Here is a 57671-nt window from a genome sequence, read left to right on the forward strand (position 1 = left end):
CATTTTATATGCGACGGCTCATCTTTATTCCGATGCGTATTTATTAGTACTAGCTGCAATCGGAGGTGGAATGGCCTGGGGATGGCTTTATGAAAAAACAAAGAACTTCTGGGTGCCATTATTATCACATATTCTCTTTGATTTACTCATTTTAGTTATTATTCCATTACTGTAAGTAACACGACTAAAGACTTTTCCAGAAGGGAAAGGTCTTTCTTTGTTTTATAAACTTAGTTACTATATGTTACAGTCTAATAGGTAAACGAGCGAAGCTTCTTGAAAACATAGGCTATTTTAGACTATATACTTCACTATTCTGGACTAAGCGGTTGCGACTTGGTTATACTTCTAGTAGTATTAGACTGAATGGCTAAGAATTGAAAAGAGGGTTATAAATGAAAGAATCTATATACGGATTAACGTTTGATCAGCTAACTGAATGGTTGCTAGAACGTGGTCACAAAAAATTCCGTGCCTCCCAAGTATGGGATTGGCTCTATAAAAAGCGTGTTAAAGAATTTTCTCAAATGAATAACGTAAACAAAGACTGTATCAAACTTTTGGAAGAAAACTTTGCGATTCAGACATTAACTCAGGAAATCAAGCAGGAATCTTCTGACGGTACGATCAAGTTCTTGTTCAAATTACAAGACGGGAACGTTATTGAAACGGTACTCATGCGTTTCCATTACGGTCAATCTGTTTGTGTAACGACACAAGTAGGGTGTAATATCGGTTGTTCCTTCTGTGCAAGTGGACTTCTTAAGAAGAGCCGTGACCTTACAAGCGGTGAGATTGTTGAGCAAATCATGAACGTGCAACACGCACTTGATGAAAAGGCGAATGAAGAACGCGTAAGTCATATTGTTATTATGGGAATCGGTGAACCTTTCGATAACTATGATAATATGATGGACTTCCTTCACATCGTTAATTCTCAAAAAGGACTTTGTATTGGTGCGCGCCACATTACGGTTTCAACAAGTGGTCTTGCGAAGCAAATTTACGACTTTGCCAATGAAGATCTTCAAGTGAACCTTGCGATTTCTCTACATGCTCCTAATGATGAGTTGCGTACGAAGATTATGAAAATCAATAAGGCTTATCCGCTTGGAAAATTAATGCCTGCGATTGATTATTATCTTGAGAAAACCAACCGCAGAATTACGTTTGAGTATATTATGTTGAGAGACGTCAATGATCACGTAGAAGAAGCGAAACAACTTGCGAATCTTCTCGCTGACAAACGTCATCTTTCTTACGTAAACTTGATTCCATACAATCCAGTTGATGACCACTCTTATCAGCGTAGTGAAAAAGAATCGATTCTTGCGTTCTATGATACGCTTAAGAAAAACGGTATTAACTGTGTGATCCGTCATGAGAACGGAACAGATATCGATGCTGCATGCGGTCAGCTTCGCAGTAAACAAGTAAAGAAACTTGAAAATGCAGGTAAATAATTCAATTAAGACGCACCTTTAACGGTGCGTCTTTTTTATGTATAGTAGGTGACACACTCTCAAACGGGGGAAGCATACACTGTAAACAAAAACGTTTATTTTTAGAAAATAGATGTTTATATATGGGAGATGAATTATGAAAGGATTTATTATTGTCCTTTGTTTTCTCTTTTTATGGATTGCTTCAGGTATTTCTTCCGATTATAACCGCTCAAATCCACCTTTCGAATTAAGTGGTGAGGAAGCAAGCGTAAGATCTGGTTACAATTACCTTCACGTCATCATGACGAACGATCAATTATCAAGATTGGACGTTTATGATCAAAATGGTCATCTTGTGAAGGTTTATCATGAGGAAAGCTTAAAAGAGCTCTATCCATCTGCTACCTATCTCAATGCAGAAATTGATGATGATAAATTGTATCTCATTTTTGAAGAAGAGAACGGTCAAATCATTTCAAAAAGGATTGTCGTGGGGGCGAGAGGATCTTTATCGTTTATGCCTGAAAGAAAATAGAAAGGGCTGATAGAATAGATCAGCACCCTCCATGACACTCCTTGTTCACACAGTCTTGTTTCTTATGTGACTTCTTTTTATATCCCTTTACATGGTAATAAATAGTTAGACAATAGCGCCCCGTACAGACGGAGTGCTTCTTATGTCCATGGGGGTGTTGAATAGAACCGGTTTCTTTTCGACGATCTCTTGCTACAATCGTTACTTTACACAGTTGTTGATATGTTCTCGTTCTCGTATTTCCCTCTGGCACATAAAATGCGGGTTCATGACAGTGATCAATTAATACCTCGACTTCCTCACAAACCCCACCATCGTAATAAATTGATAGAGTTCCTGATACTGGTCCTATATCTCCAACCGCCTCCCATATTGGGGCATAAGGGTTGAGAAGTGGATCAATTCGAAAGACGCCACAGATATTTTCTTCCACCAGCTCTCCCTTTGATTGATGGGGACGACGCCTTTCACATAAGGGGTGATCTTCTTGAAACAACGATTTACTTCTTGACATAAGAGCACATCCTTAAACTTCCTTTTATATAGTAAATGCATGGACATTTGTTTTGTATAGATAAGCGTCCAAGTCCATCCAAAAATAAGTATGACAAAAATCATTATTCCTATTTATTGAAATAGCTTATTTAGCTTTCGTTTTTCATTTTTAAACGAAATTAACGAAATAAAAAAACACTCTCCGTCGTAGGACTTCATCGAGTGCAATAGATTATAATCCTGCTGTATATTGAAGATCCATTTCAACAGTAGCTGTACAGAAAACATCTGGGGTTGGAGGCGTAGCAGAAGTACACTGAATTTGAATCAATGTTACGTTCGTTAGTTCTAATACTAAAGAAGATTGTGCATCAACCGTATACTCAATTGCAGCGCCTGTGTCATCCGTTACAATGAGGGTCATAACGCAATCATTTGCTACTGAACTAGTATTGATGATTGATAAAATTCCGCTAGCTAATGAAGGAGCTGGAGTACCTGCTGGAGCAACAAAAAGGTTTACGGGAACAGCCGGGTCAACTGATGTATCTTGACATATAGTACGAATTGGAAGACATCTTTTAATAGCCATTAACGTTGGGTTGTTACCAAAGAAGTTCGGAGTGGAACAAGGGGCAGGACAGCAAAACGATGAAGCTGAGTTTGAATTACACATAACGTATTTCCTCCTGAAGATTTTTATTTTTTCTTTACATCCTCAATGTATGTCCCAGGATATGTACATGTATAAACGGATGTCCAAGTTTTACGAATTAAGTTAATTAAACTTGAAAAAATGTTTAATTAGGTCCATTCACCCGTGTCTCCTGAAGCATTTTCTACTATTTTCAAACTTTTTATTTGACTTCCAAACATTTATTAACAATTGTAGGTAAACTAATATTGGGTAAAATGCTTCAATACTTAAGGGGGAATACATATGAATAACAACAAGTTTCGTAAAACACTTATTGCTGCGCTATCAATCGGTTTAATTGCCGTACCTATTGTTCAAATTCCAGCTCAAGCAGAAGCCTCAAATGCGAATGTTCACCTACGCCTCATGGAAACGACTGATATTCATACGAATATCGTAAATTATGATTATTATAAGGATCAGCTTACGAATGAGTTTGGACTCGCCAAAACAGCCACATTAATTAACAAAGCTCGTGGTGAAGTTGAGAACAGTTTATTATTCGATAACGGCGATTTACTACAGGGAAATCCGCTTGGTGACTACGTTGCAAAAATCAACCCTCTAAAGAAAGGGGAAACTCACCCTGTATACAAAGCCATGAACCTTCTGAATTATGATGCAGGGAACATTGGAAATCACGAATTTAATTTTGGTCTCGATTTCCTTCAGACAAGCCTAGCCGGCGCAAACTTCCCATACATAAATGCGAACTTGTATATAGATGACCACGATGATGATCCATCAAATGATCAAAACTATTTCACTCCTTATCAAATTCTTGATAAATCGGTGAAAGATGACTCAGGAACGGAACATCAACTGAAAGTAGGCGTCATCGGATTCGTTCCACCACAGGTGATGCAGTGGGATAAGGCTAATCTTGAAGGGAATGTGATCGTAAAGGATATTGTTGCAACAGCTAATAAATACGTGCCAGAAATGAAGGCAAAAGGGGCCGATATTATTGTCGCCATACCTCATTCTGGCTTTGAGAAGGCAGCACCACAGGGAAATGACGAGAATGCCGTTTACTACTTAAGCGAAGTGGAAGGCATCGATGCCATTTTATTTGGACATGCCCACAAAGTATTCCCTGGAGATAATAGCTTTCAAGGAGTGGAGGGAGTAGATAATACAAAAGGAACCATTAATGGAGTCGCTTCCGTCGAGCCAGGTTACTGGGGAGATCACCTAGGGGTAATCGACCTATCTTTAACGGAAGATAACGGGGAATGGTCAGTGAAGGAATCCAAATCTGAAGCTCGTCCCATCTATGATAAAGTAACGAAAACACCACTTGTTGAAGTAGACATGGATATCGTGAATGCGGTGAAAGACGATCATGAAGCGACAATTGATTATGTGCGAACAGCTGTCGGTGAAACAACTGCACCCATAAACAGTTACTTTGCGCTCGTTAATGATGATCCGTCCATCCAGATTGTAACCAATGCACAAAAATGGTATGTAGAAAACAATATTCAGGGTACCGAATATGAAGGTATTCCAGCTCTATCCGCAGGCGCTCCATTTAAAGCGGGCGGTCGAGGGGGGGCGTCCTACTATACAGATATTCCTGCTGGGGACATTGCGATTAAAAACACAGCTGATCTTTACGTATATCCGAATACATTGAAAGCGGTGCTGTTAAATGGTGAAGAACTGAAGGATTGGCTTGAAATGTCAGCAGGCCAATTTAATGTAATCAACAAAAAAGACAAACAGGAACAGCCTTTAATTAATCCTGATTTCCCTTCTTATAACTACGATGTTATTGATGGCGTTACCTATCAAATCGATGTTACAGAACCTGCGAAATATGATATGAGTGGGAGTGTAGTAAATGCTGATGCAAATCGAATTAAATCGCTAAAATACAACGGAGAAAAGGTAACGAAAGATATGTCCTTTATCGTTGCTACAAATAATTACAGAGCAACAGGCGGGGGCCACTTTCCGCACTTAGACGGTTCGAATATTGTCATTGATTCCCCTGATGAAAATAGACAAATTTTAATTGACTATATTCTTGAAAACAAGACAATTAATCCAACAGCTGATCAGAACTGGTCATTTCACACAGTTAATAAGAAGAAACTGAACGTCACTTTTGAATCCTCGTTACAAGCCAAAACCTATGCGGAAAGCATTCAAACGATTCATTTTGTTGATGAAACAGAAAATGGTTTCGCTAAATATACACTCGACTTAACGAAACAGAAAAAAGAAAAGCATCATCATAATCATAAGGGCGAGCACGGCCGCCATCGTTAAGAACGAATTCACGCCAATTCATCAGAATTGGCGTTTCTTATTTTAAGAATTTATCCGATGCAAACAATATTGGAATATTTACTGATATAATGGCATTACTATCGTACAGAAAGGGATTTATATGACACAAAGCCTGACAAGCACCCAAAGAGATGAGCTTTTTTCAGATCTGACAAATGAGCAACAAACGTATGTAATGAATTTTCTTAAACGCGGTAAAAAAACGGCTTTTGCGAATGTAATTGCTAGAAGTAAAGGGCGGATGATTCCAAGTGGGGCAACGGATGAAGAAATCAGGATGCTGCTTGATGATTGGATACTAGAAGATTACATCGATGCGGGCTTCGTTTCAGATGATTTAAAATGTGAGTGCGGTCGCTCTTTACGGTATCAGTATGTTGTTCGACATGCAAAAACAGGAGAAACACGGCGTTTCGGGATAAATCATTTCGAAGAGCATACCGGATTACCCGCTTCCATTGTGAGAGAAGTTGTGAAGGGATTTATGGAAATAGATTATGAGTTGGATGAGCTACTGTTGAAAAGACAGAACGGCTATCCTACATACGACATTCCTGAAGGATTGAACCTTCCACAAGACATTGAACAGCCACTTTCATTAAATCTTCCATTACTAGATTTACAAGAAAAAAGGCTAAACAGTTTAATCAGATCTTATCGTGAAGAAAAAGAAGCTCTTCAAAGAGGAAGCAACACTGTAGAACAAGTAGTCAACCCGAAAAGCAACCAGGAAGAACCGAAACCAGAAGAGGAATTACAAGGCGCTTTTGATTTGTTCGCGGAAGATGTTCAAGAACCTTTACAAGAAAAGACAAGCGAGAAACCTAAGGAAACCTATTTTGTAGGGGACCTTTCATTTACAACACAGGAAGAGGTAGACTCTTATATCGATCAGGGTATGGAAAGTGCTCTGATGATTTGTGAGCTTTTGATTAAGGAAGGAAAGGTACAAGACAAGAGATACTCCACAAAGAAACCAAAAATTTATTATGCTGTTTGTACCTACCTCGATTCATTTGTTGCATCTGGATCAATGTCAGTCGAGCCGATAGGGCGTGAAGATCGCATCTATCGATTGAAAAGCAGGTGATTATCCTAACATTTCGTAATTATCAGATAAGTGATTGACATTTCCAGTTAACCGGTCTATAATTTCACACATGTTCAAAAATTAAATCAACACTCTTATCAAGAGCGGCGGAGGGAATAGGCCCTATGATGCCCGGCAACCTTTCAACTACAGTTGAAGCTGGTGCCAAATCCTACAGGTGATATCACCTGGAAGATAAGAGGAGGATTATGTTAGCAAACCCTCTTCTTATTGTTTAAGAAGAGGGTTTTTTATTTTATCCAGAAAAGGAGCTGTTACACATGAAAAGAACACTTGAAGAACGATTGCAAAATGGTCCAGTTATTTGCGGGGAAGGTTATCTATTTGAACTAGAGCGTCGTGGTTATTTACAAGCAGGATCATTCGTACCCGAAGTTGCTCTAGACAATCCTGAAGCGCTAAAACAAACGTATCGTGATTATATGCTTGCAGGTTCAGATGTCGTACTTGCTTTTACGTATAATGGCCACCGAGAGAAAATGAGGATTATTGGAAAAGAAGATTTGTTAGAACCGCTCAATAGACAAGCGATCCGCCTGGCTAAAGAAGTCGCGAAGGAACACCCTAAAGAAGAAGCGCTAGTTGCTGGAAACATTTCAAATACAAACTTATTTGATCCTGAAGATGAGGAAAGTAAGGAACAAATTCGCTCGATGTTTGCTGAAATGGTGAAATGGAGCAAAGAAGAAGGCGTTGATTTCATCAATGGGGAAACCTTTTACTACTATGAAGAAGCCAAAATAGCGCTAGAAGAGATTCAAAAGCAAGATCTTCAAGCTGTGATTACACTCGGACTTATGAGTGAGAACATTTTAAGGGACGGCTATACCGTTGAGGAAGCTTGCCGTTTATTAGAAGAGCAAGGTGCACTAGTTGTTGGCATGAATTGTTTTAGAGGACCTGCCACAATGCAGCCTTACATTGAAAAAATTAGACAGTCTGTTAACGGCTATGTTGGTGCTCTTCCAATCCCTTATCGTACAACAGAAGAACACCCAACATTCTTTAACTTACCAGACGGTGGCTGTGCGTGTACATTGCCAACAGAGACGACCTTTCCAACCTCTTTAGACCCGCTTTATTGCAATCGCTATGAACTAGCGGAATGGGCTAAGAAAGCAAAGCAGGTTGGCGTCAATTACTTCGGACTCTGTTGCGGCGCTTCTCCAAGTATGCTGCGAGAGGTGGCTGAAACAGTTGGCAGAACAACTGTAAACTCGGTATATTCTCCAAATATGGAAAAGCACTTTTTATTTGGAACTGATGAGACATTGAAAGATAACAATACGGCTTATCGAACAAAAGCTTAATTCATAACAACAACCGGAGAACTTAATTTCTCCGGTTGTTGTTTTTTTACCAAAAACCCTATCTGTACACCTGTACTACAGTATTAAAATACATTTTTACATAGGATATTATATCTACTACATTTTTTCTATAAGCTGATTATTTTTGATAACGTTGGCGATGATTAGTAACAGTATCTGTAGAAGAGTAACGAATACAATGATTTATGCATTTGATAGGATAACAGCATTTTTCCAATCACGATGTCTGAGATTGATTTTTCCGCTATATAAGTTGCTTTCCAAGTAACATTCTTTTCGAATTAAAGGCTTCTTTTATGAAAAACATCATATTTATCAAGTAGTTGTGTTATTATTTTAAATGTGTTTGAATATGTCCATGAAACATTATTGAACTCAAACCACAATGAAAACGAACTGTTTTATAAGCGAGGTAGCCTATGAATAATCAAAATGTATTAAATGAACTCCGCTCCATTTTACCCAGTGCGGAACTGAAGATAAATGAGCCATTAAATGCACATACGTATACAAGAATGGGTGGATGTGCGGATGTCCTTGTGTTTCCTAACACGCTAGAGGACGCACGAGCAGCAGTTGAGTACGCCTATCAATCTAACTATCCATTAACCATTTTAGGAAAAGGCTCTAATGTTATTATTCAAGATGGAGGCATTAGAGGAATTGTCCTGAATCTTTCGTCACTAAAAGCCATTCAAAAAGAAGAAGAAAAAGTTATTGCTCAAGCTGGTGCACGTATTATTGATGCTTCTGAATTTGCTCGTGACAGCAAACTAAGTGGGCTCGAATTCGCATGCGGAATCCCAGGATCTGTCGGCGGAGCTGTTTATATGAACGCAGGAGCATACGGTGGAGAAATCGCGGATTGTCTCGAAAGCGTTCTTGCTGTAACAAAGGAAGGAAAGCTCGTTAAATTGACAGCTGATGAACTTGATTTATCTTACCGTCATAGTAATGTAGAAGAAAATGGTCTTCTTGTCCTTGAAGCTACTTTCAAGCTTAAAGTTGGAGAGTATGAGGATATTAAAGCAATCATGGATGACTTAACGGAAAAACGTGAAACAAAGCAACCGCTAGAATACCCTTCATGTGGCAGTGTGTTTAAACGTCCTCCTGGCCTTTTTGCTGGTAAGCTCATTCAGGACTCACAGCTTCAGGGTACACGAATCGGTGGAGCTGAAGTCTCCAAAAAGCATGCTGGCTTTATTGTAAATATCGATAATGCGACAGCGACTGACTATCTGGACGTGATTCATCATGTGCAGCAAACAGTAAAAGAAAAGTTTGATGTCGATCTTGAACGTGAAGTTCGCGTCATCGGGGAACCACCTGAAAAACCATAATTCACATGACAGCCGCTCTTACAGAAAGAGCGGCCTTTTAGTGTTCTTTCACCGATATTCGATAAATCTGTGAACAAATGAAATCTGCACAATAAGTGCATACTTTACGGATAAAGTAGATATTGGCATACAATTCCAAAGACTAGAGGAGGACTATCATGAAAGATAAAACTCAATTGATTGGTGTAATAACATTATCAATGGCGCTCATTCTTGCTGCTTGTGCAAACAACAATGAACAAGTAAATGAAAACTCTAATAACACAGAGGCAAACTCTGAAAGTAATATGGAAGGGATGAATCATTCAGGCTCTGCTGAGGTACCTGAAGAGCTACAAAAGTCTGAAGATCCGACTTATCCAGAAGGTAGCACGGCGATCATTGAAGCGAACCATATGAAAGGAATGGAAGGTGCAGAAGCAACTATTGTGGGGGCATATGATACGACAGCTTATGTTGTAACTTACACCCCTGAAGATGGCGGAGAACCCGTAGAAAATCATAAATGGGTCATTCATGAAGAACTGGAAGATCCAGATGAAGCTCCACTTCCATCAGGAACTGAAGTAACATTAATGGCTTCTCATATGGAAGGAATGAAAGGTGCGATTGCAACGGTCGAATCCGCTACAGAAACTACCGTATATATGATCGACTACACACCAACAACTGGTGGCGAAAAAGTAACGAATCATAAATGGGTAACGGAAGACGAATTAACCCTAACTGAATAATTGACCCTTCATAACCCGAACTGGTTAGGTTCGGGTTATTTTAAAGAGGTTCACTGATATCTGCCGTTCTTCCACTAGATTTTCTAACGCTATCGCCACATACAAGTAGAAAGGATGAAAAGTTTTGAAGAAAATATCGCTCTATACAATAGGTTTAATTCTCACTGTAATAATATCTGCTTGTCAAAATGATCAATCGTCACTAAATGAAAATCAATCAAATGATACAGGACAAAAACAAGCAAATCTCGCATCCATCAGTAACTCTGCCATTTATACAGAAGCTGATAGAAACCAAATCGATCATGTCCACGGGATCGGTTATCCCGGTAACCGTAATGAACTGCTAGTGGCTACTCACGACGGTCCTCTAATTTATCATAATCAAATCTGGTACGAAGCCACAACAAACAAAAATGATTATATGGGATTCCAAGCTGTAGCTGATGGATTTTATAGTAGTGGACACCCTGGAGAAGGATCTGCGTTACCAAATCCACTTGGATTAATCAAAAGTACAGACCGAGGCAAGACATTAGAAAAGCTAGGTTTTCAAGGCGAATCTGATTTTCATTATTTAGCTGTGGGATATGAAACGAACGCCATGTATGCAGTAAATCAACAAAGAAATAGCGAAATGGAAATAGGCGTCTATTATAGTGAGGATGCTAAAAAGTGGGTGGATGTGGCGTTAAAAGGAACTCCCGATCAAATAAGTGGGTTATTCACTCATCCAAGTAACTCGAACCTTGTTGCTATAACCTCTCCTTCCGGGTTATATCTCTCTCGTAATCAAGGTGAGTCGTTTACTCGAATAACGAAAGAAGTAGCTGTTAGCACAATGGTTTTTCTAGAGGATCGCTTTATTTATGCAGTGCAGGAACCTAGGAATCAGCTCATTGTTCAATCATTGCAAGACGGTGAAGAGGAAGAAGTGACTATGCCTAATCAAACTTTAGACACCATTGATTATGTTACAGTTAATCCACAAAATAAGGATGAGATTGTCTTTCATTCAATAAGTGGTAGTCTTTATCAAACAACTGACAATGGGAAATCTTGGACTATTTTAATCAATGAAGGGAAAATCAAGAAATAAGTTGATTTCAGAGAAGAATCCGTATTCTATTCCCTTCTTTTATCAAGAATTTGTGCAGAAATAATGAAATTTCCTATCCTGCAACTTTATTTGCTAATGACGTTTAATCTGGATCAAATAGGAAAATATGACAGTGTACTTAACTTTTAAGGAGGAATGAACGAATGTCACATGAAAATTATGGATCGGTTATTCAAACACTTCATGAATGTATGACAGCCTGTAATCACTGCTACGATTCTTGTTTAAAAGAAGACGATGTCAATATGATGGCGGAATGTATTCGCATGGACAGAGAGTGCTCTGATATTTGCGGTTACCTCGAACAAGCTCTCGTGAGAGGAACACCATTTGTTGCTGAACTCGCCACAGCATGTGCGACCATTTGTGAAGCTTGTGGTAATGAATGTAAGAAGCATGATCACAAACATTGTCAAGATTGCGCTGAAGCTTGTTTCAAATGTGCAGAAGAATGCAAGAAATTAGCATCATAATCAAGATAGTGAGGAAGTCTGTTTACTAAGACAGGCTTCTTTTTTATGCAGCTGTTTTGTACAATGCAGACACCCTGCACACTTTCTCGATATAATACTGTTACACTAGCTGTTCATAAAGGAGAAAGACATGAGAATAAAGAGGAAAAGTAAATTAGCGACAAAATTAGGTCTGTTTTTTCTCATAAGCATCTTATTACTCGAAGGTATTTTGTTCATGGTGCTGTACTTCGGTTTTTTAAACGAACGCATTATGGCAGAAACAGATGCCCTTCTAGCAAGAGGGAATAGCCATAGAGATGTACTAGCGAAGCATTTCAATCGTGAGACAATGGAACACGTTGCACTTATGGAATCTGAAGCTGAGACGCAGGTAGTCATAACAGATGAAAAGAATACCATCCTTGTTCATTCCAATAAAGTCATGCCTACTATTGAAGAAAATATTGCTTCCTCAAATACACTCCCTTTAACAGGAGCTATTGTGGAAGGAGATTGGGGTGAAGAACCTTTTGTTACAACTGGTTCTCCGATTTTTGTTGATGATGAGCTTGTTGGAAACGTGTATATGATTCTTGATACACAAGGTATTCGCGACGTACGAGACCACTTAACGACCCAATTTTTGATTATTAGTGGACTAGCACTCTTCCTTACCATTATTACAATTATTTACCTTTCAAGAATCATTACACGTCCATTGATTGATATGAAAATAGCCACACAGAAAATGAGTACAGGAGATCATGATGTCTCATTAAAAGTAGATCGAAACGACGAATTAGGAGAATTAGCCAAAGCGATCCAGAGCTTGTCAGACGATTTGCTACGATTAAAAAACGATCGCAGTGATTTTCTAGCTAATATTGCACATGAGCTCAGAACACCATTAACTTACCTGAACGGCTACGCTGACATTGCTCAGCGAGAAGCGTTATCTTCCGACGAGAGAAACACTTATCTAGCCGTTATTAAGGAAGAATCCGAAAACTTAACTTCGCTCGTTCGAGATTTATTTGATATGGCCCAAATGGATCAACAAGGGTTTTCGATTGATCGTGAATCAGTCGATTTATGTCCATTAATTCATCAAATTAGAGAGAAAGTGAAGCCTGCTTTTGATCGAAAAGGAATTGATTTGATAGTATCCTGGCAGAACGATATTCGCTTAACGATTGACCCTGCGAGGTTTTCTCAAGTGATGTTAAATCTGTTAGATAATGCTTTACACTATAGTGAACAAGGAAAACATGTATTAATCGATGTCAGCGTCTCTCAAAAGACAGTCATCATAAAAGTAGTTGACGAAGGAGAGGGGATTCCTGAGAAGGATTTACCTTTCATCTTTGAACGCCTTTATCGTGTTGATAAATCCCGATCAAGAAAATATGGTGGCTCCGGACTCGGTCTTGCTATTGCCAAAGAAATTGTTGAAAGACACGGCGGGAGCATATCTGCTAAAAGTGAAGAAGGGAAAGGCACGACAATGACAATCGCCATAGCAGGAGTTGAATAAAATGAAGTATGTTTTAACTGTAGATGACGAAGAAAGAATGGTTGAGTTAATCTCTCTCTATCTAGAGCCACATGGGTATCGAATATATAAAGCAAACACAGGCTTTGATGCACTTAATAAGCTAAATGAAAATCATGTGGATATGGTCTTGTTAGATATCATGATGCCAGATATGGATGGTTGGAAAACATGTGAAGAGATCAGAAAGCAGTCAGATGTTCCAATTATTATGCTAACAGCACGTGAACAGTCAGAAGACATTGTAAAAGGACTAAAGCTAGGTGCGGATGATTACATCACTAAACCTTTCGATGAACGAGTTCTCCTTGCTAGAATGGAGGCAGTCGCTCGACGCTTAAAGCAGGTTGATTTAAACCAATTGGTGTTTAAAGGACTCACGTGGGATGCAGATAAACATCTTGTTTCTTACAACGATTCCCTTATCCCTGTAACTCCCATTGAATTTAAGCTTCTTGGACTTTTCTTGAAAAATCCTGAAAAAGTTTTTAGTCGTGATCACCTGATTCAAATAATTTGGGGATTTGAATCAAGTACAGAAGGACGCACGATTGACTCACATATACGTAATTTACGGGATAAATGTCGATCTGTTAACTTCCAGATCGACGAATATTTAGTGACCATCTGGGGTGTAGGGTATAAGTGGAAAAACCTTAAAAATTGATTGATATAACGGAGTTCATTTATTTTATCCATAGAACTGATCATTATCATTTTACATAAAAGGTGTTTTTACACTTGGGAATACGCACCAGTATATTAAGACCGAGTTGACTTAAACTAACTTGTGTGACTAACAATTGATTAGAAACACACCTTTAAACTTTTATCTAAGGAAGTGACCTGAAGTGTACAATAAAAAGCGTAATCAAAAAGGGAAAGGGAAAACCGCTACCGTCATGGCATTAAGTGCATTAGGAGGAGCGGCTGCATACGCACTAACTAGTCGGATGCAGGACGGGTTTATGGGCATGCAACAGCATCATTCTCAACAAAATTCTTCCCATCAACCTCAATCGCACTCTCAACATCAAGATCCAGAAGCTTTGAAGCAAATGGCTTCCGCTCAAGGAATCGATAATGATGCCATTGCCCAATTCACAAACGCAATAAAAGACGATTTGCGCTAATTTAAGCACTCCCACTTGGGGGTGCTTTTCTTACGAATTACCTATGTTAGCTTAAACTGTTGAATAAAGAGAACGGATCAGCTGAATCCCCTATAATTAGTTGGGATTACCCTTACCTTTTACGTTAAGAAGAATAGAAATTTCAAGAGACGCCAAACCGTTCTTTTATCAATTACTAAAGGTCAGTCACTTCTTTTGTAGAATAGATAGAATAGTACGTGATTTCCCTTAAACAAAAAGGAGTGTTTAAATGATTAATCAAATCGGTCAAATCATGCTCTACGTGGACAATCAGGAAGAAGCACTAACATTTTGGACGGAAAAAATCGGTTTTCACTTAGTTTCGAAAGAAGATAACGATAGTCCAATGAAATGGATGGAGATTGCGCCTACTTTGGAAGGGGGAGCGACGAGTATCGTCCTTCATGATAGAGCGTTTATTGCGAAGATGGAACCTGAATTAAATCTCGGAACACCATCGCTTATGTTTTTCACTGAAGATATCGATCGGCTATATGAAGATTTTAAAGGCAAGGAAATAACTGTTGGAGAGATCGTATCGATGCCTTCAGGACGAATCTTTAACTTTGCCGATCCAGAAAATCACTATTTCGCGGTTATGGAGAGAAACAAAGCATAAAAGAAAGACCTTCTCCTCACATGATTTTATGACGAACACTATCGACTACTCGATGGTGTTTTTTTGATGTAATAAAACAGAATCTTATATAGGACGGTAATTAAAATCAGAATAATCGAAAATAAACTAGCGCTGAAGTATTTAATGCATTATAATAACATCCAAGAAGGATATACTTCACTAAATTAAAGGAGTAGTTATGAAGCATTTATCAATCAATCAAATGGTTAAAAAACACTATTCATCACTTTCTCCAGGTCAGAAGAAAGTTGCAGAATGGATCACTCAAAATGATGAGGAAGGAGCATTGCTTACTGCTTATCAAATGGGGAGGAAAGTAGGTGTAAGTGAAACAACTGTCATTCGATTCGCCTATGCACTAGGATTTAAAGGATATTCTGAAATGCAAGAAGCCGTGCGGCGTCATTGGTTAGAGAAAAAGCAAGATCATGAAGAATTTCCTTCACACGTACAAGAACCAACAGAGCAGACTCTTTTCAAACAGGTGATAGAAAAAGAAACATCTGTCCTAAAGCAATTATTAGCACAATTAGATGTAGAAGAGGTCTGGAAGGTAGTCGATCATTTCATTGAGGCAAAAAGTGTATACATTGCAGGGTTTGGGAGTTCCTATGGAGCGGCTTACTGGTTGTATTATAACTTAAAGCAATTCAGAGCAGGTGTATTTCTATCTGAATCAATGGCTTTTTCTCCTGAAGATCTTTGTGACCTTACGCAAGATTCAGTCGTTGTTATTCTTTCATTCCCGCGTTATCACAAAGAAGCGATCGAACTTGCTACATTTACTCAAAGGCTAGGAATTCCTGTCGTATCCATTACAAATCGGCATTTATCTCCAATTGGTCCGCTTTCTACAATAACGTTAACAACCGAAGAGAAGATGGACTCAGGACACCATTCCATTGCCTCTGTCATTAGCCTTCTAGAAGTGATCATTCAAGGGGTACAATTCAAAGATCGAGAACGAATAAGTCTTCGCCAACAAACGTTGGAACAACTTTATAGTGAGCGTAATTGGTTTGTGGAATAAACTTTGAGAATAAAGGTGGAATGGGAATGAATGAATTATCAAAACGTAACGAAACAGTTAAGGTTTCACATTTTTCTACAAAAGATATCTTAACCTTTTTAATTCCGTCGTTAATAGGGATCCTCTTATTTATTGTGCCGATAACACAGGATGGAGGTATCACGATCCCTGTGGCGTTTCTAGCGGGACAAATTAACGCTTCAATCGGCGAACTCATACCTGCTATAACGGTTTTTATTATGGTGGTAGCGACAGTAGGATCATTTGTAGCAGTAACGATTAAACCTCAATTCTTAGCAAGAAACCCAGCTTTACATACGTTATTACACGTTCGTCCATTCTGGTTAATTGCGCGTTTACTCGGAACAATATTTGCTGTCATGACGCTATACCAACTAGGACCAGAAATGATTTACTCTGAAAATACTGGTGGGCTTTTAATTTATGACTTAATCCCAATCTTATTTTCAACATTTTTACTAGCTGGGCTATTGTTGCCGCTTCTTCTCAACTTTGGACTTCTTGAGTTTTTTGGGGCATTGCTTATTAAAATCATGAGACCGCTCTTCAAATTGCCTGGTCGATCATCTCTTGATTGTCTTGCATCATGGGTAGGAGACGGAACAATCGGTGTTCTTCTCACAACAAAGCAATACGAAGATGGGTATTACACAAAAAGAGAAGCCGCTGTTATTGCGACCACTTTTTCTGTTGTTTCCATTACATTTACAATCGTCATTATTTCCTATTTGAATTTGGAGCAGTATTTTCTACATTACTATGCAACCATCATTTTTGCTGGACTTGTAGCGGCACTCATCATGCCACGCATTCCACCATTGTCTCGAAAGTCAAATAAAGGATATGAACATACAGAATTAAAGAAAGAAACGGGGATTCCAGAACAATTTTCACCCGCTAAATGGGGCTTTAATCAAGCCGTTTCAAAAGCCCAAAAAAATAAAGGACCGATGAGCGTAATAAAAGAAGGCGTACAGAACGTATTAGACATGTGGTTAGGCGTTTTACCAATCGTAATGGCTATAGGTACCATTGCTTTGATTACAGCAGAATTCACCCCATTCTTTACGATTCTAGGGAAGCCGTTTGAACCGATCCTAACATGGATGCAAGTGCCAGAAGCTGGTGAAGCCGCTCAAACAATGGTTGTCGGATTTGCGGATATGTTTCTACCAGCTGTGATTGGTAGTGGCATTGAAAGTGAATTAACCCGCTTCGTCATTGCCTGTGTATCTGTAACACAATTAATATACATGTCTGAAATGGGTGGATTACTCCTCGGGTCTAAACTTCCTATCAGCATTGTCGATTTAATCATCATTTTCTTAATTCGCACATGTATTACACTGCCGATCGTTGTTGGTATCGCTCACCTTATCTTTTAAAAGAAAGGAAGTTCGAATGTGAATTTCGTAGAAGAAAACCATGATAAGATCTTAAAAACATATCATGAGCTACATCAACTTGCTGAGCCAAGCTGGCAAGAAGAGAAAACAGCTCATTACTTAAAGGAAAAGTTAGCGGAAGTCGGTTATCACATCCAAACCTTTCAGGGGCACTTTGGATTTGTTGCAGAGTTTAAAGGAAAAAAGGCTAATGTGATCGCTCTTCGTGCAGATATGGATGCGCTTGTTCAAGAGGTAGAGGGGGTTGTTAAGCCCAATCACTCCTGCGGTCATGATGCGCATAGCACAATGGTGCTATTTGCCGCATTATCACTCATAAAAGAGCCGATGCAGCATACCATTCGCTTTATCTTTCAACCTGCGGAAGAAATGGCTGAAGGAGCACTAAAAATGATAGAAGAGAATGTGCTAAAAGACGTTATTTTTCTAGCCGGGATTCATTTGCGCCCATCTATGGAGATTTCTTACGGCAAAGCCGCACCGATTATTTCGCACGGTTCAACCACCAGTATAAAAGGTTGGATCAAAGGCGTACCTTCACACGCCGCAAGACCTGAGACAGGTAATAACCCGATTGAAGCAGCAGCGGTTTTAATTCAGGAAATCCAGCGTATTCGGTTAAATGTTCCTGATCCTTTTTCAGTGAAGATTACTGAGCTTCATGGCGGGGAAGCATCTAATTCTATTCCCGCTAAAGCTCGCTTCACACTGGACTTAAGGTCAAGGTCCAACGAAACAATGAAGAAACTGATCGATCAAACGAAATACATCATTTCTAAAGTAGGAGAGCTAACAGAAACAGAAATAGCGTCTGAAATAGCCGAATATTCTCCAGCCGCTGTTAAGAACGATTTGGCCATTACCCTCGCTAGAAAGGCAATTACTTCTTCTTTAGGTGCTAACAATGTAGTGGATGAGTGTGTATCACCAGGAGCGGAGGATTTTCATTTTTATTCATTAAAGTATCCTCATCTTACTGCAACCATGATTGGGCTAGGATGTGATTTAACGCCTGGATTACATCATCCTGATATGCAATTCAACAAGGAAGCATTGATCGATGGCACGAAAATCCTCATTCAATTGTTGTTAGAAGCCGATCAATATGAATGGTAAGAAAGAAGGGATACGAGTTGAAAGCAAACGTACTTAAATCATTAACGATCCGCACCCTTCATTCGGTTGAAGAGCTTGAGGAAGTGAGACGCTTAGAAACAATCGTATGGAGCTTTGATGATTCCGTACCAGTGAATCAAAGTATGGCCGTTGTCAAAAACGGTGGATTTATATTAGGAGCCTTTTATCAAGACAGACTTATCGCTTTTCAATATAGCTTTCCAGGATTTAATGGTGAGAAAGTGTATCTTGTTTCTCAAAGTTTAGGCATTCATCCAGATTATCGAAGACTAGGAATTGGTGAAAGACTGAAAATCGAACAAAGAAAAACAGCGTCAAACATGGGATACGATTTCATTACGTGGACGTATGATCCGCTAGAGACGGTTAACGGCACGCTCAACTTACACAAGTTAGGGGCAGTCGTGAGTACGTACCTTCCAAATGTCTACGGTCTCATGGATGATAATCTCAATGCAGGGATACCAACTGATCGCTTTTTAGTTGAGTGGGATACGAATGAGATGAAGCGAAGTACTGAAACGAATCCAACGATACCTTATGCTCTTATACCAGGTGGAGATAACCTTTTTAGCAAGCCTGAAAAAATAGACCTTTCCCTTAATGCTAGTAAGATATTTGTACCTGTTCCAGGAAACTTTCAAGAAATCAAAAAGTTCGATCTATCACTAGCTATTGACTGGAGAGAACAAACAGGACTTGTTTTTTCTAACTACCTAGAGCGAGGGTGGAAAGTGACTGATTTACTAAAAAGGGAAGAGTATCCACATCATTATGTATACCTCTTAGAGAAAGGTGATCAAAACAATGAAAATTAGTAGCATTATCTTAAGACAAATCAAGATGGACCTACTTCATCCTTTTACAACAAGCGTTGGAACCGAGCGAGACAAAGATATTATACTAGTTGAAGCGAGATCTCATTCTGGCCAATCAGGATGGGGCGAATCGGTCGCCATTATGGAACCAATTTATAACGAAGAAACCGTTCGTACCAATTGGCACATGATGAATGACCATTTAATTCCGCTGCTTCATCAACAAGACATCACTCACCCTGATAAGGTATCAGAACATTTCAAGAAAATTCGCGGCAATTATAACGCCAAAGCGGCGATTGAATGTGCGATATGGGATCTATATGCTAAAGAAAACAACCTTCCGTTAGCTCAAGCACTTGGCGGGGTGAAGAATAAAATAGAAGTTGGCGTCAGCGTAGGAATTCAATCTTCACATGAAAACATCTTAAAGCAAATAGATGAATATCTCCAGAGCGGGTACAAACGCATTAAGATTAAAATCATGCCTGGTTGGGATATTGAGATTCTAGCTATGATACGCAAAAAATTCCCAACGATCGAGTTAATGGCCGATGCGAACTGCGCTTATACACTCGATGACATTGAACACCTTAAGAAGCTAGATCAGTTCCATTTAATGATGATTGAACAGCCTCTTGCTCACGACGACATCATTGATCATGCCAAACTTCAAGCTCAATTGGATACACCTATTTGTTTGGATGAAAGCATTCATACTTATGAAGATGCGAGAAAAGCCATTGAACTTGGAAGTTGTCGAATCATTAACCTTAAAATCGGTCGCGTTGGAGGCTTAACTGAATCTAAGAAAATCCATGACCTATGTACAAAGCATCATATTCCTATGTGGTGTGGCGGGATGTTGGAAGCAGGGATTGGCCGAGCCCATAACCTCGCCATCACTTCACTCAGTCAATTTACATTGCCAGGAGATACAGCTCCATCAGCTCATTACTGGAAGCGGGATATTATTAAACCAGAAGTAGCAATGAACAATGGTTATATCGACATCCCTGAAGGTCCGGGTATAGGATTTGAGCCTGATCTAGAATATATTAACGAATTGACGGTACATAAGGATGTAGCAGTGTTGAAATAGAAATTAATAAATGCGGAAGTCACTTATTTTAATAGAGATAAGTGACTTTTTTGTTTTCTAAGTACCTTTTTTGGAAAAAGAACTGTAATTCATAACAAATATGAAGATTATAAGATCAAAAAGTGCCAATTTTACGACCACGGAACATTTGTTCTCCGTCAAATTTGTTTAGTATTTTGTGTAGGTGAGCTATTTTACTAAAATCAACTAAAAGTGAGTGGAATTTAGTAAAATATGACGTTCTAGATACAAAAGTGCCAATTTTACGAGGCTGCGAACATTTGTTCTATTTTGTGTTTATAATATAAAATAGATGAAAAGGAGGTTATAAAATGTCTAAAATGAAACTCAGTATGAATGAAGTGATATCTCTCTAGGAGAGCGGTTCTAGTACTAGCGAAATAAGCTTATTAGCAGGAATTTCTGACAGACACATTCGGCAGCTACTGACCAATAATGGCGTCGAAAAACAAGCAAGAGGGAGCTGGAAAAGGAAATACTCGTTTAATGAAGATTATTTTAAGCATTGGACGAACGACATGGCTTATTTACTTGGATTTTTTATTGCTGATGGATATATTGCCTCTCAATCACAATCTATTGCTTTTACGCAGAAAGATCCAACTATTCTGGAGGAAATCAAGAACGTTTTCGATTCAAATCAACCTTTATATAAAAATAAAAATACCGGGGTATACAGTTTGCTTTTTCACAGCAAAATTATGAAAAACGATCTTCAAACGCTATTTAATATCACATCTGAGAAAAGTTACAATATCACGTTTCCGATTGTATCAGAACAATATATTCATTATTTTATAAGAGGAGATTTTGACGGCGATGGTCACGTAAATATATGGATACTTTGCTAACAACGCTAACGCAGTATGGATTTGATCCATATATGAGTTAAAATGGAAAACACTACCGAGTTTTTATTACTGGCAGGAAACCAATTAACCAATTCGCCGATTGGATTTATCATGACAAGTCACTTTATTTAAAACGTAAATATGAAGCTTTTGCTCAGGAAACATTTACAGCTGATGAACTGCTGATCGAAAACGAAACCGAGATCGCAAATAAGCGTTCAATGAATTGATATGAATCCAAATGAAGCAAGTAGAGGAGTACACAAAAGTTCATTTGTACTCCTTTGCTAAATTTTTATTTTAGTTTACATAATATATATTATAGGAAGTCGATCCAAAATAGTGAATTCCGTCTCATTCGTTAAGTAAACTTAAGATAGTGAGACGGAATTGAAATTTTATCCGATTTTTAAAATACGCGCTAAATCATCGTTTAAATCATAGCTATTAATTAAATAAGAATGAAATTCTTTATTTTCATTATCGTTTCTAGAAATAATAACAGTATCTTCATCTAGGTTGATTCTAAGTTCTTTGCCAGTTTTTAAATAAATGATGAAATCAGCATCTTTAACTTGAACACGATGATTCGGTAACTGTGTTAAATCATTGTTATCTAGTTTATTAACCCAACTAACTAATGTTGATTCATCCTCATTTGACGTGATAACTTCACTTTCTTGCTGATCGCTTCTATGTACCTGTATTTCATAGATGTTCTGTTCATCGATCTTTTGATGCAAGCTGCTTTCAAGACTTGTGGCACTTGCAGTATGCGCATATTTATCATTCTTGTAGTCTATATAAACTTCAGCTGTTTTTAGATATCCAAATGCGAGAACAGAGAAAAGTAGGATGGTTAGAAGTCCTTTTGTTGCTTTTTTCATACAAATCACCCGCTTTCCTTTTCCAGCTAATGCTGTGGTTAAATGCCTAAACACTTCACCTCTTTCATCATAACAAAATTTTATTATATTTCATTCAATTATGGGAGTTTTTTTATAATTTTCTTAGCGTTTTAATAGTACTTTTGTTTTATTTTCGTAATCATCTTATCCTATTAAAGGGGTAAAACATTGGATAGCGAATTAGTGCATAGTACATCTATTCTTGTTAAATCGGTATAGCACTTCTATTCATCTACTTACGAAGGAGATTATTCCATGCCATTTTTTATTGCAGTCCTCCCTCCTCACCAGATTATCGAGAGAATTCATTCCTTTCGAAAGAAATGGGATTATCATGAACCTTCGCCACCACATATCACAGTAAAAGCTCAAAGTGGTTTAACAGCAACCGATGATTGGGTTGAAAAAATTGAGCGTATTTGTCGGAACTTTCCCGCTTTTGAATTGAAGCTAGGTGCCCCAGCTACATTTGGCTCAAATGTTTTGTTTAGTAGCGTATTATCTAAGGAGATCATCTCGCTTCATTTACTATTAGTTGATGCTATTAAGCCTTCACTACAAGAACAAAAAATGTATTATGAAGTAACTGATTTTATTCCTCATTTAACGATTACTCAGCAACATGAACCAATAGATCCCATTCAATTCAATAAGATAAAACGAGATGCAGAACAAACACTAGACGAATTCGAGCCCTTTTTGGTTCAATCCATTCATATTTTTTCAATGAATGCCTCCAAAACTTATACACCTGTTCTTGAACTTCCTTTACGTCCAGTAAACAAACTGTATTAAGGTTAGCTGGTCCCTCTAAATCAAAAAAACGCCCGTGATGTTCCAGGGCGTTTTTTGAATCATTATTTTGATTTCAAGGCTTTCTCCAAACGTTCTAAGCCTTCTTGCAATACTGAACGTGGACAGGCAATATTAATGCGCTCAAAGCCTTTTCCACCTTCCCCAAATATATAACCTTCATCAAGAGCCAACTTAGCTTCTTCCTGAACGAATTGTTCAAGTTCTTCATGTGTCATCGACAGGTTACTGAAATCCAACCATACAAGGTAAGTACCCTCTGGTTCAATCACTTCTATTTCTGGTAGACGCTCATTAATAAATTGAGTAAGATACGACAGGTTACCTTGTAAGTACTCCATCAACTCTTCAAGCCATTTCTCGCCATGAGTGTATGCCGCTTCTACAGCAATAATACCAAATGGACTTGGTGCAAACAGACCCAATTTCCCCATATAGGCGTTAAATTGCTCCCGCTTCTTCTCATCTGGAATAATGATCGTCGATAGCTGCATGCCTGCAAGATTAAATGTTTTACTTGGTGCGATGCACGTAATCGTATTTGCTGCGATCTCCTCTGAAAGAGTTGATAGAAGCGTGTGCTCATACCCTTTGAAAATAAGATCAAAATGAATATCGTCTGAAACGACTAGCACATCGTTCGCTAAACAAAGCTCAGCAAGCTGTCTAAGCTCATCTTTCTTCCACACTCTTCCTACAGGGTTATGCGGATTACATAGTAGTAACATGGTCACTTCAGGATCTTTAAGCTTTGTTTCGAGGTCATCAAAGTCCATCGCATACTTGCCATTTTCTTGTATGAGAGGATTATCAACGACTTCCCGCTCGCTCTTTTCAACCATATCACGAAACGGATAGTAGACAGGCGATTGAATAACCACTTTCTCTCCCTTGTTCGTATACGTGTTAACAGCAGCGGATAGCGCTGGAACAACTCCTGGCGTGAAAACGATCCAATCCTGTTCAATTGACCAATTATGCCGTCGACTAAGCCAGCTTTGCACCGCTCCCTTCGTGTCTTCTGTCGGCATAGAGTAACCAAATATCCCATGCTGAATTCGCTTTGTAAGAGCATCAATTACTGCCTGTGGAGCACGAAAATCCATATCCGCTACCCACATTGGCAGCAAGTTTTCCTTTTCAAATATGGTATCTGTGTGATCCCACTTTACTGAATGTGTATCAAATCGGTTAATTCGTTCATCAAATACGCTCATAGTGTGCCTCCATTTGTTCAATAGTCCATCTTTTACTTTATCAAAACTTATCCGATCTGTCAGAGACGGCGCTTCTCTCTATCTTCTCGTACATTTAATTTAAAAAGACAGTAACATAGGTTGATGGTAGAATGAATGAAAGTAAGAATACTTATAGCTTATATCCATTTCAATAAGGTATACCTGAGATACTATGTTTAAAGTGAGGGTTAATTCATTATGAATACATTACACCATGCCTTCTGGAGCTATTTTTTCTTTCGGAAAAAAAGTAGGCGTACCGTTAAGTATCTTGTTATAGGTGGCATTGCACCTGACATCATTTATTATGTGATGTCTTTATACTTATTAGCTGAACGAAGTATCGAGAAAATCATCAATCCAGAAATAGAACTGTCCCTCCATTATTTTATACACGGCTTGTTTGAACATCCTATCGTTGATGTATTTCGGAAACTTGATCATTCTATCGTGATCTGGTTCATTGCCTTTATTCTTCTCATGAACATTCATCGAGGTTTTAAGCTGACCGCTCTGTCTGGGTTTATATGGGGATGGTTTTTACATGTTTTAGTGGACTTTTTAACACATGTGAGTGATGCTGTGCCGATCTTCTATCCTATTAACAATACCGTAATCCCTGGAGTTGTTTCTTATTGGAATCGTGATTACTATGGTACTGAGTTTAGTATTACTCATGGTATTGTTCTCGTATCAACGGTCATCTACCTTATCCTGGAACGGCGTCGTACAAAGAAAGTGATAAATGAAGCTCGAAGTAAAGAAATTCAATCATAATAAAAAAGGAGCAAGCGTCGTTTAACGACCTGCTCCTTTTGTTATTTCGTATTCTCGTCAAGCGTCGGATCCTTTTTGGTTACTCGATTCCGAATGAGTATTGGAATAACCGAAAGAAAAATAAAAACGCCTACCGCAATGGCAATAATCTTTGGATCACCTGAGACTAGGCTACTACCTAAAAAGTTGTATGCAAATGTCCCTGGAATGATACCAATAAGCGTACCAAAAAAGAATGATGCAAAACGAATTTTAGATAGTCCTGCTGAATAACTAATTAAGTCAAAGTTAAAAAGAGGAACGAACCGAAAGAATAATACATAAAAGAATCCGTTCTTCTCAAGCTGTTCTTGTAATTTACGTCCTTTTCCTTGCCAATCTTTATTTGCGATCGATTTACCTAGCTTTCTTGCTACAATAAATGATAACACCGCTCCTCCTGTTGCCCCAATCACTGTATAAAAGGTTCCAAACAAAGAACCAAATGCTAGCCCACCTGCAATGGATAAGACAGAGGCTGGGAAAAAAATAAGAGGACGAATGGTGTAAATCACTATATAAACAATCGGTGCGAGTATGCCAAACGATAATATCCAATCCCTGATCTCTTCTACTTTAAAATCAAGGTACGAACGGCTGAACCAAATTAATAAACCAACAACGATGACTATTGCAAACCACTTGAACCATACCTTTGGATGTTTCATCTTCCCATCCTCTCTCAACACTTCTCATGTCTACCTTAACTGAATGACATGAAATTTGCTGTAACATGGCTTACATCATTTGTTTGTATACTAGAAAAAGCGTTAGGATGATCAAACTACTTGATACGACACCTTCGCCCTTCGATGCCGTTTTCAAATAAAGCGGAAATCGTACGCGAAGAGGGATGGGATAAAACAATTGAATACCTCTTACTGTCATGGCATCCAGCACAATATGACTAACGATGCCAACTAGAAGTCCAATTTGAATCAAGTGGTCGAATTGAAAGCTGAATGTTGACATCAACCAGTAGATTAGAATGATAAAAAGAATACTGTGAGTGATGGTACGATGACCAAAAAACCTGCTTATCCCTTTGGATAATGTCCTGGCCCTGCGTCCCGTCCATGATCCCGGATGACATATGTCCGGAAGAAGTGAACCAAAAAGACACGCTCCGTAAAAGACGATCAGTTCTGGTGCATCTAATTTATCTGTTATGTAGTAGCTTTGAGCGGCTACGCCAAGGCATATACCACCAATGGCGTGTGTTTTCCCCTCCATTTTATTCCTCCTTCATCTGTGTTTTCTTGTTCGTATTGTTGGAAAGTGCCATTTTAGAGGGGGTGCAATCATATGTTCGCATATCATTAAGTATAACACAAATCGATCACCACAAATACTAAAAAAAGACCCGCTCTGAAGCGGATCTTTTGATTGGTTATTCGGGTTTGTCGATTTTTTTGATTTCGATGGCATCGCCAGTTTCACTTATATCTAGAACGAAAGAACCATTACTATAGCGATCATTAGGTCTGTACGTAGATGGATCGACTTCTACCGGCTCACCTTTTTTCGTTCGAACGATAATCAAGTCTTGTTTAGTTGTCGCGGCTACACCAACGACACGATGAGGATTTGATTTTAATTCTCTTAGCATCACGACACCACGCTTGGCCCTTGTGGTAATCTCAAATTCACTTAACTGCATTTTCTTGACTGCCCCTCTATGAGTGACAAGGAAAATGTCATGCTTAGCTGTTGGTTCATAAATAATTCCGCTCACAACGTAATCATCTTCTTTTAAATTAATGCCCTTCACTCCGCTTGCCCGCTGCCCGACAAGACTTATCTCTTCTTCTTTAAACCGAAGTCCGTAGCCGAAGTGTGTAGCTAGAAAGACTTCTTTACTTCCGTTTGTCCTGTATATATCAATCAATTCATCTTCTTTTTTTAACTTAAGAGCCATGAGAGGCTTTGAATAACGCTGAGCTTTGTATTGAGAAAGCTCTGTTTTCTTAATCATCCCTTGCTTGGTCACAAAGACGAGGAATTGATCATCTTTAAACTCTTTGACTTCCATTGCTTCAATAATTCGTTCGTCAGATTCAATGGAAACAATGTTTGCAACGTGCTGTCCTAAATCTTTCCACCTGATTTCTGGTAGCTCATGGACAGGCAAGTAAAGATAGCTTCCTTTATTCGTAAATAGCAAAATCGTGTGAGTCGTATTGCTATCAAATTGTCGTAGCAGCGTATCCGTTTCTTTCATTCCGAAGTCTTTTCCATTCGATGCCGCGTAAGAACGAGGGCTCGTCCTCTTAACATAGCCATCTTCTGTCACCGTTACAATCACGTCTTCAGATGGAACCATGACTTCAAGATTAACTTTGATATCTTCAATTTCATCTTCGATCACAGTCATACGACCATCTGCATATTTCTTACGGATTTCTAATAATTCTTTTTTGATAAGATTGACAAGTCTTTTCTCACTTCCAAGAATCGTTTCAAGCTTGTTAATAAGCTGGCTAAGCTCCTCAGATTCCTTTTGAAGCGTTGTGATATCCGTGTTTGTTAAGCGATATAGCTGTAAGTTTACAATCGCTTCGGCCTGAGCGTCTGTAAATTCGTATTGAACCATTAAATTGTTTTTAGCATCACGCTTATCCTTTGATGAACGAATCGTCGCAATCACTTCATCCAGAATAGAAATGGCACGAATGAGGCCTTCTACAACGTGCTGACGGTCTTTCGCACGTTTTAAGTCATATTCTGAGCGACGAATAACAACTTCCTTCTGATGTTCAATATAAGCCTTTAGAATTTGTTTTAATCCCATTTGCTTCGGTGTTTTGTTGTAAATGGCCACCATATTATAGTTATACGTAATTTGAAGGTCAGTTGCTTTGTATAAATATTTCAATATACCGTTAGCATCTGCTTCTTTTTTCAACTCAATAACGAATCGAAGACCTGTACGATCCGTTTCATCACGGACCTCTGAGATCCCTTCAATTTTTCGATCTACTCTTAGTTCATCAATTTTCTTCACAAGGTTCGCTTTATTGATTTCATATGGAATTTCCGTCACAACAATTTGTTGACGTCCTCCGCGAACTTCTTCAATCTCTGCTTTGCCACGTAAAATGAATTTTCCTTTGCCCGTTTCAAATGCTTTACGAATGCCTTCTGTTCCCTGGGCAATGCCACCAGTTGGGAAGTCAGGTCCTTTAATAACGCCCATTAACTCTTGAAGTGTTACGTCAGGATTCTCCATTTGCATAACTGCAGCATCGATAACTTCTCCAAGGTTATGAGGAGGAATGTCCGTTGCATAACCCGCTGAAATACCCGTTGAGCCGTTAACGAGCAAGTTAGGAAAACGTGCTGGTAAAACAATAGGCTCATTTTGTGTATCGTCAAAGTTTGGAGCAAACTCAACTGTATCTTTATCAATATCTCGTAGAAGTTCTGATGAAATTGCTGCAAGGCGAGCTTCTGTATAACGCATCGCAGCGGGTGGATCTCCATCGACACTACCGTTATTACCATGCATCTCAACAAGAACGTTTCTTACTTTCCAATCCTGCGTCATTCTGACCATTGCATCATACACGGACGTATCTCCGTGTGGATGATAGTTACCAATAACGTTACCGACCGTTTTAGCCGATTTTCGAAATGCTTTCTCTGCTGTGTTACCTTCATGGTGCATCGCATAAAGAATACGACGTTGCACAGGCTTCAGACCGTCCCTTGCATCGGGCAGGGCACGGTCCTGAATAATGTATTTACTATAGCGACCAAAAGCGTCTCCAAGCACATCTTCCAGTGGGAGATCTAAGAATTTTTCTGCGTTAGCCAATGTTACGCCTCCTCTTCAATAATGGAAATGTTCTCATTCTCGATGATATTTGTTTCTTCATTTAATCCGAATGCCACATTGGACTCAATCCACTGTCTTCGCGGTTCGACTTTATCTCCCATAAGAACGGAGACGCGCCGTTCTGCACGAGCAATGTCTTCAATCTTTACGCGAATCAATGTGCGGCTCTCAGGATTCATCGTTGTTTCCCATAATTGATCGGCGTTCATTTCACCTAGACCCTTATAGCGTTGAATCGTATAGCCTTTACCAACCTTTTTCATAGCCTCTTTCATGCCATCTTCATCCCAGGCGTATTCCACAACTTCCTTCTTGCCTTTACCTTTACTAATTTTATATAGCGGTGGAAGAGCAAGGAATACCTTTCCATGTTCAACTAACTGCTTCATATAGCGGTAGAAGAAAGTTAATAGAAGCACCTGAATATGAGCGCCGTCGGTGTCGGCATCCGTCATGATAATTACTTTATCGTAATTTGAATCTTCTATAGTAAAATCAGGTCCGACTCCCGCTCCAATAGCATGAATAATCGTATTGATTTCTTCGTTCTTAAAAATATCCTGCAACTTCGCTTTCTCCGTGTTGATAACTTTCCCTCGTAGGGGAAGGATTGCTTGCGTACGACGATCGCGTCCTTGTTTAGCTGAGCCTCCAGCTGAATCTCCCTCAACCAAGTATAGCTCATTCTTTTTGGGATTACGCGAAGTAGCTGGAGTCAGTTTTCCGCTTAGAATGGTTTCCTTGCGTTTACCCTTCTTACCAGATCGTGCATCTTCTCGTGCTCTTCTTGCAGCTTCCCGAGCTTGAGCGGCTTTAATGGATTTTTTTATTAGCATTTCACTAATGGACGGATTCTCTTCTAAGAAATAAGAAATCTGACCGGATACGATCGCATCAATCGCTGAACGTGCTTCACTTGTCCCTAGCTTGCTTTTCGTTTGCCCCTCGAACTGCAGCAATTCTTCAGGAATACGAACAGAAACAATGGCCGTAAATCCTTCGCGAATATCGTTCCCCTCAAGATTCTTATCCTTTTCTTTAAGTAGATTCACTTTCTTAGCATAATCATTGATCACGCGCGTAATGGCTGTTTTCATTCCAGATTCGTGTGTTCCACCGTCCTTCGTTCGGACGTTGTTTACGAATGAGAGAACATTCTCTGAAAATCCATCATTGTATTGGAAAGAGAAATCTAGTTCAATACCATTGCTCTCACCGGTAAAGGTGACAACTGGATGAAGCGTCTCTTTGTCTTCGTTTAAATAGTTGATAAATGCCTCGATACCGGTTTCATAATAGAAGACTTCTTTGCGGTCATGACGCTTATCATTCAGTTCAATCTTTAGTCCTTTAAGCAGAAATGCAGCTTCACGTAAACGTTCACTAAGGGTATCGTAGTTATAGTTTAGCGTGCTAAACATCGATGTATCCGGCTTAAAATGAATCGTCGTTCCCGTTTTGCGCGTTTTCCCAATATTTTCGAGAGTTGTTGCCGGCTTACCCCCATTTTCGAAACGTTGTTTGAAGATGAATCCATCGCGATGAATGGTCACTTCAAGCCATTCAGAGAGAGCATTTACTACAGATGCGCCTACACCGTGTAGTCCACCGCTCGTTTTATAACCACCCTGTCCAAATTTACCACCAGCGTGGAGAATCGTAAGGATAATTTCTGGTGTTGGTTTGCCAAGTTTGTGCATTCCAACTGGCATACCTCGACCGTTATCTTCTATACTGACACTATTATCTTCATATAAAGTAACGTTGATTTCATTCCCATGTCCTGCAAGAGCTTCATCAACTGAATTATCAACGATTTCATAAACTAGATGATGCAAACCTCTTGAGTCCGTGCTTCCTATATACATACCTGGACGCTTTCTAACCGCTTCAAGGCCTTCAAGAACCTGGATTGAATCGTCACTATACTCTTGCTTTTGTTTTGTTACCATGTTTTTCCCCTTTCAACTTGCTGTATAGACTAGCCTACCATACGAGAACGGGTGTTTCTATATTTTCTTATACCCTATCCTTTTTTTAAAGCATTGCCACATCGCAGTCATTTTAATAGCCAGGCAGTGGTTTACAGCTTCTTACTGAATGCGTCTCAATAGAAAAGGAATGATTCCTCTAAGCTTTTATTAGCAAAAGACTTTCTTTGTTCCTTCAAGTTTTCCCACTATGAGAACGACGATTATTTCCGTATTAAAAAATCCTGCACAGTGGCAGGAGAGAAAAAAACATCGAACCGTATTGTACCTTATTGTCTATTCTTCATCAATTGTTTTCACGACATGCACGTTACCTTCTTCATAACCAAGCGTAACGATATGACCTTCTTCAACCGACTCCCAATCAGATTTATCGGCTAAATAAGGAGTTTCGTTAACAATAAGATAATAATAAGGTTTTTCAACTGGCGTATTTGTCGCCTCTTCTGCATTTTCACTTGTTACATCTGCTTCATTTTCAACATTACTTTCATCTTTTTGAGCCGTCTCATTCTTAAGTTTTGGTTCTTCATAGCGGATCATCTTTTTTTGAACCTCACCTGTTACATTTTTAAGCTGTTCATCCTGTCCATTTGCGAAAGCAGTGCTAACGGCAAGTACGAAACATAGCAATAAAATAGACAGGAGAGTTCCTCTTAACAAGTTCATACAGAGGCTCCTTTCAACATACTTTCGCTCTTAGTTTACCATAGATTTTTTGTTGAGTAGTGCGTTTTCTCATAATCGTCTTCATTCCTCCGCAAAAAACATTTCGTTAAAATAACAATTCATTGACCGCACTTGGAGAGATCTTGACTGAAGTTTTCGTTTCCACAAACAAAAATATGTTAACTTTATATAAATAAAGGGTGTCGTTTAAATGTATATAAACTATTTAAATACTAAATCCCATTAAAACCAATTAATTTCATTCACTTGCTAACATTAATGTTAACTCAATATAAATTTATGTTGACACAATTTGATTTTTCTTTTACGATTCATTATAGTGATAACGAAAGTGAGGATCAGTCATGAGGAAAATGAAAACAATTGATTTAGTTTACGCAGGTATGTTCGCAGCATTAATGGCCGTTGGAGCAAATATTGCTCAATTCCTTGTTGTCGGTGGCGTGCCCATTACACTCCAAACTTTTTTCGCTATTTTAGCTGGCCTTCTACTCGGCAGTCGTCTTGGCGCTATTTCATTGACTGTTTACGCATTCGTTGGTCTTGCCGGTGCGCCAGTTTTTGCGCAGTTTACTGGTGGTCCTGCCGTCTTATTTAAACCAACATTTGGATTTATTCTATCTTACATTTTAGTTGCTTATGTAGCAGGGAAAATCGTAGAATCAAAATCTAAACCAACTATGAGAACATTCATGATCGCAAGCTTTACTGGATTTATTTTGAATTATGTTCTAGGAACAAACTATATGTACTTCGCATACAAGTTTTGGGCTGAAGCGCCTGAAGGATTTACTTATGGAATGGCATGGATGTGGATGGTTGCTCCACTGCCGAAAGACGTGATTTTATCAATAGTAGCTGCTCTCATCTCACCTCGCATCTACAGTGCTGTTACGAAAACAGCAAAGCGAGCGCAAGTAGCTTAACACTGCATTCCTCTATTCCCAATAGATGAATATAAATTTACCGCCGGTATAACTACCGGCGGCCTTTTTTTACGTGTGAGTATTATTCACTTGCAGTTTGCTTTGTATTACTTGAATTTAAGAATAGAGAAACGATAAACATTAGGGCAAGGAAAACAATGACGAGACCAAATCCACCTTTCTCTCCGAAAGCTTCTGAAACAATTCCAATGATGTATCCTGCGATACCACCACCAATACCAGATGCTACATAGATTAAACCTAGTGCAGTACCGGGATTTTTTGAAATAGTCGTTCCAAATGCCGTAGCGGTTGGAAACAATGTAGAGAAGAAAAGTCCTGCTCCAGCAAATAAATAAGGTACCTGGTTCGCAAAGAAGAAGCTGACCGCTACGATAATGACTGATCCTAATGAGAAAGAAATCATAATCAATCGTTCGTTGATTTTATTCGCAAGATAAGCCACTCCTAAGCGCCCAATCATAAAGAATACTGAGAAGAGTGATAGAATCGTTGCGACCATATCCGATTTTGCCTCGGTAGATATGCCTCCTAATTCAAGAGATTTTAAGTAAGGCGGGAAGAAATTAGTAAACGAAACTTCTGCAGATACTTCGAAAATTAAGAAGAACATTAAGAAAATCATTTGTGCATCTTTTAACATTGGTATAAATGCTTTTAAATTGATTTTTTCTGCTTTTCCATCAGGGAATTTAACCAATGTGACATAAAAAATAACGAGAATATTTAAGATGGCAATAGCAAGATAGAAATATCGCCATGATGCAAATTGGAACATGTAGTTAAGGATTTGTGGAAAGACGATCATCCCAAGTCCATAGATCCCCATCGCTAAATTGAACATTTGATTCTGCTTCTCTGGATATGCAGCCGGTACAATCGCATTGGAAGCAACACCAAGCGCTCCCAGCCCGAACCCAATTAACATATAGAAACCTAAGAAGAATGTAATGTTTGGCGCAAATCCGGTACCTGCAAAACCGAGTCCCATGACAATCGTTGCAAAAACCACCATTATTCTTAACCCTTTTTTATCTGTTAAATAACCGAAAATCAAACTCGCGAGCGTAAATCCTAGTTGGAATATCAAGACAACTAATCCGAATTGACTCATATCAAGTCCAATATCCGTTTCAACTTTATCAAGTACAATCCCCTTTGTATTCGTCACCCCTCCAGAAACGAACTGGGTAAATAATAAAATAATTAACGCGTGAATACTTTTCCCTTTTGACATTGATCGTACCTCCATAAATTAATCTATCACAGGGGATTCCACGGTATATTTAACTTAAAACTTGCAATTATTTTCGGACTATTTTTCGGTAGCGTTACCATCTCTGTCACATCGAGTATTCTAGATAAGAAAAAAAGTTGCAGAGAGTATTAACTCTCTGCAACTTACTTCATCTGATAGACGAAATACGTAGCGACAAAATAGATCAAGACAATTAAAGTGGATGGCACCATATAAAAAAGCGTGCTACGTTTTTGTTTTCTTGTAATACTATATAAAATGACGAGCACCACCACAATTGATGATACGGTTGTCACAATATTAGACATGCTAGCATGCCTAAATAAGTTTGTCTTAAGATAAATAGCATCTGTAAACGAAAGCAGCATGATATTAAATGCGTTACTTCCTAGAAGTGAGGTTATTCCCATACTGTAATTCTTAAGTTTCAACGCTGTTGCAACACTTACAGCATCAGGCAAAGAAGTACTCGCTCCTACAAGAAAGGATCCAACAAACGAAGCTCCTAATCCTGTGCTTTCCGCAATTCGATCGGCAGTTAATGTTAATACCGTTCCGACAATCATAATACCGACAGCGGATAAGATGAACATCGTTAGAACTTTTTGGTATGAAAACTCACCGTATTTTTCATTCTTTCGACTTCTCCGTTTCACTTTTTCTTCTGTTAATTTGTTAATCCATTTCACACCAGCAAAATACACAAGAACAAGAATGATCGAACTATATCCGATATGATAAATGCTCGCTGGTAGCGTTAATGATAATCCAGCTACAACGATTAACGTCATCACAATGACAAGATAGATGTAGAGCTTACTTCCTATATCTGTTTGTCCCATAATCTGTTCGCGACGGTAGACCATATCAAGAACGGCGAGGGCTAATAGATTAAATAAATTACTCCCAAGCAAATTCCCGATAGCAAGATCTGGACTATCAATAGCAATTGCCGTCACGCTTGATGTTAATTCTGGCAATGATATAGCAGCACCAATAATAATCCCCATAAACGCTGATGACGCTTTTGTTTTCTCGCTAATGGCATCGCCATACATAGCAAGTCGAGTAGCAACGAAATAGGTGGCAATCGCTGCTAAAATAAATAGAAGTATTGTGAACAATAAATTCATAGATGATCTCCTTAATACGTTCGATTTCCTTGTTCACCATTTCCTTCCCAAGTTAATACTAAACCATAATAAATAGAATGACTCGAAAATGTAATGTTCCATAATTGTAAAAGATTCACAAGTAAGATTTCCAAGGTATGAGTATACGTTTTGGGAGATGAGTTATTAAGAAGCAATTTAGGCATGATGAGCAGGAAAATGAACCCCCACACTTAAAGAGCGGGGGTTTTGGTAAATGAATAGTTGTGAGCAAGCAGTTCAAAACGCCAGTGAAGACCTAAGGTACTTGAATTAGTTTAAAGTGTTGCCACTCATACGGTATTAATTGCTGGTAGCGTTTTTCTAAATAACGACTATCAATTAGCAATAAAAGACCTCGATCGGTTTCTGTTCGAATGAGTCGACCGCCTGCTTGTTGAACACGGTTCATGCCTGGGTAAACGTAAGTGTAGTCAAAACCATTTCTTCCAGCTTGATCAAAGTAAGATTTCATTAGCTGCCGCTCGGTATCAAAATTAGGGAGCCCTACTCCAACGACCACCACTCCTGTAAGGCGATCCCCTTTTAAGTCAATCCCTTCTGAGAAGATGCCACCTACAACAGCAAACCCAACTAAGCTACCTTTTCGATCAGATGTGAATTTTTTTAAAAACGACTCCCTTTCTTCTTCCGTCATCCCGCTCTGTTGAATGACTGTTTCCACTTCGTCAGGAGAAGTGAATGCCTCAAAAACTTGTTCCATATAGCCATATGACGGGAAAAAGAACAAATAATTGCCGTTTTTTTCATGAAGCACTTTTTGAAGAAGTGTAACAAGTCTTGGTAGTGTGCGCTCACGATCGCGGTACTTCGTCGAAAGAGGAGCAATATAAACATTCGCATGTTCACGTGGAAAAGGAGAAGGGATTTTCACAGCGTAATCCTCTTCTTTCCAACCAAGCAAGTTTTGATAATAAGAGAAAGGTGTAAAAGTAGCTGAGAAGAAAACGTTCGATCGAAACCCCTTCCGCATCTTTTGAAGGAGATGCGAAGGATCGAAACAAAAGAGCTTGATTTTCACCTCGGACTTTCCTGCCTCTACATACGTCATATATCGCTGATCATAAAGTTTTGCAATTCGAATAAAGTTCTGTGCTAAAAAATACGTTTCAAGTAAAAGCTCATCGCTTCCTTCCTCAAGCAACTCGACTTCACTCACTTGCACAAACGTATCAAGCTGAACAATAAGCTCTTCATCAATTTCGGATTGAACTAACGAACCATTCTGCGTCGATTTTCTGTACGTAAGAAACGTGTTATTTATCGATGCTGCTGCGCTTGATACTTCACTATTTTGTCTTTTGTAATTCCGCTTCAACTCAAGAAAGGGTGACTTCATTAATTCGGCAGAATACATTTCTCTCGCCCGATCAACGAGGTTATGCGCCTCATCTATAAGAACCGTCGTTTGTTTCTTTTGCTCCTCAATAAGTCGCTTTAAAGAAACACGAGGATCAAACAAGTAATTGTAATCGCATATAACCGCATCAGCCATGTAAGACAAATCTAAAGATAGCTCAAACGGACATAGTCGGTGCTTATGAGCATATTTTTCAATAACCTCTCGAGTGATACGCGTCTCATGATGCAAAATATCAAGCATTCCATCATTAATTCGGTCGTAATAGCCATTGGCATATTCGCAATACTCTTTCTCGCAAATGGTTTTTTCCTTGAAGCAAATTTTATCTCTTGCGGTAATGGTCACAGATGAAGCATGAAGTCCTTTCGTTTCCATTAATTCAAAAGCTTCTTGAGCGGTTTCTCTCGTTAGCGTTTTGGCTGTGAGATAGAAAATTTTATTACCATACCCTTCTCCCATTGCCTTAATAACTGGAAATAGCGTACTAATCGTTTTTCCTATTCCTGTAGGCGCCGTAGCGAACAACGTCGCTTCATCTTGAACCGTTTTATAGACGCTTGCTGCTAACTTTCGCTGACCTTCTCGATAGGAATCAAACGGAAAAGTGAGTGATTTGCTGCTCTCATCACGCATGGTTAGATGCTTTTGCTTCCACCTAGCAAATGGAGCATACTGTTCGACAACCCATTTCATAAACTCATTTAACTCAGACGCAGTTGTTTCCTCTTGATATCGTATAATCTCATTTGTTTCTGACTGGATATATGTTAATTGAATCGTGATTTTCTCTAAGTTGTATTCCTCAACAGCCATGTATCCATAACATTTCGCTTGCGCCCAATAAACTGGGTGTGTCCCTTCATCCACTTCAGTAAGCGGGAGTGACGTGGATTTAATCTCATCGATAATGAATCGTTCATCGTTTTTAAGCAGGCCATCACATCGACCTTCAATATGAAAAGTCATCTCTTCATAAATCAAATTCGTTTCAAACGGCACTTCTTTTTTATCATGTTCTCCATAAGTCTTCTGAATCATCTGGTGAAGTCGAGTTCCTTCCGTCATCGCTGTGGCTGTACGGAAACGAGCATCGATACTTCCCCTTCGAAACGCATACTCGACAAGAGGTCGAACGGATACATTAATCATTTCATTCATCTTATCACCTAATTTTTCGTTTATGCACATTCATTAATAGCCCATTCTTGATTCGTAAAGAAACAAGCGGCTCTGCTTCCACACGTTGATCGATCGAAATCTGTTGAAGATGAAACCTTTTACCAATTGTAGCGAAAATGAGTTGAGCTTCATATGTAGCAAACTGACTACCAATACAGCTTCTAGGACCGCCGCCAAACGGGATGTATGTGAACGGAACTTGTTTTCTTTTCATTCGATCAATAGAGAACTGCTCGGGGTTTTCAAAAAAAGCAGGATTACGATGCATGATATAAGGACTGATTAAAAACGACGATCCAGCTTTGAACGGATGGCCCTTTATCTCAACAGGTTCTAACGCTTCTCTTAATAATACCCATGCTGCAGGATAAAGTCTTAACGTTTCTTTAAAAAACTGGTCTGTTAATGGTCGATTCTTAAGGTCGTGATCGTTTATAGAGCGCCATTCAGTCACTAATTGTTTTTCTAATTCGGAATGTACAGAGAGTTCATACCACATCCATGACATGACATTGGCTGTTGTTTCATGTCCCGCGATTAACATCGTCAAAATCTGACTCCTTATTTCTTCTCTTGAAATCGCCGAGCCATCAGAATACGTGGTTTCCTGAAGGAGAGCTAATAAATGATCACCTTTTGGAGTATGGGCAATAAGTCGATCAGCCAATTCGTTTAATCGCTTTTTCCCAACTTGATAGCGTCTATTACGTTCTGAAGGAATAAACGATGGAATAGGGAAAGGTAAGAATAAATCTCCGGCTGATTTTTCAATAATATGGGTAACTGCTTTAACTAGCTCAGCACTTTCTGGTTTTGAAACATCTTGTCCAAACATTGTTTTCATAATAATCCGTAGTGTTAACTTCATCATTTCGGAGCTAATACAGATAACATCTCCGTCATTCCATTCTTTGATAAACTGATTTGTTTCATCTAGAATAATTTCTACATATTGCGCCATTTTCTCTTTATGAAAAGCGGGCATAATCAATCTTCGTTGGCGTTCATGGGTTTGCCCTTCAGAAGTAAGCAAGCCTCTACCAATCGTTTGACTGAGTAATGAAGCGGAGTTTCCTTTATGAAAGGATGCTGCGTTTGTAACTAGTATTTGCTTAATCGCCTCTGGTTGATGAACAACATAAGAGGAAGCTCCTAATTCTACAAAATCAGCCACTTCCCTCGTTTTCAATAAGAAACCTAATGGATCTTTACGAAAATCAAGGTAATTTTTTAAACGAATCCCAGATAGCTTCTCAACAGTTCCCATCATATATCACCACTCACTGTTTTTCTTTATTATAGGAAGATCTTCATAAGACTTTCAATTTTCAACAGGTTAAACTAGATAAAAAACGCTCTATCTGATTAAACCAGATAGAGCGTTTTTTTCGTTAGTTCACATCAATTGCCCAATTTCCATCACGGAAAATCGCTTCTGTAGATCCATCTTCCTTCACACCATCAATATCGATTTCTCCAGAACCCATCATAAAATCAACATGAGTTACGCTGTTATTTACCCCATTTTGATCTAATGCTTCATCGTCCATGTTAGCTCCACCTTTTACGCTGCTTGGATAAGCTTTACCCAGAGCAAGATGGCAGGAAGCATTCTCATCATACAGGGTATTAAAGAAAATAAGTCCTGATTGAGAGATAGGAGATTGATGTGGCACAATGGCGACTTCACCGAGTCGACGAGAGCCTTCATCCATGTTCAATAAATTCTCAAGGGTTTCATATCCTTCTTTTGCAGAGAAGTCTACCACTTTACCTTCTTTAAAAGTAAGTGAGAAATCATTGATTAAGTTACCACCATAGCTTAGTGGCTTTGTACTTGAAACGGTACCATTCACGCCATATTTGTGCGGTAATGTAAACACTTCTTCTGTTGGCATGTTGGCATTAAATTCGATGCCCTGCTCAGAAATAGATGAACCACCTTTCCAAATATGCCCTTCAGGCAATTCAATTTCAAGATCCGTCCCTGGAGCCTTATAGACGAGCTTTTTATAATGTCTGTCATTCAATACTTTTCTTGCTTTTGCAAGAGTGGCATTATGTTCATTCCAGGCTGCTACTGGATTTTCTTGATCAACACGAGTAATTTTGAAGATTTGATCCCAGAGCTTTTCAACAGCTTGTTCCTCTGATGAATCAGGGAAGATTTTTTTTGCCCATTCATTATTTGGAATAGCTACAATTGACCACGTAATTTTGTCATTCATCGTGTATTTACGGAAGTTCTTCATCGCTTCTCCGCTCGCTTTATTCGATGCTGAGATACGAGAAGATTCAATTCCTTTTAGTAGATCAGGGTTTGTAGAGCGGATTGATAGTATCGCTGCCCCTTCACTTGCGAAATGATCAAACATTTTCACACGCCATTCTGGTACGTTTTCAAGCACATCCTGGGCTGCGTTTTCATACCATAAACGGTCAAGATCATCGTCGCTCCAATTGATATGTACAGTCTTAGCGCCTATTTCGTAGGCTTTTTTTACGACGATTCGTGCGAAATCAGCTCCTTCAATAGAAGCGTTTACAACTAGCATTTGATCATTTTGTAAATTAACTCCTCGTTTAAGAGCAAGTTCTGCATACTTTTCTAACATAATTTTTTCTGGCAACATGCATTCCTCCTTAGTATCGAAACGACTACTAAAATTTTAACAAAAGAGAAGCTTTCTGTCCTCTTAATCGCAATGATTTGTTTAGACTAATAGAAAGAAGTGTGAAAAATGACAAAATCGAATGAAAGTATAAATAGTGAGTGTCAATGCGACAATACAATAACAGTATTTGGAACGGGTGAAGTGAGTGCAACTCCTAATATCGCCACTATCATTACAGGTGCTACCACAACTTCTAAGCAGGTTACGGAAGCTCAAGAAGAAAACGCAGAAATAATCGCTGCGATTGTATCGTCTTTGCGATCAATCGGAATACCGACAGAAAGCATTCAAACGTCTGATTACAGGATCGAAGAAAACGTCCGGTATGAAGACAACACTAAAATCTTTCTCGGATACAAAGTTACACACTTACTGACAGTTACAGTTGAGCCAGTGAAGAAAGCAGGAGCAGTCATTGACGTTGCGGTAAATTCTGGCGCAAATGTCATCTCAGATATTCGTTTTGAGATAAAAGACCCAGATATTTACTATCAGAAAGCGTTAAGTGCCGCTTTGGAAAAAGCCAATCAAAAAGCTCAAACAATCGCTCAGTCTCTCCATATCTCTCTACCAAATACACCACACCGAATCATTGAAACTGGTTCTGTAGCACCATCACCTCGCATGTTTAGCGAAGTTCAAAGTACGCAAATACAACCTGGACAATTAACGATAAGTGCGCAGGTGACATTAATTTTTCTTCTTACCTCATAAGAAAAGGGCGTATCAACGCCCTATTTCGTCATCGCATGTTCAACTTTAATGCAGCGATCCATAATCATTTTCATATTATGCTTTTTCCCATATTCATAAGCTTCTTCATTCATTACGCCAAGCTGTGCCCAGAAAACGTCCGCACCAATTTCCACGGTTTCTTTCATAATATCAGGAAGAAATTCGCTTCTTCTAAATACATTCACGATGTCTACGTGACCTTTAATATCTTTCAATGAATCTACCGCTTTTATGCCGAGCGCTTCATCAATTGTTGGATTAACCGGGATGATTTCATAACCTGCATCCATCATGGCCTGCGAGATCATAAATGAAGTACGTCCTGGATTATTTGATAAACCAACGACGGCAATTCGCTTATTTGTTTTTAGAATCTTGCCGATTTCTTCTCGAGTCGGGTTTTCAATTGCCATGTAGTTCTCCCCTTTGCAATTTATGGTATATCTCTATTATAGAAGATGTATGAGCAGAGAAAAACTATTTCGCTCAAAGCTCTTGTGAGAGCCAAGACATCTCTTTTATTACAAGCTCAGGGCAGTCATAAGGAATATTATGCCCCGATCCTTTTGCCTTTATGTATCGTGAACCAGTAGCGAGTTGCGCTTGTTCGAAAATCAGTTCCTCCCAAACTTCCTCAAAAGTGACAGCTTCATTTGCAGGAGTCCCTGCTTTTATCTGCTGTTTGGAAGCATTTTCTCCATCTCTTCCAATGACAGTAAGAGGAAGATTTGTGAAATTCGACTTGTCTAATTGATTGGCACTAAAAACCATGTTGCGAATCTCGCTACCGACAGCACGATACAAAACAGGACTTGTATCACGATCCAACAAAGCTGTTTGAATATCATCCTCCCATTTACGGAATAGTTCCGGCAACTCTGGTTGAAGTTCTGCGATCAATTCTTCTTTCGTCATTTTTGCGTAAGTGGTCTATTTCTTTATCCAACCCGCTCTATATTTACATATTTTGTTTATTAATAGCCTCGCTTCTATTTTATCTATTTGTTATAATTTTCTTAATTAACTGAAGGGAGATTTCAATATGTCAAAAATCCTACGATTAATCTCATCAAACGGGAGGGACGTATGACTTTAATTTAACTGTACCCCCTCCTATCTTTCTATTGTCGGAACTTACAATGAAAGTTGGAGGAACATGTCATCTCATTCAACACGAAATCTTACCCTTTTATTCTGGGTGAACTTTTTTGGTACCATCAGTTTTTTGCAACCGGTTCTTACGCTTTTTTATGTAAAAAACGGCTTAAACGAAGCTGATATCCTCATTATCTTGATGTGCTGGAGCGGTGCTGTCTTCATCGGTGAAATCCCAACTGGAGTTTTCGCGGATGCATATGGAGCTAGAAATGCATTTCTAATAGGATCCATCATCAAGATAAGCAGTATAGGCATTCTTTTAATGGCAGATAGCTTAACAATGTTTATGCTGTTTAGCATCTTAAATGGATTATCGGTCACCTTTTTTTCTGGTGCAGACGAAGCATTAATTTATGAGTCATTAAAGAAAGATAAAAACCATCACAAAATGGATGAAGTCATGGGGAAAATTCAATCAGCGGGATTTATAGCTATGATGATTGCTGTTCTAGTTGGATCATTTCTTGCTAAAGATTTACAGAGCGAACAATTTCAGCTACTTATTCTCTTCAGCATCATTTCTTATATTATTGAATTCATTCTCTTGTTATTCATCCATGAACCATCAGGCAAGGTAGAAGTTAAAGGGACATCTTTACAAAATGTAATTGAAGGGATTCAGGTGATTAAGAAAGCACCTCAACTGTTATTCCTGTTCCTAAACCTTACGCTCGTCTTTATTCCTACCGTTGCGGTGTTTCAAAAATTTGATCAGCCATTGATGATTAATGCTGGTCTGCCTGTCTACATCATTGGGCCTATTTATGCTGTTGGTGCATTACTCGCATTCTTATCATCTAGAAGTATCAATATGCTTCATAGGAATTTCTCTTATAAGGTGCTTATGTACTTTTCTGGTTTTCTTTCAGCATGCGGGCTAGTCGTCGCTGCAATTTTCCAGAATCAGCTCTGGGTTATTTTGTTTGTTGTCTTGTTTCTAAGATGGGTAGGCGCCATTAGATATCCGATTTATTCCAAGTTGAGCAATGACCTCATCCCTTCTCACATAAGAGCAACTACGATCTCTTTGCTATCTATATTAGATTCTGTATTTGATTTAGTTGTCTTCACCTTATTAACCTTGTTTGCAACGAGCGGCATTCAAGGTATTCTCATCGGATCTGCTATTGTCGCACTGATAGGATCAACTCTTCCAATTCAAATCAACAAAAGGCGAGCAAAACTGGGATCCAGTCTAATGAATCGGTAAATAAATTTCCAGAATGGTTTGCAATTTATAAGAGGCGGTGCTATTATATATTTAAACCATTTTACTATTAATATATTTAGGATTTAAATTAGCTGTAGCTTCGAAAGAGGGTAACAAAGTTAAATCCTCTTAAAAAGCTGCAGTTTTTTAATGTAAACGTATTACAATGGTAAATGGTGAATTTTAAATTATGTACGATGAGGTACATTAGGAGGCAATTTTTTATGCAAAACGGTAAAGTAAAATGGTTCAACGCTGAAAAAGGTTTCGGTTTCATCGAAGTTGAAGGTGGAGACGACGTATTCGTACACTTCTCTGCAATCAATGGTGAAGGTTTCAAAACACTTGACGAAGGCCAAGAAGTTAACTTCGAAATCGTAGAAGGTAACCGCGGACCACAAGCAGCTAACGTAACAAAAGCATAAATCGCTTTACAAGCCCCTGACGATCTTTCGTCCGGGGCTTGTTTATTTTCTATAAATGATTAGCTTAAATCCTTTATTAGACCAATCATCCAATACATTTTGCACAGACTGACATTGATAAGGATGGAACATCGTTTGACCATTTTTATTTAACAAAACCGTCTCATTAATCGCATAACAACCATGAACAGGCGTGTCGTTGTTGAACCAAACAAGTACATCTTCAGAATCCACGGTATTTTGACTGCTCACTTTTTTATATCCATACGATTCTAAAGAGGAAAGAAACTCATAGCCCACTACCCAGGATTGTGCTATGTGTGTTCTTCGAGCAGCTTCCTTTTCAAGATTCATCAATGTAAATGCAAAACAATTCGGCCCGTTGCATCCCGTAAAGGCATTAACCAAGGCTGGATTTGTTGTTACTTCTTCGTTTATTTGTATGGAATGAGATGAAACGAATCTTTTTGAAATGCTTTCTAGCAGCTTATACCTAAAGGAAATAGGTAGCAGCTTCCAACTCCAACCTTGAAACACTACGATTTCTTCTCCTTCATAGTTTAGTGAGATTTCCTCCAAAATGTCACGCGTATCAGGATTAATCTCTAAGAGCTCCCGAAATCTAAAATGAAAACCACGTCCATTTGCTACTTGACCGAGAAGAAGTTCTATTTGCACGTCTTTATGAAGTGATAAAAATGATCCATTCGATACCTTTGCAATCCACTTGCATTGAGGATGAACATTCCATGTTAAGAAAGACGTTCGCTCATCAAGACTTAATTGGGAGTATCCATCTTCTCTAGAAACAGCTGTGAATTTCGTCGGTTTATTTTCAAAGAATAAGAGATCATAATCAGGTACAAATTTAGTGTCCCATTCTTCAAGAACTTCTTCTGATAATCGGTTATTTTTCACTCGTTTTATTTCCAATCCTCACTCGCCCTTTCAACCAAAGTCTTATCAATTACGATGCTTATTAGAAGAGAGCTTTTTACTAAGGAGTATTTCGTCATGAATAGGTATGTTTTGATGGCCGGTTAATGGAATCTCGGGCTTTACTTGACGAGCTAAATCAACCGCTCCCCTAGCAACACCTTTCATTCTGTATCTCTTTCGCTGATAAAATTCAAAAGCGCTAAGGTTATCGTTGGTTGTGATCACCTTCATTTCGGAACATCCATTCTCGACTGCCACAAGCTCTATTCTCATCAATAACCGACCGCCAATCCCTTCCTTTTCAATCAAACTATCAAGTGAAATGATTTCAACGTGATCTTCATACAATCGATAGGTCGCAACACCTATTATCTCTCCATCTGAATCATAAGCTATGAATCCATCTAATTCATGTAAAATATACGTTCCGGTAGAGATCACCATTTCTGTGCTGCCCCACAACTGAACAAACAATCGGGACAACGTCTCTCTATTACAATGATTAATGGGCAAAATATGGTATCCAGCAAAATCATAAGCCATTAGGATGCAGTCGTTCCAAGAACCTTCATGCAATTCATGTTTAGGAAGGATACCTAAATTCGCAAAACCTACCTGCTGATAACACCGTATCGCCCTCTTATTCCAGTGCTGTGGATCCATAACAACAAGAGAACCTTTTAAAATTTTTTCAATATAATGCACAACTGATCGAATGAGCTTTTTCCCAATATTTTTATTCCAATATGAGGTTTCCCCGATAAACTGGTCCATGCCATATGACTGATCAGGGAGCTTGATCCCCTCTACCTCTGCTAACAAATAAAACTGTATGTATCCGATCGGAATATCATGAAACAACACAAGGCATCTTACTTCATCGTCTTCTATAAAAAAATCTTCCAAAACTTTTTCTCTTGTATATGGCCGGTCTCTTCCTTCGTAATAAGCAAGAACTTGTTGATCTGTTAACCACTTTAATAGAAAGAGTTCATCCCCTTCTTGAAGATAACGAATACTTAACTCATCATGTTTGATAATGAAATTCATCTTTTTAACCTCCAGTACACGCTTCATTCTATAACTTATGCAAACTCCTAACCCTACTACTATCGGTACTTTTCGCATTAGAGTGAATGCCTGATTGTTGATCATTCAAAAAACATTAAAAAAATACGCATAAACAGTAATAATTCTCCCCAATTTAGGGTATAATAATAAGTTTAGGTTGTATCAATATCAAGATGATTGTGTTACACTTAGAGGAACTTATTAGAGATGGGACTTGATAAACATATATGGGAAAATACATGATTGACCACCAAAAACAAATTGTCCATAGGACAGCCTACGCTGGTGATGAATGTCATTTACCCGAGACGCCGATCAAAGATCGTTCTGAAGCCAACCATGAAGAAGAACTTCTCGTTTTTCTTAGACAAAAAGGCTATCGCAAATGTGCATCCTGTTTCTTTGGGTCAACTTTTGAAGAACATTATGAATTTGACAATCCTCCAAGATACGTATAAACGTTCCTTGACTATTTAAAGTAAATAAATCAATAGATAAATTTGTCAAAGACAAGGATCAGCAGATCCCTGTCTTTTTATTTTGGAATAGTTACATATGATCGTTCCTTCCTCAAGTTTTAAGGTTGATTAATTTGAAGGAAGCGTCATATATATCTGTTTCACTCTTTTATTGTGAGCGTTTTCAAGATATAATGCAATTGGTCGCTCTTTTCTGAACACTTTTTCTATTCAAGAGTTTGTATTTTCATGTTACATAAAAGGGGTTGATATGTTATATTCATAACTATGTTTTTATAAAAATACGTTTTAGTTGATAGAAAATCCGTTGCAAAACGACAGAGGTGACACTACGTGAACAGTACTCATCAAAGAAAAGTAACTTCAGAAGGATTATTAAAATTTATTATCCCATCTCTCATTGGTATTTTCTTATTCATGATTCCCATACCAAATGATGAAGGTGTTACGATTCCAATAGCAAAACTAGCTGGTTGGCTCCAGGCCCTATTTGGGACAGCTATCCCTTTCTCTCTTCCCGCAATTATGACCATTGTTATTACAATTACAGCAGTACTTAGTTTCCTAGCAGTAGTAGCTAAACCTGATTGGATTACGAAGAGTTCTTTCCTGACAAGTCTATTACAAGTATCAGGTATTTGGTTACTTGCTCGTATTCTGGGTATGATTTTCGCGATATTAACACTATTTAAAATCGGTCCAGAATGGGTTTGGTCAGACGCAACTGGAGGATTATTACTAAATGATCTTATTCCTATTCTTTTTTCTGTATTTTTATTTGCGGGGCTTTTCTTACCTCTTCTACTAAACTTCGGTTTATTGGAATTTTGTGGAACCCTTCTTACGAAAATAATGCGTCCGATTTTCACTCTACCAGGTCGTTCTTCAATTGATTGTCTTGCTTCGTGGATGGGTGATGGTACAATCGGTGTTCTTTTAACGAGTAAACAATATGAAGATGGTTATTATACGAAACGAGAAGCAGCCGTAATTGGCACAACATTCTCAGTAGTATCGATCACCTTCAGTATTGTTGTACTGCAACAAATGAAACTTGAGGAATACTTCTTACAATATTATTTAACGATCGTATTAGCTGGAGTTGTGGCAGCTGTTATTATGCCGAGAATCCCACCCCTCTCGAGGAAATCCGATACTACTTACGAAACAGAAGCAGATGCTCCTGATGATACGATACCTGAAGGCAAATCTCGTTTTCAGTGGGGAGTAATCCAAGCAACAAGAACAGCGGTAGATAATCGTGCCTCGAACGTTATCAAAGGCGGATTTCAAAATGTACTCGACATGTGGATGGGCGTTATTCCAATTGTTATGGCGATCGGGACCATTGCTTTAATTATTGCTGAAACAACACCACTATTCAGTTACCTTGGTGCTCCGTTCGTTCCTATTCTAAATTTAATGCAAGTTCCTGAAGCCGCTGAAGCAGCTCAAACTATGGTAATAGGTTTTGCAGATATGTTCTTACCAGCCATAATTGGTGCAGATATCGAAAGCGATCTTACTCGCTTTGTTATCGCTAGTCTGTCTGTTACTCAGCTAATTTATATGTCTGAGGTTGGTGGCTTGCTCTTAGGATCAAAAGTTCCTGTACGTTTTATTGACCTATTTATTATTTTCATTGAACGTACGATTATTTCTTTACCTATTATTGTAGTCATGGCACATATTATTTTCTAAATTAGTAAATCCGGGACAAATAGTTCCGGATTTTTTATTTTGTTTCTTGCTATCATTTATATAATTGATACTTTTATAAACCATCTTTATATTTTTTATTATAAATACGGTATATGAAATTTTTTGTTTGCGTAAAAAAACAGCGGCATATTAGCCGCTGTTCCCTTATTCTTTATCAAACAAAATAACAATTTTCCCTTTAGCATGATGTGATTCACTTAGTTCGTGTGCTTCCTGAATGCCTTCTTGACTAAATGGGAAACGGTGACCGATCGTCGCTTTAATATGACCATTTTCCATCAATGAAGAAATTTCATTTAACTGTTCTCCATTTGGTTCAAGCCATACATTTCCTGAGCGAATGCCTTTTTCCTTGGCTTTCTCTTTATCAGGCTCTCCTACAATCGAAACCAATCGACCTCCGCCACGGAGAACTGTAAAGCTTTTTTCTTGGATTTCGCCACCCATCGTATCAAGAACTACATCATATTCTTCTAATTCTTCTGAAAAGTCCTCTTCACGATAATTAATAACTCGATCTGCTCCAAGTGACTTTAGATAGGCTTCGTTTTTGCCACTCGCTGTTGTCGCAACATATGCCCCTTTGTGTTTTGCAAGCTGGATGGCAAAACTACCGACACCACCGGACCCAGCATGAATTAACACCTTTTCATCTTTTTGAAGATCAGCGAAATCAATTAAGCACTGCCATGCGGTTAAACCTACAAGCGGAACCGATGCTGCTTCTTCATAAGAAATATTATCTGGAATGAAGGCAAGCAAATGATCATCTACCACGACTTCTTCTGCATATGTACCACTTGCAGTTGTTGCTGGCCTTGCAAATACTCGATCTCCTTCTTTGAAACCTTCTACGGCTGAGCCTACTTCTTTTATGACACCTGCAATATCCCAACCAAGGATAATTGGAAATTGAAAAGGTAGCATTTCTTTCAAGTAGCCTTCCCTCAATTTCCAATCAATTGGATTGATCGACGTTGCATAACTCTCTACAACAACCTGGTTTTCTCCTGGAGAAGGTGAGGCTACCTCTTTTTCAACTAACTGATCTTTTCCTCCATACTGTTCAATAACAACTGCTTTCATAGTAGAAAACTCCTCTCAATCATTGATTCTCTACTATGTTCCCGTTATATCCCTCATTCTAAACAGACTAACTTTCAATACGACCGAATTTTGACAGTGTTATTAAGTTCTGAACTGTTAAAAATCCCTGCCATTCTTTTTTTGCGCCTTCCCAACTGTCTTCGTATTGTCCCCATGACCAACTTGGTTCCCAACTGCCATTAGAAAGTTGTTTTTGAATTAAATAATCCAAATTCACTTGAAGCTCTTGATTGAGCTCTTTAGCAAAAGGAGATTGATCAGACTCAACAAGAACAACGGGTTGTACACCATAATGATCCCATTTTTCAGGACGATCTATGATATATGGCAATTTCTGCTTAATTTTCTCGTGAATTTTTTTGTTAATCTCACCACCAGCTAACTGAGCTAAACGAAGATAGCACTGTACCTCATGAATTTCGTATTCATTTAGGCTATCCAGGTGATTCATCACTCTAGCCAATGATTCTGAAGTGATCGAATAATTACTCCCATAGTGTAAAAAATACCCTACAATTTCTGCATCGGGATTGGCAGAATAAGCGACTTCTCCTTCCGTTACCTTCCACCACGGAGCGTGTGGCACTGAATTCACTGAATGAGGTACAGCTTGCCAACTTTGCTTATCAACTTGATATGTACTTCTCAAATAGTGAAGACCATCCTTAACAAACGGGTGATCAGAATCGAGGTCAAGCTGACTCATGTATTGAAAAGCAACTGAGGTGGCCATAGGAGAAGACTCTTTCAGGCGAAAATCTGGTTCAAGATTGTTCCCAAATCCCCCATCTTTATTTCGAAATTCTTCCAGTTCATTTAGCACACTTTCTTTATCACCATTTCCTTTCCAAAAAGCATAATACTCTCGATCAACCGGCCTCGCATGATTACGTACAAAGGAACACGCTGCTTCAAAACGTTCTTGTGATAATATCTTCACGTTAATCAACCCTTTCTACCTTTTCGGTCACTTATAGCTAATTTCTGGACAACGTTGTCATTTCCTTTTATCCCTACTTGAATTTAATTGTAAGAATAAGTAGAGTGTTATTAGAAAGAAGATTTCGACAAGGAGGATGCTTATGAATATTATAATTTTTGGTGCTGGTGCACTTGGTACATATTTCGGGTCAAGATGGTCTGAAACTGGTGAAAACGTCTCCTTTTATGTTCGTGAAGGAAGAAAAGCGCAAATTGAACAAGAAGGGCTGCAAGTAATAAGTGTAAAAGGTAATACGAAGGTGCGCTCTCCTAAACTCATTACAAATGCGTCTGAAGTATCTTCCGTTGACCTTGTTCTTCTGGGCGTTAAAGGATATCACCTTGAAGATAGTCTTCCAGTTCTCAAGGAGTTTGTTGCGAAAGGAGCAAAGGTTCTTCCTATACTAAATGGAATTGAACATATTTCCATCCTCAAAGATGAACTCGGTGAAGAATCAGTACTCGGTGGATTATCATACATTATTGCTACTCTTGATGACCAAGGGCACGTACAACATACGAGTGAACTACATGACCTAATCTTCGGTCCGCTCCACCCTTCTCAAGAAGAGATCTGTGCTTCAATAAGCAAAATGAATGAGCATGCGAATTTTAATTCTCAATTAACTTCAAACATCGAAGAAGAGATGTGGAAAAAGTATATGTTCATTTCAGCGATGTCTGGTGTAACTACTGCTGGGGATTTTCACACGGGCATCATAAGAGATGTCCCCGAAACCCTCAAACTAGTTGAAAATGTGATGAGTGAGATCAGAACACTTGCATCACAGTATGACATACACATCAATCAAGAAGATATTGATCGCCGCATGAAGTCATTCCAATCCCTTCCTTACGAAGCGACTTCTTCCATGCATCAAGATAAAAGAAAAAAGAACAAGCTAGAAGTCGAGCATCTTCAAGGAGGGGCACTTCGTCTTGCTGAGCAGGTAAAGCTGAAACTTCCTTATACAGAGACGCTTTATCGTTTAATAAAACCGTACGAAATTCAAAAAAAATAAACCACCATAAGAAAAAGCGAGGATTCACCCTCGCTTTTTCTTATGCTTTTACTTTTGCTTCTGAGGAAAATAATTTCTTTGGATTTTCTTCAAATAAAATCGTCAACGTTTCGTCGGATATTCCAACTGCCTTCAATTTAGGAATGATTTCTTCAAAAATATACGCTGGTTGCCAATTAGCCATGATTTTTTCCACTGCCTCTGGAAGAACTGGTGGGCGCCCCATCCAATAGTTTACGGTATCATGTGATAGCATGATTTGGTTTTCAAATCCGCTATTCAATAATCCAATTAATGTAATAAGACGTTCTTTATCATAAGGAGCACCAACGAGTCCCTGTATGCCAAAGCGGTCAAAACCGATATTCACCCCCATTTCTAATGTCTTCAAATGATAAGCAGCATCTGTATTTCCACACATATGACCAATGATGATGGATTGTGGGTGGACACCTTCTTCAATCAAAAGCTGTGCTTGCTCAGGCCCCATTGTCCCCTCTTGTGTATGCGTTAAAATTGAAATGCCCGTTTCTTTATGAACACGTGCAGCGGCTTTAAAAAACATCATTTCATAATCTGTAATTTGATCTTTACTAGAGGCTAGTTTAATAACCCCTGGCTTAATTCCAGTTGTTCCAATCCCATCCGAAATTTCCTTGCTAAACATCTCATAAATATCTTCTTCTGCCGTTCCAAGACCCTGTCTAAATTTGAAATAAGGGGTCGCACCTTCCCCTTCATAGTAGTATCCGGTCGCACAAATTATTTGTAGTCCTGTTTCAGTTGATATTGTTCGAAGAAGTTCCGGATTTCTACCACACTCGTTCGGCGTAGGATCCACTACCGTTTTCACACCGTGTGCCATGACACTTTCGGCAACTGATATACCTACCTGAAGTGCTTCTTGAAAATCAAATGCTCCAAGAGAAACATCCCCACTAAAACCTGGATAACCAAATGCAAAATGCTCATGAACTAGCGTTTTCCCGAGCTGCTCTACCGGAATTGGACCCGTCACTGTTTCTACTGTTTTCCCCATATTATTTCACTCCTTCTGCTTTTTGGCGCTCGTTATCCTGGAGTTTTCTCCATAAAATCTTTCCACTACTCGTAGTTGGAAATGCATCCATAAACTCAATCATTCTTGGATATTTATAAGCTGCCATTTGTTCTTTGGACCATTCGATAATCTCTTCTTCCGTGACTTTTCCTTTATCACCCTCATTTAGAATGACAAAAGCTTTAACTGTTTCACCTCGACGAGGATCAGGAACACCGACAACGCAAGCTTGCTGAACAGCTGGGTGCTTATATAAGATTGACTCGACTTCTGTTGGCCACACTTTAAAACCCGAAGCATTGACCATTCGCTTTACGCGATCAATCATAAAAAAGTATCCTTCTTCATCATAGCGTCCTATATCACCCGTTCGGAAGAAAGACTTCCCATCAAGGTCTATAAACGAATTGCGATTTTCATCCTCTCGATTATAGTATCCATCAAACACTTGTGGGCCGTTCACTACGATTTCACCTGGCTCACCTGGTCCAAGCTCTTTCATTGTATTAGGATCGATTACACGAGCATCCACGTCGAATGAAGGAACGCCTAAGCATTGAAGTTTTGGAAAATCAGGTGGATTGAAATGAGTGTGAGATATCGTTTCAGATAAACCATACCCTTCTATAAATCGTAAGCCTGTTAAGTTATATAATTTCTCCCCAACAGCTGCTGGTAAAGGAGCACCGCCCCCAGCTAGTATTTTTAGTGATGAAATTGAATAGTTTGGTAGATTAGGGTTTGATAGAAAATCAATCAGCATTGTACTAATATTAACCCAGTTAGCAACCTCATATTTTTCAATGTATTTAGCAGCCAAATCCCGATCCCAACGTGTCATGACTACCATTGGAGCCCCGCTATAAATGGGGGCATGCATGCTATGGAGCATACCTGTCACATGAAATAAAGGTAGCGTTACAAGATGCATGCCATCTGCTGTGATATTCATCCATTGAGATGCTCCTACAGCATTTGCTTGAAGCGTGCGGTTTGGATGAATGCATCCTTTTGGAAGACCAGTTGTACCAGATGTATAGGGCATGACCGCAACGTCATGAATAGATCTTACATATTCTCCAGGTGAATATTGGTGATTGACTACATCTTCCCACGTATAATGATTCGCCTTGTCCACTCTTCTAGCTTCTAGTGAAACTTCTGCTGGTATATCGCTTTCGTTACCGGCATAGTGAGAATAAGCTGCCGTGATAACATTAGTAAGTGTGGTTGACCCTACTAAAGGTTCTACCTTTTCATAGAGCTCCTGACCTACGATTGCGGTTTTAATATCGCAATCCTTAATATAGAAAGAGAGTTCCTCTGCTGTTAACATTGGATTAATGGGAACAACGACAGCATTCGCTCTTAGGATCGCATAATAGGAAATGACAAACTGTGCAGAATTCTGCATGAAAAGAAGAACGTTTTCACCCTCAGTGACCTTCAACTGCTCAAGAAAAGCAGCCGTACGATCAACTTCCGCTAGTAGCTCTTTGTATGTTAGTGTTGCTCCGTAATAAATTATTGCTTCTTTATTCGGATATCTTTTGGCAGAAACAGCGAGGTTATCATAGATAGTCGTTTCAGGAACGGTAAGTGAATATGGTACTCGTTTAGGCCAGAATTTAAAATGATTTGTTTGCATTTTTTCGATCCCCTTTCAAGTCCACTTAATTTTCTATCTTAACTACTTTTCCGTCTTCAACAGCTCCGATAGCTGGTTTCCAGTCAAATGCACCACCGTTATAAATGCCAGTTAAATGCCAAACCATTTGCTCGTCGGGAAGTGATTGAACGCCTGCATCCATGCTTTCGATGATTTTGGCTGGATCGTCAACTGACCCGGCTTCTTTCATCGCATTTACGATGACATGCATCGCTTGATAGTTAAATGCACCTTCAGCAGTTGGAATCCGCTCGAATCGTTCTTTGTATTGACTAATAAAATTCTCAGCCCCTGGAGCATCACTATCAATAATTGGAAGAGCACCTATCGTACCTTCTAACTGATCAAGCCCGCCTAGTACAGGCTCAATTTCTTCAATTTTTGACTGATCCATCAGCATGAAACCGCCTTCAAAACCAAGCTCTCTTGCTTGTTTAATCACGAGCGCTGTAGGCTGAGAAGGTCCTCCTACAAACATTACGTCAGGATTATTGCTTAATGCTTTTGTCACGATGGAGAAGAAATCTGTATCTTTACTAAAATCAATAGAACCTTCAAATACAACTTCTCCGCCATTTTCTTCCCATACCGGCTTTAATGCTTCTGTCCAATCTTTACCATATTGAGAGGAAGTAGGCAGAAGAGCTATTTTCTTTCCAAATCGCTCCATTTGATAGTCTGTAAAAGGCTCAGGATAAGCATTGTAAGCTGGCGGAATCCCTAATGTCAGCGAATTATTTTGTTCCATAATTTTCGGTTCACTCGTATAGGCTGCAATAAGAAAGTCTTCTTGTTCGTTAAATACTTGAGTAGCGAATACGCCTCCACTATGAGGAACGAAAATAATTGGCGTATCATTTTCTTGTACAAGTCTTCTCGCATTTGTACCTGTTTCATTCGGTAGATATTGATCGTCTAATGTCACAAGGTTAATGCCATATTGTTTGCCATTCACTTCGAAACCTTCTTGATTAATCTCATCTACGGCCATTTCTAATCCGCTCAACGTATTTTCCCCATAATATGCTGCAGGTCCACTTAGTGGGCCACTAAACCCAATGTTGACCGTGTTCTCTGCAGAAGATGTTGCATCTGCATTTGTACTAGTATCTTTTGATTTATTTTCATTAGAAGATCCTTCTGAATTACTGGAGTTACTAACGGACCCCGCCGCACAACCGCCCACAACCATCAGTCCAATTAACACCATCATGAATACAAAAAGCTTTATCCCAATTTTCATCGTTATCCCCCTATACTAATCGATTCCAATTATGCTCCAATATAAGCTTTTCGAATCTCATCATTAGACAAAAGTTCTTCCTTGCTTCCTTCTAGTACAATTTTGCCACTCTCAATGACATAACCCCGATCAGAAATTTGAAGTGCTGCATTTGCATTCTGCTCTGCCAGCAGAATCGTTGTTCCCTGCTCATTGATATCCTCGATAATGTGGAACATTTGCTCAACGATCAATGGTGCTAGACCTAATGATGGTTCATCAAGGAGAAGGACTTTCGGCTTGGCCATTAATGCGCGACCTATGGCAAGCATCTGCTGTTGACCACCACTAAGAGATCCAGCTGCTTGATGGCGCTTATCGTATAAGATAGGAAAAAGAGAATACACCTCCTTTAACTGATTTTCCATTTCCTTTCGATGCTTTCGATGAACATAACTACCCATCTTCAGATTTTCATAGACAGACATTTGTGGAAATAACTTTCTCCCTTCAGGACACTGGACTATGCCTTCCTTCACAAGAGAGTGAGGCGGTTTTCCCGTTACCTTGCGATCCATAAATAGAACATCACCAGATACTGGCTTCATCAAACCACTGATCGTTCTAAATATAGTGCTCTTTCCTGCCCCGTTAGCTCCAAGTAAAACAACCGTTTCTCCTTTGTTAACATTTAAGGAAATCTGGTGAAGAACGTTCGATGCACCGTAGTTGACGTTAATTGTGGATAGCTGGAGCATGCGCTGCACCCCCTAGATAGGCTTGAATCACAGCTTCATTTTGGCGAATTTCCTCTGGTCGCCCTTCTGCAATTTTCTTCCCGTGGTTCAAGACCACAATTTGATCAGCTAGACTCATAATCATCGGCATCTTATGCTCAATAAGACAAACCGTAATGCCGTGGTCAGCCATCTTCCTCATTAAATACGCTAGGCCATCTGTTTCATCTGGATTCACTCCGGCAGCTGGTTCATCAAGAAGAACCATTTCGGGATCAGTCGCTAAAGCTAGAGCAAAAGCGAGTCTCTTTTTTTCTTCCTGTGATATAAGGGATACAGGATGTTCAACAACATGCATCATTTCAACAAACTTTAGCGCTTCTAATGCCTTTTCGTAGGACTTTTTTTCTTCATCTTTTTCTCTTTTCGTACGGAAAAGCGCATCCCATATTCCGGATTTGGTACGAAGCCTATGGCCGATCAGCACATTATCTAGAACAGTCGATTGCTCAAATAAGTTTGTTGTTTGAAAAGTTCTTCCTATTCCTAGTCTTGCAATTTGCTGTGGAGGTAACTTTGTAATCTCTTTTCCTTTGAAATTAATTCTTCCAGATGTCAGTGGGTGTATCCCACTAATCAAGTTAAAAAAAGTTGACTTCCCGGCGCCGTTAGGTCCAATGATTGCTGTAATGGTCCCTTTTTCTATAGACACATTCACATCTTCAACAGCCGCTAGTCCCCCGAAGCGCTTCGTGATTCCTTCTGTTGAAAAAAACATTAGCCTGCCTCCCCTACGTTCCTTTTAACATCACGCTTTTCCTTAGCGGTTTTCACCTTTTTCTGTCGCTTTTTTTGCATATACGCTTGAATACTACCTGTTATTCCACGAGGGTAGTATAAGACTAATAAAACAACTACAGGACCGAAAATGAGCATTCGATACTCTTCAAGAAACTGCAAGGATTGAGTAAGAGAGATGACAATGAGTGTGCCAACAATCGGACCTGCTAGAGTTCCAATCCCTCCCACAAGAAGGTACATCAACATCTCGAACGTAACGGTAATAGCTGAGATTTGTGGGCCGATAAACCGAATAAAAGACGCGTACAAAGCCCCAGATAATCCAGCAAATAATGCTGATAGGGTAAAAGCAAGCAACTGATTTTTCATGATTGAAATACCAATCGTTTTCGCAAGCTCTTCACTATTACGGATCGCAATAAATGTCCTACCAAGTAATGAATGTACGATGCGATAACAAAGAAAAATCGTAAATGATAGAAAAAATAGAGCCAGATAATACTGAGATATTAACGTATCAAAAGTGATGGGACCGATACTCCCAGGAGCGGGAATTCCAATTAACCCTCGAACTCCTCCAGTTAAACTATCCCATTTATCTATTAGGAGATAGATAATAACGCCTACACACATCGTATAAATTGCAAAGAAATGAGATTTCGTTCGAAGAGCAACCACACCGACAATAGCGCCTGCTATAGAGGTGATCGCGACAGCAAGAAATAAAGCCATCCAATAAGGCATTCCAGCTTTTGTTGTCAGTAATCCAAGTCCATATGCTCCTATTGCAAAAAATCCTGCATGAGCGAGAGATAAATAACCCACATAGCCTGAAATGATGTTAAAACCGTAGACTGCAATGGACCAAATAAACACAAGTGTCAGTAATTGCAGCACATACATATTTGGGAAAACTAGCGGAAAAAGAACAGCAACACACGCTATCAAAAGTAAAAGGGTTCGTTTTGAGAGAACATTTAGCATTACTGAACCCCCTTAGTAAACAACCCGGTCGGCTTGGCTGTGAGAATCACAACGAGTAAGAGAAACGCAATCACATCTTTATAGTCAGAGGATATGTACGTTGCTCCAATGCTCTCCGTTAATCCAAGTAAATAACCTCCAAGTATGGCACCAGGGATACTCCCC

General features: G+C 39.0%; 56 protein-coding genes and 1 riboswitch (2 of these 57 only partly in view). Of the genes, 29 read left to right on the top strand and 27 right to left on the bottom strand.

The genetic code is table 11. From position 1 onward, the window contains the following. The 3 genes from IQ283_RS24440 to IQ283_RS19600 all read left to right on the top strand — a co-directional run. Nucleotides 1-175: the 3' portion of a CPBP family intramembrane glutamic endopeptidase gene (locus IQ283_RS24440; protein WP_194222315.1), read on the top strand. Its footprint begins 107 nt before the window's first position; only the last 175 of its 282 coding nucleotides appear in the window; the start codon falls outside the window, past its left edge; its stop codon occupies nucleotides 173-175. 220 nt (nucleotides 176-395) lie between these two features. Next, complete coding sequence (rlmN, locus tag IQ283_RS19595; RefSeq protein WP_098443743.1) at nucleotides 396-1463, top strand: 23S rRNA (adenine(2503)-C(2))-methyltransferase RlmN; 1068 nt, start codon at nucleotides 396-398, stop codon at nucleotides 1461-1463. Nucleotides 1464-1599: 136 nt separating this feature from the next. After that, nucleotides 1600-1980 carry a hypothetical protein gene (locus IQ283_RS19600; RefSeq protein ID WP_194221744.1) on the top strand — a complete coding sequence of 127 codons (381 nt, stop codon included), beginning with the start codon at nucleotides 1600-1602 and terminating at the stop codon, nucleotides 1978-1980. 19 nt (nucleotides 1981-1999) lie between these two features. Here IQ283_RS19600 and IQ283_RS19605 read toward each other — a convergent pair whose 3' ends face one another. Both IQ283_RS19605 and IQ283_RS19610 read right to left on the bottom strand, forming a co-directional pair. Next, complete coding sequence (locus IQ283_RS19605) at nucleotides 2000-2494, bottom strand: S-Ena type endospore appendage (protein WP_194221745.1); 495 nt, start codon at nucleotides 2492-2494, stop codon at nucleotides 2000-2002. 213 nt (nucleotides 2495-2707) lie between these two features. Then, nucleotides 2708-3151, bottom strand: coding sequence for a hypothetical protein (locus IQ283_RS19610; RefSeq protein ID WP_194221746.1), 444 nt, complete (start codon nucleotides 3149-3151; stop codon nucleotides 2708-2710). A gap of 264 nt (nucleotides 3152-3415) precedes the next feature. On the opposite strand from IQ283_RS19610, the gene IQ283_RS19615 reads away from it, so the two are divergent. The 17 genes from IQ283_RS19615 (at nucleotide 3416) to IQ283_RS19695 (ending at nucleotide 21296) form a co-directional block, all read left to right on the top strand. Then, on the top strand, nucleotides 3416-5449 hold the full coding sequence (locus IQ283_RS19615) for a bifunctional 2',3'-cyclic-nucleotide 2'-phosphodiesterase/3'-nucleotidase (protein ID WP_194221747.1): 2034 nt from the start codon (nucleotides 3416-3418) through the stop codon (nucleotides 5447-5449). 121 nt (nucleotides 5450-5570) lie between these two features. Further along, nucleotides 5571-6560: a DUF3895 domain-containing protein gene (locus IQ283_RS19620; protein WP_194221748.1), complete on the top strand. Its 990-nt coding sequence runs from the start codon at nucleotides 5571-5573 to the stop codon at nucleotides 6558-6560. A gap of 92 nt (nucleotides 6561-6652) precedes the next feature. Continuing rightward, a riboswitch (SAM riboswitch) is annotated at nucleotides 6653-6762 on the top strand. Nucleotides 6763-6841: 79 nt separating this feature from the next. Further along, nucleotides 6842-7891 (top strand): homocysteine S-methyltransferase family protein, encoded by a 1050-nt coding sequence (locus tag IQ283_RS19625; RefSeq protein ID WP_194221749.1) that lies wholly within the window; start codon nucleotides 6842-6844, stop codon nucleotides 7889-7891. Between the two features lie 440 nt (nucleotides 7892-8331). Beyond that, on the top strand, nucleotides 8332-9255 hold the full coding sequence (murB, locus tag IQ283_RS19630) for a UDP-N-acetylmuramate dehydrogenase (RefSeq protein ID WP_194221750.1): 924 nt from the start codon (nucleotides 8332-8334) through the stop codon (nucleotides 9253-9255). A 158-nt stretch (nucleotides 9256-9413) separates the two neighbouring features. Further along, nucleotides 9414-9989 carry a YdhK family protein gene (locus IQ283_RS19635; RefSeq protein WP_194221751.1) on the top strand — a complete coding sequence of 192 codons (576 nt, stop codon included), beginning with the start codon at nucleotides 9414-9416 and terminating at the stop codon, nucleotides 9987-9989. A gap of 124 nt (nucleotides 9990-10113) precedes the next feature. Then, on the top strand, nucleotides 10114-11088 hold the full coding sequence (locus tag IQ283_RS19640; RefSeq protein WP_194221752.1) for a F510_1955 family glycosylhydrolase: 975 nt from the start codon (nucleotides 10114-10116) through the stop codon (nucleotides 11086-11088). A 164-nt stretch (nucleotides 11089-11252) separates the two neighbouring features. Further along, entirely contained in the window at nucleotides 11253-11582 is a 330-nt protein-coding gene (locus IQ283_RS19645) for a four-helix bundle copper-binding protein (protein ID WP_194221753.1), read from the top strand. Nucleotides 11583-11712: 130 nt separating this feature from the next. Then, nucleotides 11713-13098 carry a sensor histidine kinase gene (locus IQ283_RS19650; protein WP_194221754.1) on the top strand — a complete coding sequence of 462 codons (1386 nt, stop codon included), beginning with the start codon at nucleotides 11713-11715 and terminating at the stop codon, nucleotides 13096-13098. A gap of 1 nt (nucleotide 13099) precedes the next feature. Next, a complete protein-coding gene (locus IQ283_RS19655; RefSeq protein WP_194221755.1) occupies nucleotides 13100-13783 on the top strand; it encodes a response regulator transcription factor in 684 nt (227 codons plus the stop codon). A gap of 184 nt (nucleotides 13784-13967) precedes the next feature. After that, a complete protein-coding gene (locus IQ283_RS19660; RefSeq protein WP_194221756.1) occupies nucleotides 13968-14249 on the top strand; it encodes a hypothetical protein in 282 nt (93 codons plus the stop codon). A 250-nt stretch (nucleotides 14250-14499) separates the two neighbouring features. Continuing rightward, the gene (locus IQ283_RS19665; protein WP_194221757.1) at nucleotides 14500-14889 is read left to right on the top strand and encodes a VOC family protein; all 390 of its coding nucleotides are present in this window, start codon (nucleotides 14500-14502) and stop codon (nucleotides 14887-14889) included. A 199-nt stretch (nucleotides 14890-15088) separates the two neighbouring features. Then, complete coding sequence (locus IQ283_RS19670) at nucleotides 15089-15940, top strand: MurR/RpiR family transcriptional regulator (RefSeq protein ID WP_194221758.1); 852 nt, start codon at nucleotides 15089-15091, stop codon at nucleotides 15938-15940. 26 nt (nucleotides 15941-15966) lie between these two features. Further along, nucleotides 15967-17346 (top strand): YjiH family protein, encoded by a 1380-nt coding sequence (locus IQ283_RS19675; protein WP_194221759.1) that lies wholly within the window; start codon nucleotides 15967-15969, stop codon nucleotides 17344-17346. Nucleotides 17347-17364: 18 nt separating this feature from the next. Next, nucleotides 17365-18483 carry an amidohydrolase gene (locus IQ283_RS19680; protein WP_194221760.1) on the top strand — a complete coding sequence of 373 codons (1119 nt, stop codon included), beginning with the start codon at nucleotides 17365-17367 and terminating at the stop codon, nucleotides 18481-18483. 17 nt (nucleotides 18484-18500) lie between these two features. Beyond that, entirely contained in the window at nucleotides 18501-19322 is an 822-nt protein-coding gene (locus IQ283_RS19685) for a GNAT family N-acetyltransferase (protein WP_194221761.1), read from the top strand. Then, nucleotides 19312-20424, top strand: a complete 1113-nt coding sequence (menC, locus tag IQ283_RS19690) for an o-succinylbenzoate synthase (protein ID WP_194221762.1) — start codon at nucleotides 19312-19314, stop codon at nucleotides 20422-20424. The genes IQ283_RS19685 and menC overlap by 11 nt, the downstream gene beginning before the upstream one ends. 539 nt (nucleotides 20425-20963) lie before the next feature. Beyond that, complete coding sequence (locus IQ283_RS19695) at nucleotides 20964-21296, top strand: LAGLIDADG family homing endonuclease (RefSeq protein WP_194221763.1); 333 nt, start codon at nucleotides 20964-20966, stop codon at nucleotides 21294-21296. A gap of 398 nt (nucleotides 21297-21694) precedes the next feature. Here IQ283_RS19695 and IQ283_RS19700 read toward each other — a convergent pair whose 3' ends face one another. Beyond that, the gene (locus IQ283_RS19700) at nucleotides 21695-22237 is read right to left on the bottom strand and encodes a hypothetical protein (RefSeq protein WP_194221764.1); all 543 of its coding nucleotides are present in this window, start codon (nucleotides 22235-22237) and stop codon (nucleotides 21695-21697) included. A 222-nt stretch (nucleotides 22238-22459) separates the two neighbouring features. On the opposite strand from IQ283_RS19700, the gene IQ283_RS19705 reads away from it, so the two are divergent. Next, on the top strand, nucleotides 22460-22999 hold the full coding sequence (locus tag IQ283_RS19705; protein ID WP_194221765.1) for a 2'-5' RNA ligase family protein: 540 nt from the start codon (nucleotides 22460-22462) through the stop codon (nucleotides 22997-22999). 62 nt (nucleotides 23000-23061) lie between these two features. On the opposite strand, the gene IQ283_RS19710 is transcribed toward IQ283_RS19705, so the two are convergent. Next, nucleotides 23062-24234, bottom strand: coding sequence for a MalY/PatB family protein (locus IQ283_RS19710; protein ID WP_194221766.1), 1173 nt, complete (start codon nucleotides 24232-24234; stop codon nucleotides 23062-23064). 219 nt (nucleotides 24235-24453) lie between these two features. On the opposite strand from IQ283_RS19710, the gene IQ283_RS19715 reads away from it, so the two are divergent. Beyond that, a complete protein-coding gene (locus tag IQ283_RS19715) occupies nucleotides 24454-25032 on the top strand; it encodes a DUF4184 family protein (RefSeq protein ID WP_194221767.1) in 579 nt (192 codons plus the stop codon). 41 nt (nucleotides 25033-25073) lie between these two features. On the opposite strand, the gene IQ283_RS19720 is transcribed toward IQ283_RS19715, so the two are convergent. The 5 genes from IQ283_RS19720 to IQ283_RS19740 all read right to left on the bottom strand — a co-directional run bounded on the left by IQ283_RS19720 (nucleotide 25074) and on the right by IQ283_RS19740 (nucleotide 31569). After that, nucleotides 25074-25739 carry a TVP38/TMEM64 family protein gene (locus IQ283_RS19720; protein ID WP_194221768.1) on the bottom strand — a complete coding sequence of 222 codons (666 nt, stop codon included), beginning with the start codon at nucleotides 25737-25739 and terminating at the stop codon, nucleotides 25074-25076. Between the two features lie 70 nt (nucleotides 25740-25809). Then, on the bottom strand, nucleotides 25810-26304 hold the full coding sequence (locus IQ283_RS19725) for a metal-dependent hydrolase (RefSeq protein ID WP_194221769.1): 495 nt from the start codon (nucleotides 26302-26304) through the stop codon (nucleotides 25810-25812). Nucleotides 26305-26461: 157 nt separating this feature from the next. Then, nucleotides 26462-28888: a DNA topoisomerase IV subunit A gene (parC, locus tag IQ283_RS19730; RefSeq protein ID WP_194221770.1), complete on the bottom strand. Its 2427-nt coding sequence runs from the start codon at nucleotides 28886-28888 to the stop codon at nucleotides 26462-26464. Between the two features lie 2 nt (nucleotides 28889-28890). Continuing rightward, entirely contained in the window at nucleotides 28891-30861 is a 1971-nt protein-coding gene (parE, locus tag IQ283_RS19735) for a DNA topoisomerase IV subunit B (RefSeq protein WP_194221771.1), read from the bottom strand. 315 nt (nucleotides 30862-31176) lie between these two features. Continuing rightward, nucleotides 31177-31569: a hypothetical protein gene (locus IQ283_RS19740; protein ID WP_194221772.1), complete on the bottom strand. Its 393-nt coding sequence runs from the start codon at nucleotides 31567-31569 to the stop codon at nucleotides 31177-31179. Nucleotides 31570-31934: 365 nt separating this feature from the next. On the opposite strand from IQ283_RS19740, the gene IQ283_RS19745 reads away from it, so the two are divergent. Further along, on the top strand, nucleotides 31935-32516 hold the full coding sequence (locus IQ283_RS19745; protein ID WP_194221773.1) for a biotin transporter BioY: 582 nt from the start codon (nucleotides 31935-31937) through the stop codon (nucleotides 32514-32516). Between the two features lie 82 nt (nucleotides 32517-32598). Here the strand turns inward: IQ283_RS19745 and IQ283_RS19750 are convergent, their stop codons facing one another. The 5 genes from IQ283_RS19750 to IQ283_RS19770 form a co-directional block, all read right to left on the bottom strand. Further along, nucleotides 32599-33774 carry an MFS transporter gene (locus tag IQ283_RS19750; RefSeq protein WP_194221774.1) on the bottom strand — a complete coding sequence of 392 codons (1176 nt, stop codon included), beginning with the start codon at nucleotides 33772-33774 and terminating at the stop codon, nucleotides 32599-32601. 164 nt (nucleotides 33775-33938) lie between these two features. Next, the gene (locus IQ283_RS19755; protein WP_194221775.1) at nucleotides 33939-34928 is read right to left on the bottom strand and encodes a sodium:calcium antiporter; all 990 of its coding nucleotides are present in this window, start codon (nucleotides 34926-34928) and stop codon (nucleotides 33939-33941) included. A gap of 277 nt (nucleotides 34929-35205) precedes the next feature. Further along, complete coding sequence (locus tag IQ283_RS19760) at nucleotides 35206-37488, bottom strand: ATP-dependent DNA helicase (RefSeq protein WP_194221776.1); 2283 nt, start codon at nucleotides 37486-37488, stop codon at nucleotides 35206-35208. A gap of 4 nt (nucleotides 37489-37492) precedes the next feature. Then, nucleotides 37493-38776, bottom strand: a complete 1284-nt coding sequence (locus IQ283_RS19765) for a cytochrome P450 (protein WP_194221777.1) — start codon at nucleotides 38774-38776, stop codon at nucleotides 37493-37495. Nucleotides 38777-38900: 124 nt separating this feature from the next. Further along, a complete protein-coding gene (locus tag IQ283_RS19770; RefSeq protein WP_408962621.1) occupies nucleotides 38901-40124 on the bottom strand; it encodes an aminopeptidase in 1224 nt (407 codons plus the stop codon). 126 nt (nucleotides 40125-40250) lie between these two features. Here IQ283_RS19770 and IQ283_RS19775 point away from each other — a divergent pair, with 126 nt between their 5' ends. After that, the gene (locus IQ283_RS19775) at nucleotides 40251-40898 is read left to right on the top strand and encodes an SIMPL domain-containing protein (protein ID WP_194221779.1); all 648 of its coding nucleotides are present in this window, start codon (nucleotides 40251-40253) and stop codon (nucleotides 40896-40898) included. Between the two features lie 20 nt (nucleotides 40899-40918). On the opposite strand, the gene IQ283_RS19780 is transcribed toward IQ283_RS19775, so the two are convergent. Together IQ283_RS19780 and IQ283_RS19785 are read right to left on the bottom strand one after the other, a co-directional pair. Continuing rightward, nucleotides 40919-41332 carry a CoA-binding protein gene (locus IQ283_RS19780; protein ID WP_194221780.1) on the bottom strand — a complete coding sequence of 138 codons (414 nt, stop codon included), beginning with the start codon at nucleotides 41330-41332 and terminating at the stop codon, nucleotides 40919-40921. Nucleotides 41333-41405: 73 nt separating this feature from the next. Then, nucleotides 41406-41819: a hypothetical protein gene (locus IQ283_RS19785; RefSeq protein WP_206759492.1), complete on the bottom strand. Its 414-nt coding sequence runs from the start codon at nucleotides 41817-41819 to the stop codon at nucleotides 41406-41408. A gap of 256 nt (nucleotides 41820-42075) precedes the next feature. Here IQ283_RS19785 and IQ283_RS19790 point away from each other — a divergent pair, with 256 nt between their 5' ends. Together IQ283_RS19790 and cspD are read left to right on the top strand one after the other, a co-directional pair. After that, complete coding sequence (locus IQ283_RS19790; RefSeq protein ID WP_194221782.1) at nucleotides 42076-43287, top strand: MFS transporter; 1212 nt, start codon at nucleotides 42076-42078, stop codon at nucleotides 43285-43287. A gap of 224 nt (nucleotides 43288-43511) precedes the next feature. After that, nucleotides 43512-43712 carry a cold-shock protein CspD gene (gene cspD / locus IQ283_RS19795; protein WP_048309367.1) on the top strand — a complete coding sequence of 67 codons (201 nt, stop codon included), beginning with the start codon at nucleotides 43512-43514 and terminating at the stop codon, nucleotides 43710-43712. A 42-nt stretch (nucleotides 43713-43754) separates the two neighbouring features. Here the strand turns inward: cspD and IQ283_RS19800 are convergent, their stop codons facing one another. Next, on the bottom strand, nucleotides 43755-44645 hold the full coding sequence (locus IQ283_RS19800; RefSeq protein ID WP_206759493.1) for a hypothetical protein: 891 nt from the start codon (nucleotides 44643-44645) through the stop codon (nucleotides 43755-43757). 30 nt (nucleotides 44646-44675) lie between these two features. Beyond that, nucleotides 44676-45701, bottom strand: a complete 1026-nt coding sequence (locus IQ283_RS24220; RefSeq protein ID WP_242057397.1) for a GNAT family N-acetyltransferase — start codon at nucleotides 45699-45701, stop codon at nucleotides 44676-44678. 260 nt (nucleotides 45702-45961) lie between these two features. On the opposite strand from IQ283_RS24220, the gene IQ283_RS19815 reads away from it, so the two are divergent. Further along, on the top strand, nucleotides 45962-46180 hold the full coding sequence (locus tag IQ283_RS19815; RefSeq protein ID WP_206759494.1) for a hypothetical protein: 219 nt from the start codon (nucleotides 45962-45964) through the stop codon (nucleotides 46178-46180). Between the two features lie 354 nt (nucleotides 46181-46534). Continuing rightward, on the top strand, nucleotides 46535-47902 hold the full coding sequence (locus tag IQ283_RS19820; RefSeq protein ID WP_242057398.1) for a YjiH family protein: 1368 nt from the start codon (nucleotides 46535-46537) through the stop codon (nucleotides 47900-47902). A 165-nt stretch (nucleotides 47903-48067) separates the two neighbouring features. Here IQ283_RS19820 and IQ283_RS19825 read toward each other — a convergent pair whose 3' ends face one another. Both IQ283_RS19825 and IQ283_RS19830 read right to left on the bottom strand, forming a co-directional pair. After that, nucleotides 48068-49009, bottom strand: coding sequence for an NADP-dependent oxidoreductase (locus IQ283_RS19825; protein ID WP_194221785.1), 942 nt, complete (start codon nucleotides 49007-49009; stop codon nucleotides 48068-48070). A gap of 67 nt (nucleotides 49010-49076) precedes the next feature. Further along, a complete protein-coding gene (locus IQ283_RS19830; RefSeq protein ID WP_194221786.1) occupies nucleotides 49077-49970 on the bottom strand; it encodes a hypothetical protein in 894 nt (297 codons plus the stop codon). 142 nt (nucleotides 49971-50112) lie between these two features. Here IQ283_RS19830 and IQ283_RS19835 point away from each other — a divergent pair, with 142 nt between their 5' ends. Beyond that, nucleotides 50113-51033, top strand: a complete 921-nt coding sequence (locus IQ283_RS19835; RefSeq protein WP_194221787.1) for a ketopantoate reductase family protein — start codon at nucleotides 50113-50115, stop codon at nucleotides 51031-51033. Nucleotides 51034-51073: 40 nt separating this feature from the next. Here IQ283_RS19835 and IQ283_RS19840 read toward each other — a convergent pair whose 3' ends face one another. The 7 genes in view from IQ283_RS19840 to IQ283_RS19870 are tightly spaced (at most 29 nt apart) and all read right to left on the bottom strand, a layout consistent with a single transcriptional unit that may run on beyond the window. After that, nucleotides 51074-52072, bottom strand: a complete 999-nt coding sequence (locus IQ283_RS19840) for a phosphotriesterase family protein (RefSeq protein WP_194221788.1) — start codon at nucleotides 52070-52072, stop codon at nucleotides 51074-51076. A 1-nt stretch (nucleotide 52073) separates the two neighbouring features. Then, the gene (locus IQ283_RS19845; protein ID WP_194221789.1) at nucleotides 52074-53741 is read right to left on the bottom strand and encodes a long-chain fatty acid--CoA ligase; all 1668 of its coding nucleotides are present in this window, start codon (nucleotides 53739-53741) and stop codon (nucleotides 52074-52076) included. 25 nt (nucleotides 53742-53766) lie between these two features. Next, complete coding sequence (locus IQ283_RS19850; protein ID WP_194221790.1) at nucleotides 53767-55005, bottom strand: ABC transporter substrate-binding protein; 1239 nt, start codon at nucleotides 55003-55005, stop codon at nucleotides 53767-53769. A gap of 29 nt (nucleotides 55006-55034) precedes the next feature. Continuing rightward, a complete protein-coding gene (locus IQ283_RS19855) occupies nucleotides 55035-55742 on the bottom strand; it encodes an ABC transporter ATP-binding protein (RefSeq protein WP_194221791.1) in 708 nt (235 codons plus the stop codon). Next, entirely contained in the window at nucleotides 55720-56499 is a 780-nt protein-coding gene (locus IQ283_RS19860) for an ABC transporter ATP-binding protein (protein ID WP_194221792.1), read from the bottom strand. Before IQ283_RS19860 ends, IQ283_RS19855 begins: the two co-directional genes overlap by 23 nt. Further along, entirely contained in the window at nucleotides 56499-57506 is a 1008-nt protein-coding gene (locus IQ283_RS19865) for a branched-chain amino acid ABC transporter permease (protein WP_194221793.1), read from the bottom strand. The genes IQ283_RS19860 and IQ283_RS19865 overlap by 1 nt, the downstream gene beginning before the upstream one ends. Further along, nucleotides 57506-57671 carry the final stretch of a branched-chain amino acid ABC transporter permease gene (locus IQ283_RS19870; RefSeq protein WP_194221794.1) on the bottom strand. 698 nt of this gene lie beyond the right edge of the window, so 166 of the gene's 864 nt are visible here — the last part of the coding sequence; the start codon falls outside the window, past its right edge; its stop codon occupies nucleotides 57506-57508. Before IQ283_RS19870 ends, IQ283_RS19865 begins: the two co-directional genes overlap by 1 nt.

The sequence above is a fragment of the Pseudalkalibacillus hwajinpoensis genome, assembly GCF_015234585.1.
Lineage (GTDB): Bacteria > Bacillota > Bacilli > Bacillales > Guptibacillaceae > Guptibacillus > Guptibacillus hwajinpoensis_B.

Excerpts from the sequence above, each read along its gene's own strand:
- rlmN (WP_098443743.1), top strand. The coding sequence starts at position 396 with ATGAAAGAATCTATATACGGATTAACGTTTGATCAGCTAACTGAATGG.
- IQ283_RS19600 (WP_194221744.1), top strand. The coding sequence starts at position 1,600 with ATGAAAGGATTTATTATTGTCCTTTGTTTTCTCTTTTTATGGATTGCT.
- IQ283_RS19605 (WP_194221745.1), bottom strand. The coding sequence starts at position 2,494 with ATGTCAAGAAGTAAATCGTTGTTTCAAGAAGATCACCCCTTATGTGAA.
- IQ283_RS19610 (WP_194221746.1), bottom strand. The coding sequence starts at position 3,151 with ATGTGTAATTCAAACTCAGCTTCATCGTTTTGCTGTCCTGCCCCTTGT.
- IQ283_RS19615 (WP_194221747.1), top strand. The coding sequence starts at position 3,416 with ATGAATAACAACAAGTTTCGTAAAACACTTATTGCTGCGCTATCAATC.
- IQ283_RS19620 (WP_194221748.1), top strand. The coding sequence starts at position 5,571 with ATGACACAAAGCCTGACAAGCACCCAAAGAGATGAGCTTTTTTCAGAT.
- IQ283_RS19625 (WP_194221749.1), top strand. The coding sequence starts at position 6,842 with ATGAAAAGAACACTTGAAGAACGATTGCAAAATGGTCCAGTTATTTGC.
- murB (WP_194221750.1), top strand. The coding sequence starts at position 8,332 with ATGAATAATCAAAATGTATTAAATGAACTCCGCTCCATTTTACCCAGT.
- IQ283_RS19635 (WP_194221751.1), top strand. The coding sequence starts at position 9,414 with ATGAAAGATAAAACTCAATTGATTGGTGTAATAACATTATCAATGGCG.
- IQ283_RS19645 (WP_194221753.1), top strand. The coding sequence starts at position 11,253 with ATGTCACATGAAAATTATGGATCGGTTATTCAAACACTTCATGAATGT.
- IQ283_RS19650 (WP_194221754.1), top strand. The coding sequence starts at position 11,713 with ATGAGAATAAAGAGGAAAAGTAAATTAGCGACAAAATTAGGTCTGTTT.
- IQ283_RS19655 (WP_194221755.1), top strand. The coding sequence starts at position 13,100 with ATGAAGTATGTTTTAACTGTAGATGACGAAGAAAGAATGGTTGAGTTA.
- IQ283_RS19665 (WP_194221757.1), top strand. The coding sequence starts at position 14,500 with ATGATTAATCAAATCGGTCAAATCATGCTCTACGTGGACAATCAGGAA.
- IQ283_RS19670 (WP_194221758.1), top strand. The coding sequence starts at position 15,089 with ATGAAGCATTTATCAATCAATCAAATGGTTAAAAAACACTATTCATCA.
- IQ283_RS19675 (WP_194221759.1), top strand. The coding sequence starts at position 15,967 with ATGAATGAATTATCAAAACGTAACGAAACAGTTAAGGTTTCACATTTT.
- menC (WP_194221762.1), top strand. The coding sequence starts at position 19,312 with ATGAAAATTAGTAGCATTATCTTAAGACAAATCAAGATGGACCTACTT.
- IQ283_RS19695 (WP_194221763.1), top strand. The coding sequence starts at position 20,964 with ATGGCTTATTTACTTGGATTTTTTATTGCTGATGGATATATTGCCTCT.
- IQ283_RS19705 (WP_194221765.1), top strand. The coding sequence starts at position 22,460 with ATGCCATTTTTTATTGCAGTCCTCCCTCCTCACCAGATTATCGAGAGA.
- IQ283_RS19710 (WP_194221766.1), bottom strand. The coding sequence starts at position 24,234 with ATGAGCGTATTTGATGAACGAATTAACCGATTTGATACACATTCAGTA.
- IQ283_RS19715 (WP_194221767.1), top strand. The coding sequence starts at position 24,454 with ATGAATACATTACACCATGCCTTCTGGAGCTATTTTTTCTTTCGGAAA.
- IQ283_RS19720 (WP_194221768.1), bottom strand. The coding sequence starts at position 25,739 with ATGAAACATCCAAAGGTATGGTTCAAGTGGTTTGCAATAGTCATCGTT.
- IQ283_RS19725 (WP_194221769.1), bottom strand. The coding sequence starts at position 26,304 with ATGGAGGGGAAAACACACGCCATTGGTGGTATATGCCTTGGCGTAGCC.
- parE (WP_194221771.1), bottom strand. The coding sequence starts at position 30,861 with ATGGTAACAAAACAAAAGCAAGAGTATAGTGACGATTCAATCCAGGTT.
- IQ283_RS19740 (WP_194221772.1), bottom strand. The coding sequence starts at position 31,569 with ATGAACTTGTTAAGAGGAACTCTCCTGTCTATTTTATTGCTATGTTTC.
- IQ283_RS19745 (WP_194221773.1), top strand. The coding sequence starts at position 31,935 with ATGAGGAAAATGAAAACAATTGATTTAGTTTACGCAGGTATGTTCGCA.
- IQ283_RS19750 (WP_194221774.1), bottom strand. The coding sequence starts at position 33,774 with ATGTCAAAAGGGAAAAGTATTCACGCGTTAATTATTTTATTATTTACC.
- IQ283_RS19755 (WP_194221775.1), bottom strand. The coding sequence starts at position 34,928 with ATGAATTTATTGTTCACAATACTTCTATTTATTTTAGCAGCGATTGCC.
- IQ283_RS19760 (WP_194221776.1), bottom strand. The coding sequence starts at position 37,488 with ATGAATGAAATGATTAATGTATCCGTTCGACCTCTTGTCGAGTATGCG.
- IQ283_RS19765 (WP_194221777.1), bottom strand. The coding sequence starts at position 38,776 with ATGGGAACTGTTGAGAAGCTATCTGGGATTCGTTTAAAAAATTACCTT.
- IQ283_RS19770 (WP_408962621.1), bottom strand. The coding sequence starts at position 40,124 with ATGTTAGAAAAGTATGCAGAACTTGCTCTTAAACGAGGAGTTAATTTA.
- IQ283_RS19775 (WP_194221779.1), top strand. The coding sequence starts at position 40,251 with ATGACAAAATCGAATGAAAGTATAAATAGTGAGTGTCAATGCGACAAT.
- IQ283_RS19780 (WP_194221780.1), bottom strand. The coding sequence starts at position 41,332 with ATGGCAATTGAAAACCCGACTCGAGAAGAAATCGGCAAGATTCTAAAA.
- IQ283_RS19790 (WP_194221782.1), top strand. The coding sequence starts at position 42,076 with ATGTCATCTCATTCAACACGAAATCTTACCCTTTTATTCTGGGTGAAC.
- cspD (WP_048309367.1), top strand. The coding sequence starts at position 43,512 with ATGCAAAACGGTAAAGTAAAATGGTTCAACGCTGAAAAAGGTTTCGGT.
- IQ283_RS24220 (WP_242057397.1), bottom strand. The coding sequence starts at position 45,701 with ATGAATTTCATTATCAAACATGATGAGTTAAGTATTCGTTATCTTCAA.
- IQ283_RS19815 (WP_206759494.1), top strand. The coding sequence starts at position 45,962 with ATGATTGACCACCAAAAACAAATTGTCCATAGGACAGCCTACGCTGGT.
- IQ283_RS19825 (WP_194221785.1), bottom strand. The coding sequence starts at position 49,009 with ATGAAAGCAGTTGTTATTGAACAGTATGGAGGAAAAGATCAGTTAGTT.
- IQ283_RS19835 (WP_194221787.1), top strand. The coding sequence starts at position 50,113 with ATGAATATTATAATTTTTGGTGCTGGTGCACTTGGTACATATTTCGGG.
- IQ283_RS19840 (WP_194221788.1), bottom strand. The coding sequence starts at position 52,072 with ATGGGGAAAACAGTAGAAACAGTGACGGGTCCAATTCCGGTAGAGCAG.
- IQ283_RS19845 (WP_194221789.1), bottom strand. The coding sequence starts at position 53,741 with ATGCAAACAAATCATTTTAAATTCTGGCCTAAACGAGTACCATATTCA.
- IQ283_RS19850 (WP_194221790.1), bottom strand. The coding sequence starts at position 55,005 with ATGAAAATTGGGATAAAGCTTTTTGTATTCATGATGGTGTTAATTGGA.
- IQ283_RS19855 (WP_194221791.1), bottom strand. The coding sequence starts at position 55,742 with ATGCTCCAGCTATCCACAATTAACGTCAACTACGGTGCATCGAACGTT.
- IQ283_RS19860 (WP_194221792.1), bottom strand. The coding sequence starts at position 56,499 with ATGTTTTTTTCAACAGAAGGAATCACGAAGCGCTTCGGGGGACTAGCG.
- IQ283_RS19865 (WP_194221793.1), bottom strand. The coding sequence starts at position 57,506 with ATGCTAAATGTTCTCTCAAAACGAACCCTTTTACTTTTGATAGCGTGT.